Origin of the sequence: Halomonas sp. AOP30-A1-24, from assembly GCF_052378165.1 — a bacterium.
GTDB lineage: Bacteria > Pseudomonadota > Gammaproteobacteria > Pseudomonadales > Halomonadaceae > Vreelandella > Vreelandella citrativorans.
Map to the genome: position 1 here is coordinate 55,294 of NZ_JBQSXL010000015.1, position 44,658 is coordinate 99,951.

Here is a 44,658-nt window from a genome sequence, read left to right on the forward strand (position 1 = left end):
GCTTGGCCGCATAGCGGCGATCATCGTCGGTGGATTGCTCAAGCAGCGAGTGCAGCAGTCTCTGGGCACGGTCATGAACACCTAGCGCTATAAAATCGCGCGCAAGCTCAAGCTGGATGCGTTCGTTGGTGCCATGCGATAGGGCCGGGCGTGCAAGCAGGTTTTGGTGAATACTGACGGCTTTGTCTGCCTCGCCACGCGTGCGAAAGAGCTTACCCAGCGCGATATGGGTATCTACCGTATCGCTATTAACATCAAGTGCACTGATAAACGTGTTAATGGCTTCATCGGGTTGCTCATTCAGCAGGTAATTTAACCCAACGAAATATTCGCGCGACAGTTGAGAAGGCGGCGCTGTTGGCGCTCGCCGGTGGTGCTGGGCAGCGTATCGAATGCCTAGCCCGAAGCCTATGGCAATCGCTACCAATATTAGCCCTAGCAGCATGACATCATGCATTTACGCTAGTTCCTTAAACTCCTGGGTGCGTAAACGATCAAGCTCTTTGCGCTGCTGTTTGTTATGGCGCTCGCTGCGTGCAAGACGTGCTTTCAATCGTACGTATACCCCCATCATTGCGAGCATGCCGAGTATGACGCCAAACGTTAATGTCGCCAGCAGCCATACCGAGAGTGTGATGGGGGGGAGTTCAACCCAGATCAGATTCAAGGCAATGGTTTGCTGATTGTTGACGGCAAACAAGATGCCTACCAGTAGAACAACCAGCAAAATAATGGCGAGAATCAGCCCTTTAATCCAACGCATGAGAGTTTCCTAGTCAGTGACGTTCGCAGTATGACCCTATTGTGTATGAGTCTTGGCGCGACGTCATCCCACAGTCACAGATTATCAAAGTATGGCGGCTTCGGGCTCTGTGTTAGTAACCCAGCGCACGGCTGGCATCTACCTGTTCGCGCAGCTCTTTGCCGGGCTTAAAGTGCGGTACATATTTACCGTCCAGCTCGACCGGATCGCCCGTTTTGGGGTTACGGCCAGTACGCGGCTCACGGAAATGCAGTGAGAAACTGCCAAAGCCACGTATTTCCACACGACCGCCGCTGGAAAGAGCGTCCGTCATATCATCCAGTATAATACGTACCGCCGTCTCGACTTCTTTGGCGGATAGCTCCGGTTGACGCATCGCGATTTGTTCGATTAGTTCAGATTTTGTCATCGGTTGGCTCCCTGTAAACGGTGAAGGCTGCCGTTAATAATAGCGGCTGACCTTGATAACCTCGAATTCAGCATACTGTGCAAATTGATATTAAACAATTCAGATAAAACAAGGTACTAGACTGAATAACAGCATAGGCGAAGCTTGGCGCTGGCGCGACCCTTTAGCTTAGGTATACTGACGCTTCATTTTTACCAATGAAAGAGGCTGACCTTGAACGACGATACATCCCCAGCAGCCGTGCTACGTAAGCGACTCTACTGGCATTCGCGTCGCGGTATGTGGGAGCTTGATCTGTTGCTGATCCCGTTTTTAGAAAAACGCTTTGACACACTTAGCGAAGAGGAGCAGTTGACTTATCAGCGCCTAATTGAAGAAGAAGACCAGGACTTGTTTGTTTGGCTCATGCACCGTGAATGGCCTGAAGACCCAGCGTTAAAGCATATGGTGAAAATGATCGTTGAGCATGCAGAAAACACCGATAATTCTGCCTATCGTACCCTCTAAAACGGCAGGCCTGCTTCACTCGGGTTTGGCGATGGGGCTCTGTTCGTTGAGCTACTGGGTATTGGGGCTTTGGGTGGGCAGCGGCATTACCTTTGTCATCAGCCTTTTGCTGTGGCGTACTCTCCATAGGCAAGTCCATGGCGTGCTTTATCTAAGCAAGCGTGATACGGCTATTTATGGCCGTTGGCGAAAGCCCTATGGAGAGCTGAGCGATGAAGTGGTGGTTCGCTGTGATTACCTGGGGCCTTGGTTGGTGGGCTTGTGGGTGGGGCCACAGCGGCTCTGGCTGTGGCCCGATAGTTTCTCTCGTCATCATCACCGTTTGTTGCGCCGCTTATACCACCGTGCCGGGCATTAAATCCGCTAGCGTTAAACAAGAAATCGCAGGGGCGGGAAGGTGAGACGGCCAATCCATAGAGTAATGTAACCCGCGTGATTCATGCCGTTTCAATGCGGCGATAACGGTTAGCTGAGCCAGCCTGATTGCTTGACGTAACTGCATGTACTCAGGTTGAAACTGGCCGGCTCCTAAGCGTTCCAAACGCTTATCCAATAACGCCAACTGCTCATGGGCGGCAGCCAATCCTGAGTTGCTACGTACAATCGACACCTGTTGGCTCATCGTGGTTCGTAGCTCGTGGCGCCATTGAGCCAGTAGGTCCTGCTCTTCAACGCTTAATAACCGGGCGGACGGTGGTAGGGGCGTAATGGGCGGCGCGTGCCATTCGTTGAGATGTTGTTCTCGAAGCGCGCTTGCACAGCTACGCGCATACACCAGACACTCCAGCAGTGAGTTGCTGGCCATGCGGTTGGCACCATGTAGGCCGGTACAGGCAGCTTCACCGACTGCATAAAGCCCCGGTATGCCTGTCGCGCCCTGATGATCGGTGGCAATGCCCCCGCAGCTATAGTGGGCGGCGGGGACGACGGGGATCGGTTGCTGGATGATATCAATCCCGCGTGAGGCGCAGTGTGCCAAAATGGTTGGGAAGTGGTGGTGAATGGCTTTTTCACCAAGGTGGCGGATATCCAGCCATACGTGCCCTTGGGTGCTTTGCTGAATTTGAGCATCGATGGCTCGCGCAACAACGTCCCTGGGAGCAAGTTCTGCGCGAGGATCAATGGCTGGCATAAACCGCTCACCGGCTTCATTGAGCAAGTAACCACCTTCGCCACGTACGGCTTCGCTAATTAAAAACGCGGGGCCGTCAGGATCATACAGGCTGGTCGGGTGAAACTGCTGAAACTCCAGATTCATTAATCGCGCGCCAAGCTCCGCAGCCATCATCATGCCTTCGCCGCTACCGGGGGTAGGGGTTGTGGTATGGCGATAAAGGCCGCTAGCGCCCCCGGTGGCTAGCGTGGTGTAAGTCGCGGTGAGTGTTTGCCGTTGTCGCTCTGTATCGATGCCATAGGCACCTGTGCAGTGCCCGTGGCAGTTTTGGAGTAACCCTAAAATAGTGATATCGCGGCGCAGGGTAATATTGGCATGCGCGGCGACTTTGTCTTGCAGGGTATCTACAACGGCGCGTCCCGTGGCATCGTCAGCATGAATAATACGCCGGGCGTTATGGCCGCCTTCACGGGTCAGGTGATACGGGTAGCAAGCGTCAGGGGCGGGGTCCGGGGTAAAGTGTACCCCTTGATCAATTAACCATTGGATAGCCGTCGGGCCGTGGGTAACGGTAAAACGTACAGCCTGCTCATCACATAACCCGTCACCAGCGACAAGTGTGTCACGAATATGCGCTTCCAGGTTGTCTTCGGGGGAGAGCACCGCTGCAATGCCACCCTGGGCCCATCGGCTGGCGCCTTTATCATTGTGGGCTGGATTTACCAGCGTCACCGACAGGTGGTCGGCAATGTCCAGGGCGAGGGTTAACCCGGCGACGCCGCCGCCAATAATTAATACATCCGTTGTTGGCGTGCTCATGCGGCCCGCTCCTTGTTTTTGCTATCTGGCGCTATGGCGCATAAAAGGTAAGCGCATCGCGTAGTCATTAGTCGTTGACGATGTATGGACGCAAAAAAATCCGCGTCGATCAAAATGATCTCGCAGATAATAAAGTCATAAGGGGAGATAAAAACAATGGTGCCCGGAGCCGGACTTGAACCGGCACGGAGTTACCTCCGAGAGATTTTAAGTCTCTTGCGTCTACCAATTTCGCCATCCGGGCAGTGCAATTGGTGTATCGTTGCACTTAACACAAAAGTGGAGGCTGGAGTCGGAATCGAACCGGCGTACACGGAGTTGCAGTCCGCTGCATAACCACTCTGCCATCCAGCCTAAAGAGTCGATGGAGTGGGAAGATAGATTCGACCGGGCTGGCGTTCCAGCTCTCGACCTAACCTGCTTGCCGCACAATCCAAGTTGGAGCGGGAAAAGAGATTCGAACTCTCGACCCTCGCCTTGGCAAGGCGATGCTCTACCACTGAGCTATTCCCGCTCGACTCGAGGGCGAATTATACGCATCGTTGAGCGGTTGTCAATCATCAATGATGCAAACATCCCCTTCGAGGAATCAACTGCTTACATGGAGCGGCTAAGGTGCGGCCAGGCAGCCTTTAAATATTGGATCATGGACCAAAGCGTTAAGGCCGCAGCGACGTACAGCACTACCACACCCAGTAGGGCGATCTCGTGTGTGGGCGGCAGCGCCAAAAGGATCAGCAGGGCCACCATCTGGAGCGTGGTTTTAAGCTTGCCTATCCAGGAAACCGCGACCAAACCCCGCTTGCCCATTTCTGCCATCCATTCGCGCAGGGCCGATATGACGATTTCACGGCCAATAATGACAAGCGCAGGCAAGGTCAGAATGAGTGTGTCGTAGCGCTCAATCAGCAGCGCGAGTGCCACAACGACCATTAGTTTGTCGGCCACTGGGTCTAAGAAAGCGCCAAAGGGTGTTGACTGATTCCAGCGGCGGGCCAAATAGCCATCTAGCCAATCGGTCATCGAGGCTAGCGCAAAAAGGCCAGCCGCCAGCGGCATGCTCCAATTAAAAGGCAAGTAGAACAGCACAACGAGCAAGGGAATAAAGGCAACTCTTGCCAGTGTAAGTACGTTGGGTATATTCATCGCGACTGGCGATCCTTACCGGAGAGTCATTAAATTCGAAATGTAGTAAAGGCTATTCTATCCGCCTTAGCGACTAGCATCTATGCCCAATGGTGGTTTATCCATTCAGGGCCAAATAAATACTCTCTGCAAGTGCGGCGCTAATGCCAGGGACTCTTGCCAGCTCGGCGCGGCTCGCTTTCTGCACACCTTGCAATCCGCCAAAAAAACGTAACAACTCACGGCGCCGTTTAGGACCAATGCCGGGAATGTCTTGCAGAGTAGAAGTGCGCCTGGCCTTGTCGCGCTGGGCTCGGTGGCCTGCAATTGCAAAACGGTGCGATTCATCCCGGATATGCTGAATTAAGTGCAGAGCAGGGGACGCGGGATCCAAGGGAAGTGGGTTATCCGATGTTTCCAAAAAGAGTGTCTCAAGCCCGGCTTTGCGTGTGGTGCCTTTGGCAACGCCTAGCAAAATGATCGTGGTAATGCCGAGTTGGTTGAGCACCTCTCGGGCCATATTAAGCTGACCTTTGCCGCCATCGACAATCACAATATCCGGGGCGATGGCTTCGCCGCTTTCTACGCGTTTCAGCCTTCGCGTCAGCGCTTGCTGCATGGCGGCGTAATCATCGCCCGCCGCCACGCCTTCTATGCGGAAATGGCGATAGTCGCTCTTGCGCGGTCCTTGATGGTCAAAGACCACGCAGGAGGCCACGGTGGCTTCACCCTGGCTATGGCTGATATCGAAACACTCAAGCCGTTCGGGCATGGATTCAAGGCCCAGTGCTTTCTGAAGCGCTGCAAAGCGTTGGGTGAGCTGCGTATGGTTCGCCAATTGAGACGCTAACTGCTGCTCAGCATTGGTCATCGCCAGTTGCTGCCACTGGGCGCGATGCCCGCGTACCTGGCTTGTCACACGAATACGCTTGCCCGCTTGCTGTGTGAGCGCCTCGGCAATCAGGTCGCTGTCATCCAGCGCATGGCTGGTAATGACTTCACTGGGCACGTTATGCGGCTGGCCAAAATAGTACTGGCTCACCACCTCGGTCAGTAGGGTTTCTGGGGAAAGGTCTAGACCGTTTTTGGGCGCATGGTGGCGGGCGCCGAGCATGCGCCCATCGCGAACGCTTAACACCGAAACGCCTAGCGCGCCTGGCCGTTGGGCGAGCGCGAAAATATCGGCATCGCCGTTCTGGTTATCGACAAACTGGCGCTGCTGTAGCTGGCGTAATTGCTGTATCTGGTCACGGAAGCGGGCAGCCTCCTCAAAATCCAGGTCTTGGCTGGCGGCTTCCATCGCCTCGGTCAGCGCTTGGGTTACGTGCTCACTTTTGCCTTCCAGACACATAACGGCGTGTTCAACGTCGCGGCGGTAATCCTCTTCTGCAATGTAGTCTACGCAAGGAGCGCTACAGCGCTGGATTTGATGCTGTAGGCACGGACGAGAGCGATGGGCAAAAACACTGTCTTCGCAGTTGCGAATGCGGAAGATTTTTTGCATGAGTGACAGGCTTTCGCGTACCGCGCCGCTGCTGGGATAGGGGCCCAAATAGCGGCCGTCGTCACGCCGTTGACGTGCGCGTTTATATTCAAGTCTGGGATAGTTGTGGCGGTCGGTGACGAAGATAAACGGGTAGGACTTATCATCCCGTAATAAAATATTGTAGGGTGGGCGAAGCTCCTTGATCAGGGTTTGCTCAAGGAGCAGTGCCTCGGTTTCGCTGCGGGTTACGGTGATTTGAATATCCGCAATCCGTGCCACCATCGCCTGCGTTTTAGTGTTCAGCTGGCCACGAAAATAGCTGGCAAGGCGGGCTTTTAAGCGTTTCGCTTTGCCTACATAGAGCGTATCGCTGTGTTCATCAAGCATACGGTAAACGCCGGGGGAGGTGCTTACCGAGCTTAAAAACTGTTTTGCATTAAATGTCATTGCACCGTATCGAACGCCGAGGAGTGGCTAAGGATGTTAGGTTTATCCCTGACTGGCGTCAAAGCCATCCACTAGCCCATGACGTAGTGCCAGGTGTGTCAGTTCGACATCGGTGGCCACCTGAAGTTTATCAAATAGCCGATAGCGGTATGTATTCACGGTTTTGGGACTCAAATGCAAGCGGTCAGAAATATCCTGAACGCGCTGACAGTTGACGATCATTAATGCAATTTGTAGCTCGCGATGGGAGAGATGGCTAAACGGGTTGTCTTCGTTAGTAAAGTGAGACAAGGCCAAGCGCTGGGCTATCTCTTGGCTGACGTAGCGACGACCATGAAATACCTGGCGGATCGCATCGGTCATTTCTGTTGCGCCGGCGCCCTTGCTTAAAAACCCTGATGCGCCAGCCTCCAACATGCGGCGTAGTACGCTGTCTTCCATGTGCGCCGTTAAGATCAGTACCTTGATATCTTCCATCGTACGATGGATGCGGCGCGTTGCTTCCAGCCCGCCTATCCCCGGCATGCGTATGTCCATCAGGACAATGTCCGGTTTTAAATGACGGCACTGGGTGACTGCGCTTTCGCCATCGTCGACCTCACCGACAATTTTGATATCGCTCTCTTCATTTAGCAGATGAGCAATACTGGTTCTTACCAGATGATGATCATCGGCGATTAGAACGTTGATCAAGGGGGCTGGCTCCTGCGTGGAAACATAGTGGGCTCAGAAGGTAGCCTCTGACGCTGACCCATAGAGTGCCACAGCTGACTATAAAGTAGAATTAGCAAATGCGTATTTGAATGGGTTCTTGACCTTGGTCCGGTTTCATAATAGCATGCGCCTCGCTTAGTCCGTAAGGGCGACGGCATTGGGGCCTTAGCTCAGCTGGGAGAGCGCAACACTGGCAGTGTTGAGGTCAGCGGTTCGATCCCGCTAGGCTCCAGCAGAATTAATCGAAAAAGCCTCGCTATTCATAGCGAGGCTTTTTCGTATGTGTGTATCAATGGCTCTTGGGTGATAGTTGCCTAAAACTCGCCATCTGATGCAAAACATCAATATCAATAGCCACCAAACAGGGTTCTTTGGTGGCTATTGATGCGGGTTTATTCGCTAACCTGGCCAAGCAGTAAAAACTCGATTAACGCCTTTTGCGCGTGCAAGCGGTTTCCAGCTTCTTGCCACACCACTGCGCGGGGGTCATCAAGCAGCGTATGGCTGATCTCTTCGCCACGGTGTGCAGGCAGACAGTGTAAGAACAGTACATCGCTTTGCGCCTGATCCAGCATGGTTTCTGTGACCTGGAAGCCGGAAAAATCCGCTTCACGCTTGGCCTGCTCTTCCTCTTGACCCATGGACGCCCAAACATCGGTGGTCACCAGGTCTACGCCCTGAATGGCTGCCTGCGGGTCGTGCATTAGTGTGACATGATCCCCAGCGGCCTCCATGATGTCGGCGCGTGGTTCGTAGCCTTTCGGGCAGCAAATGCGAAGATGGAAATCAAACTGGCGCGCCGCGTTAATCCACGAGTGACACATGTTGTTGCCGTCGCCAATCCAGACGGCGGTGCGGCCCTTAACGCTTCCGCGTAGCTCGGTCCAGGTCATCACATCGGCCAGTAGCTGGCAGGGGTGATAGTCATCGCTTAACGCGTTAATGACGGGAACGCTGCTGGCGCTGGCATAGGTTTCAAGGCCCGCATGAGAGAAGGTGCGGATCATAACGGCATCGACCATCTCGGAAAGCACGCGAGCGGTGTCTTCGATTGGCTCGCCGCGCCCTAACTGAGTGTCGCGCGGAGATAAGAACAGCGCGTGCCCGCCAAATTGCGCCATGCCGGTTTCAAACGATACGCGTGTACGTGTCGACGATTTTTCAAAGATCATCGCCAGCGTTCGGTTCGCCAGCGGCGCATACTCCGGCCCGTTGGCTTTAAGATCTGTTTTAATTTTAATGGCACGCTGAATCAAATAACTCAGTTCATCAGGCGTCAAATCCAGCAGGGTAAGGAAATGGCGTGTCGCCATGGTTGCTTCTCTCCGCGTAAAAACACCATCCTAGCGAGGCGGCGGGGGATGCGCAACGCGAACGGCACGCGTAGAATGGCCTCCAAAGATTAAGGCCGAGTACCGTACTCAGGTATTAAGGCAGGCGTCAGGCGCCTGGGTGATCTACGGTTTATTTCGTGCGTATACTGACCTTCGTTGCGCTAGTTCTTTACTTAAGGAGTACTTTTATGAGCACAACAGCCGAAAATATTCAGCGTCAAATTAGCGAAAATCCCATTTTGCTTTACATGAAAGGCTCGCCTCAGCTGCCGCAGTGTGGCTTCTCAGCCCAGACGGTCCAGGCCTTGATGAACTGCGGTGAGCGCTTTGCGTTCGTTAATATTTTGGATAACCCGGATATCCGTGCTGAGCTGCCTAAAATCGCCAATTGGCCTACTTTCCCGCAGCTGTGGGTTGAAGGTGAGCTGGTCGGTGGCTGCGATATCGTCGTGGAAATGCATCAAAACGGCGAGCTCGAAAAGCTGGTTAAAGAAGCTGCCCAGCGGGCAGGTGCGGAAGACGGTGCAGATAACGCCTAACGATAACGCCCGAGTTCCTCGCTCGGGCGGTTGGCGGGCTGCGGCGTAGCCGCTAGAATGGCGTTTTATCACGCATTGTGGCACCTGCTGTTATTGAAAGATGCATCATCAGGACAGCCCGCCGAAGGAAGTATTGCTCAATGAGCTATCAGGTTCTGGCCCGCAAGTGGCGACCACGTACATTCCACGAACTCGTGGGTCAGGCCCATGTTCAGCGCGCCTTGGTCAATGCGCTTGACCAGGGGCGTCTTCACCACGCCTATTTATTTACCGGCACCCGCGGTGTCGGCAAAACCACACTTGCCCGCATATTGGCCAAATGCTTGAACTGCACAGCTAACGGGCGCGGCGATGAGGGCATTACCTCAACACCGTGTGGTCAGTGCGATAGCTGCGTAGCCATTGATGAAGGGCGTTTTGTCGACTTGATCGAAGTCGATGCGGCGTCGCGCACCAAGGTAGAAGATACCCGCGAATTACTGGATAACGTGCAGTACGCGCCCACCCAGGGGCGTTACAAGGTGTACCTGATTGATGAGGTGCACATGCTTTCAACCAGCAGTTTTAACGCGCTATTGAAAACGCTGGAAGAGCCGCCTCCTCACGTTAAGTTTCTGCTTGCCACTACTGATCCGCAAAAGCTGCCTGCAACGGTGCTGTCGCGCTGCCTTCAGTTCACGCTTAAACACATGCCGCCTGAGCGAGTTGTTGAGCATCTCACCTATGTACTGGGTGAAGAGGGCGTGGCCTTCGATGAAAGCGCGCTATGGCTATTAGGCAAAGCAGCTGAAGGCTCAATGCGTGATGCCATGAGCCTGACCGACCAGGCGATTGCCTTTGGGCAGGGCGCCGTCCGTCATGCCGATGTAGCGGCGATGCTGGGAACCCTGGATCACCGGCATATTTTAGCGCTGGTAAGCGCGCTGGCGGATGTAGATGTGCAGCAACTGCTGGCTGAAGTAGCACAGTTGGCAGAACAGGGCCCTGATTTTGCTGCCGTGCTAGACGAGCTGTCGGCTATTTTGCACCGTCTCGCCGTTGCCCAAATGGTGCCGGACGCCGTGAATAACAGTCATGGTGATCGAGAGGCTATTTTACAGCTCGCCAGCCGCTTTACCGCTGAAGATATTCAGCTCTACTACCAGATAGGGCTTCAAGGCCGAGGCGATATGGCACACGCGCCTGACTTGCGCAGTGCGCTGGAAATGACGCTACTGCGCATGCTGGCGTTCCGGCCGCAGGGCGTGCCCAAGCCGCCCCGCACGCCGCTACCGCTGCGTGCTGAGCCAACAGGGTCGGAGGGCAGTCAAAGCATGGGGCAGGGCGCAGCGCCAGCCAGTACGGCGCCTCAGCCACCTGCTTCAGCCTCGGCCAGCAATTATGTTCAACCAGAGCCCGAAGCGTCTGCCGCGTCTGCGGTTAGCTCTTTACCCGCTGCTCCCGTACCAGGGACTGGGGATCAGCCAAAGGCAGACACAGACTATATAGACACGCCGCAAGCAGAGCTCGAAAAAAAACATGCCCAGCAGCCAGCGTCTGATACACGTGTTGAAGGGGAAGCACCTGGCGATAGTCCTGCTATGCAAATGGATTCAACGGGCTTTAAGGTAGGCGGTAACGAGGTGCCTTCTGCGGATAGCCCAATGCCGCCGCCATGGTCACTTGATGACGTAGAGCAAGCCGAAGCACATGAAAGCGGCCAAGCGGAAGTGCCTTCGCCAAGTGTTCGCAAAGCACCCGCTTCAGAGGCTGTGTTGGCTTCAGCGCCGGTATCAACCTCTGAGTCAGAAGCCGTGCCAGCCCCTGGGCAGACAGCGCCCATCGCTGACGTCGGCAATGAAGTGCTGGACCATGCAAAATGGCTGCTATGCTTTGATTCTTTAGGCTTGGGCGGCTTAACGCGCAGTTTGGCGGCGAACTGTCTGCTGGAGAGCGACGATGGCAATACGTTGACGCTGCGCCTGGATCCAAGTCAGGCGGCCATGCAGGCAGAGATTCATAAAACGCGCATCGAGCGCGCATTAAGTGAACAAGGGGTGCCGCGCCGGGTCGAATTCGTGGTGGCCGAGCTGTCGACACAGAGTGAGACACCGCGTCAGCGTGAAGAGCGGTTGAATCAAGAGCAGCATGCGCAGGCTGTTGATCTCTTGAACCACGATCCCAATATACAGAAGTTACAGCAGGCGTTTGGTGCGACGCTGATAGAATCAACCGTCAAGCCCGCGGCCGCCAAGCGTTAGCATTGCACCGGATACTCGTTTTTTAACAACCCCGTCTTTAATTAGCCAGGAGAGCACACCATGTTGAAAGGTGGAATGGGCAACTTGATGAAGCAAGCCCAAGAGATGCAGGAAAAAATGCAGCGCATTCAGGAAGAAGCCGCTCAGTCAGAAGTATACGGTGAAGCCGGCGCAGGCATGGTTAAAGTCACCATGAACGGACGCCATGACGTGAGTCAGGTCAGCATCGATCCAAGCGTAATGGAAGAAGATAAAGAGCTGCTTGAAGATCTTTTAGCCGCCGCGGTGAATGATGCTGTACGTAAAGTTGAAACAAACTCTAAAGCTCGGATGGAAGAAGCAACGGCTGGATTGAACCTGCCGCCTGGTTTCAAGATGCCGTTCTAAGTAATGCGATTTTCTCCTCTTATTGAACAACTGATGGATGCGTTTCGTGTGTTGCCAGGGGTTGGGCCGAAGACGGCCCAGCGTATGGCAATGCATTTGCTTGAGCGTGAGCGGGCAGGCGGTCAGCGTCTTGCTTCGGTCATTCAAAAAGCGATTGACGAGGTCGGCTACTGTCAGCGCTGTCGCACGCTGACCGAAGCTGATATTTGCGCGATATGCGAAACGCCTCGCCGCGACGATGCCTTATTGTGTGTGGTTGAGTCACCCGCTGATCAGCTGGCGATTGAGGAAGCGGGTGGCTTTCAGGGCCGCTATTTTGTGCTTCATGGGCACTTGTCGCCTTTGGATGGTATCGGTCCTGACGCGATTGGGCTTGAGCAGTTGGAAACGCGTGTAGCAGAAGGCCATATCGAAGAAATTGTACTGGCGACCAACCCAACCGTCGAAGGTGAAGCAACCGCGCACTATATCGCCGCTCAATTGGCCCACTACGGCGTGAAGTTTTCACGTTTAGCTTATGGTGTTCCTATGGGTGGTGAGCTTGAGTATGTCGATGGCGGTACCTTAAGCCGTGCGTTTAATGGCCGACAGCCCTTTACCAGCGATTAACCCATCAACATTGCAAGCGCAATCGCGGTTGTAGCAACCTGGAAGTATGCTTTGTCTTCTCTAGCCTCCCCCGTATACCAGTGGATTGACAGCCCCGAGGCGCTTGATGCGGCCTGCGCACAAGTGGCCAACGCCCCTGTCATCGCGCTGGATACAGAGTTTTTCCGTGAAAACACGTTTTTCCCCGTCCCTGCATTAATTCAATTTGCTGCCGGGGACGTTGCGTACTTGGTTGACCCGCTGGCCACGTCCTGCACGCCTGCCTTTCGGCAGTTACTGCAAAATAGCGCCATTAAACTGCTGCATGCGTGTAGTGAAGATTTAGAAGTTTTTCAGCATTGGGCCGGGGTGTTACCAACGCCATTGGTGGATACGCAGGTTGCTCAAGGGTTTCTCGGTGAAGTGCCCTCGATGGGGTATCAAAAGCTGGTGGAGTTTTGGATAGGCGAAACGCTGCCCAAAGAGGAGACGCGCTCCAACTGGCTAGAGCGGCCTTTGACGCCCTCTCAGTGTGACTATGCGGCGTTGGATGTTATTTACCTGCTTCAAGTATGGGCGCATCAGGCTGAACGACTGGAAGGGTTAGGCCGCGGCCAATGGCTGCATGAAGAGTGTGCCAGTTTGATCGAACAGGCCGGGCGCAGCGTTGAAGCGGATGGCCAGTGGTACGCCCGTCACCGTCAGCTATGGCGGCTTGATCCGCGCCAATTAGAGGCTTATCGGCTGATGACCATTTGGCGGGAAGGCGAAACACGGCGGCGTAATTTGCCGCGCAATTGGCTTATTAGTGACAAGTTGCTGTTTGCAGCTGCTGACGCCATGCCGAAAAATCGCTATGAGTTGGCCGAGGTGGAAGGCTTTAAGCCAGCGTTGGTCAAAAAAGAGGGCGACACGCTATTGGCAATGGTTAAAAAGGCCCAGCACTGCGACGAAAATGAGCTGTTGGCGCGCTGGCCGGACCCGATGCAGCCCGCCTTTAAACAACGTTTCAAAGCCCTAAAATCCGTTATTAACACGAAAGCGGCCGGGCTTGGCATGGCGTCTGAAGTGTTGATGCGCCGCCGTGATATTGAGGCGTTGGTCATGCAGGACATGGCAAGCCAGCCTTTAACTCTGCCACAAGGATGGCGGGGCGAATGTTTGGCCGATGAGCTTGAGCAGGCATTAAAGGAGTTGTCTAAATGAGTGACAAGCTGCTTTGTGAGATTTTTAAAAGCTCGCGAAAAGATGAAATGTATTTATACGTTGATAAGCGCAAAGGGCTCACGCCCGTTCCTGAGGCGCTGCTCGCAACGTTTGGAAAGCCCGTCGCGGTATTCACCATGATTCTCACCGCCGATAAAAAACTGGCCCGAGTAAATGTGGATGACGTTATAGCCGCTATTGATGAGCAGGGTTTATATCTGCAGATGCCGCCTGCAAAAGAGGATTACTTGCTTGATGTACATCGCGCGCAATTAAACGCGCGCGATGCGGCGCAGTAGCCGCTACCGTGAATTTCCTGGCCCATGCCTGGCTTGCCTGTGAAGGGAGTGATGATTTTCTTTACGGCAACCTGATTGCCGATGGTGTTAAAGGTAGCCATCTGGGTGATTGGCCAGCGGATGTCGCGAGCGGCATACAGCATCACCGTAAAGTGGATGCCTGGGTCGACCAGCATCCAAGCGTGCTAAATGCGAAACATCGGGCGCCTGCAGGTAAGCGACGCTACGCTGGTATTGCGCTGGATATTGTGTGGGATCATTTTTTAGCGCGAGATAAGGCCGGCTTGCTTGAGCAGCAGCAAATGGTAGAGCGCTGTTATCGCCTGTTGTCAGCGAGACCGGCGCCCAATCGGCTGGAGGGGATGATGCCCTTTATGATCAAGCACGATTGGCTAAGAAATTACGCCGATTTTGATTTTACCTGCAAGGCAGTTGCGGGTCTTGGTCAGCGCTTGTCAGGACCAAATCGGCTTGCTGAACTCATCCCTTGGCTGCAAAGCGACTATCGTTTACTGGAAGCGGATTATCATTCGCTATGGCCAGCGTTAAGCGCCACGTTAAGCAGCGATGGGGCTGTAAATTACGCGTATAACCCGCAAGAGGAGTAAGGATGGAAACCGGAATGCGCGAGCGCTTTTGGGAGCGTTACACGCTGGAAGAGCTTACCCCGCAAGAGTGGGAGGCACTTTGCGATGGCTGCGGGCAGTGTTGCCTGTTAAAGCTACATGATGATGAAACGCAGGAGCTGGCTGTCTTGAACGTCGCCTGCCGCCTGCTGGATATTCAAAGCTGCCAATGCAGTGATTACCCGAATCGCTTTGATAGTGTGCCTGACTGCACCCAACTGACGCCTGCACTGGTAAAAGAGTTTACCTGGCTGCCCGCTTCGTGCGCGTATCGCCGAGTATCCGAAGGGCGGAAGTTAGCTGGCTGGCATCCGCTGCTGAGTAATGATGCCGAGCGCGTGCACCGTAAAGGCATCAGCGTGCGTAGCTTTGCGGTCTCTCAGGATGATGTGCCTGAACGAGAACTTGAATCCCACATTATTGCTGTACTGCCCATGTAAGTAACCATCCTGCAAGTGGCAGCCCCAGCCCTCTCCTTTTTGACGACATTAAGCCGGTCCACACAAATATCCAGCCTGACGTGATCGTTAGGCGACGGGCTTGTGCTTGGCTATATTTCTTAAGGCAAGCATTATGCCTTTGAACAAGGATGGTTGAGCCGCTCTGTTTTTAGCTGCTCTGTTTTTATTCGGCTTGGCGGACGGTTGCTTAAGCGGCATGTCCCAAATGGTTGGGAAGTGGTCCTGGTGCTTCATTGCTTGCTCCAATAGTAAAGGTAAAAGCATTCGACTAAAGTTGAGTATGAAGCAAAATGGTTTTTGTGGAAAGTATTTTCAAAAAAATAAAAGGCAGCGCGAAGGCTGCCTAACGGTGGGAGGTTTAAAGCAGTGGGCTGCTTAGATGGCGCTATCCTTGAAATCGGCGGCTAACCCCAATGCCCAAAGGATAAACGCGTCCTGCCTAGCGGTATCTTGCCACGCTTTAAATCGGCCGGATGCACCGCCATGCCCGCTGCTCATATCGGTATGCATCAAAACAGGGGCGCTGCCTAGCTGCTGTTGGGTGACTTGCGCGTAATATTTGGCAGGCTCCCAGTAGCTCACCCGTGTATCAAACCAACTGCCTTCAATCCAAAGCGCGGGATACTCTTGGGCCGTTATATTGTCCATGGGCGAGTAGTGACGAATGCGTTCGGCCACTTCGGGTGTTTCGGGGTTTCCCCATTCGCTGTACTCAGCGGTGGTTAGGGGAAGTTCGGGGTTTTGCATCGTGCGTAAGACATCCAAAAACGGCACATCAAGCACAGCGGCACAAAAAGCCTTGGGAGCACGATTAACACACGTGCCGACCAATAAACCGCCAGCGCTGGCGCCGTAAGCGACTACTCGCGCAGGATCACTTACTCCGCACTCCACCAGCGCATCCCGCGCGGCCAGAAAGTCGTTAAAGCTATTCTCTTTGTGCGCCATTTTACCCTGCAAGTACCAGGGTTCACCCCGCTCGCCACCGCCGCGCACATGGGCAACTGCAAACGCGGCGCCGCGTTCAAGCAACTCCAGGCGGGCAATAGAAAACCACGGGTCAAGCGCTTCCCCGTAAGCACCGTAGCCATAAAGTAGCGTGGGTAATGGCTCGCCGACCAGGTCCGCACGCATTACGATAGAGACCGGTACTTGCTCGCCATCTGCGCTGGTGGCCCATATTCGGCGGCTTACCAACTGCTCCGGTGTTAAACCACCATAAACGGGAACGCGCTTAAGGAGTGTTCGCTCGCCATTGGCAAGATCAAGCGCAAACCAGCTGGGGGGCTGTGTAAAGGACTCCTCGCGTAAGCGTAATTCCTGGGTGTCAAAATGCGGCGCATCTTCAAGTGATTGGGAACAAGGTTGCTCTGGCAGGCTAAGGTAGTCGTCAACCAAGCGATGATGCTGTGCATCCAACACCCAGCGACGCAGCACTACCTGCGCTTGGGTATGGTCGCGCTCTGCGATAATCAGCCCCCAGGAAAACGCATCAATACCTTCCAGTGTGGTGTCATCGCGCGGCGCAATAAGCGGCTGCCAGCGTGCTTCAGGGTTGCCCAGGGCTGGTTCGTCCAGGAAGTCGAGCTGAAAATGCGCGCTTGTCTGGTTATGGACGCGGTAAAAGGTGCCTGGCCGGTGATCAATCGTGTACTCAACGCCGGATTGACGGGGCTGCACACAGAGTGGCACGGCCGATGGCCGATGCGCGGGCAGCGCGTAAATCTCGTTGGTATCTTTCGAGCCGCTTTCGATCAGTAACCACTGGCGCGAGCGGGTTTTGCCAATGCCCAGCCAAAACTCAGGGTCCTTTTCACGCAGCACCAGAGTAGGCGCTGAGTGCTGTGCAGGTGCGTTAAAAGGGAGCGATACTTGCCAAATACTGTCAGGGCGTTGGGTTGCATCAAATCGAGTAAAAAAGAGAGTTGCCGAGCTTGCTGTCTGGTCTTCAGCCCAACATAAGCCCGCACCAATATCGCTGAGCAGAGAGACAGGCTCGCCGCTGGGCAGCGATTTTATCCAAAGCGTGTAGCGCTCGTCTCCTTGTGTGTCCTCTGTCCAGGCGAGCCACTGCTCGTCAGGAGAGAGTGCCATATCGCCCATGTCATAAAATTCTTCATCCGCAGCACGGGCTTGAACATCAAAAAAACATTCACGCTGTGCCGGTTGCCCGTTTGGGAAACGCCACCAGTGAGGGTAATCATCGTCGGCGCCGGTCTCGCTCCAGAACGTAAAGTGGTCAAGCGCTGTCTCAAGGCTGGTGACGGCAAGCTCACGGCGCGCAAGATGGCTTTTATAGAGCGTTTCGGCCAGCGGAGCCAGCGGTGCAAACCATTGGGCCTGCTGCTGGTTGGCGGCTTCTAAAAATGCGCTAACATCAGGCGAATCTCGTGCTTCCAACCAGTGCCATTTGGGATCATTAGCGCGATAATAGCGCGCGACGGGTGAGCCTGCGAGCGTGTCTGGCTGTGCTTTCATAAATTGATAGGTACCATAGCGGGAAATTAACGTCGGGTGCATGCACCCACATGAGGGGTATTATGCTGTTTACAGGTTCAATGTCACAGCTGTGGCTAAGTTATTACGGTATTTCGCTGCTGGTCGTCATTGCCATCTATTTTGCGGTGGCGTTTCTACCGCGTTTGCCGCGCCTGGTGGTGACGTGGGGAATGGCGGGCGCCATGTGGACGCCAGCGATGTTTCGTCTACCGCTAGTAGAAGAGGGTGAGTTCTATACCGGTTGGGCGCCTGCGGCGATGGTGGCCGCGGTTGGTTTTCTTGAGCATAACGTTAATGCGCTGCGTGGCAGCCTGTTGTGCCTGGTCGCTGGGATTGCTATCGGCGCAGCGATAGGCATCGCTCTCTGGTGGTGGCGTCGGCCGCCAAGTGCGCCGCCCGCCAAGCGCGTGAAACAGGAGGAAGCTGAAGACCCACAGCCTACGCGTCGTCGCGAACCGGTTATTGGTTAATGCAGATAATGAAAAGCGGAAGGAGGCGCGGTTATGTGTGAGCTGTTGGGGATGAGCGCTAACGTCCCGACCGATATCTGCTTTAGTTTTTCAGGCTTTTTACATCGTGGTGGCGGCACTGGGCCGCACCGCGACGGGTGGGGTATCGCTTTTTATGAAGAGGGCGGGTACCGCGAGTTTCGTGACCCGCATCCTTCTGTCAACTCGCCCATCGCACGGCTAATCTGCGACTACCCGATTAAATCAAACGTAGTGATTAGCCATATCCGCCAAGCAAACGTTGGCGGTGTGCGCCTGGCGAATACTCACCCTTTTACGCGTGAAATGTGGGGCCGCCCTTGGTGCTATGCGCACAATGGTCAGCTAAGCGAATGGCAGCACTTACCGTTGGGGGTGTACACGCCGGTTGGCAATACCGATAGCGAACATGCTTTTTGTTGGCTAATGGGTCAACTGCGAGACGCTTTTCCAACGGCCCCGGCATCGCCTGAATCTTTATGGGAGACGCTGCATGCACGATGTGAACAGCTACGTGCTTTGGGCGTGTTTAACTTGTTGCTGTCCGATGGTCAGTATCTCTATACCTACTGCTCGACGAAGCTTGCGCATATTACCCGGCGAGCACCCTTTGGTGATGCCGAGCTTTCTGATGCCGAACTTACGGTTAATTTTGCCGAGCACACGACACCCAATGATGTGGTTTCTGTTATAGCCACCGAGCCGCTAACCCACAATGAAGCCTGGTGCACCATGGTGCCCGGCGAGCTTTTAGTGTGGCGTGAAGGAGAAATCGAGGCGCGTTACTGTCCATAAGGGCTTGTCCATAAGAACTGGCCATAAGAACTGTCTATAAGAACTGTCCATAAGAACTGCCCATTACGCTACATTGTTACGTAGACATTTAGAAAAGATGGGAGGAAGGTTAGGAGGAAAGTTAAGAGCTCGGCCCTTTATCGGCTAAAGTTGAAACACAAGTTTCAATCGATCGTTTTACAGCATGTCTGGGGTCGTATATCGTTGGCCCTCTTGCCTCGCGACAATAACAAGGTCGGTTATAACATCGACATGGATAGCGGAGATTGCCCATGAGCGAACACGCCACAGCGCCTATTTTACGCGGCCCAGCGCTTGAAGGGTTGGATAAGTACAACTCTGTCACAGATGTTTTTCACGCGGCAGTAAGCCGGTATCAGCAAAAGCCTGCTTTTAGCTGCATGGGCAAAACGCTTACTTTTGCTGATCTTGACCGTCTTTCAGCAGACTTTGCCGCTTGGCTTCAGCACGAGACTGATTTGAAGCCGGGCGACCGGATCGCCATTCAACTGCCCAATGTCTTGCAATTCCCCGTGGCGGTGTTTGGCGCCATGCGGGCAGGTCTGGTCGTGGTAAATACCAACCCGCTTTACACCGAGCGGGAGATGACCCACCAGTTTAAGGATTCTGGTGCCAAGGCTGTGTTGATATTAGCCAATATGGCTAAAAAGCTTGAAAACGTCGTTGATAAAACCGATATCAAACATGTGCTGGTCACCGAGTTGGGAGACCTGCACGGCCTGCCCAAACGGTGGTTGATTAATGCGGTCGTGAAGCATGTGAAAAAGATGGTGCCTGCCTACTCGCTGCCCACCGCGTTAAGCTTTCGTGATGTTTTGAAGAAGGGCGCTTCTTTAAATCACACTGAGGTAAGCCGAGAACAGGATGATTTGGCCGCGCTGCAGTACACCGGCGGTACAACCGGCCTGCCAAAAGGGGCGATGCTAACCCACCGTAACTTGATTGCTAATATGCTGCAGGCGCGTGCCGCTATTGGTACGCATCTAAACGTGGGCGAGGAGTTAGTAATAGCGCCACTGCCGGTTTATCACATCTACACCTTTACAGTGAACTGCCTGTTTTTAATGGAGTCGGGCAATCATTCGCTGCTGATTACCAACCCCCGTGATCTGGACAGTTTTATAAAAGAGCTTAAAGGGCTAAAGTTCACAGCGTTTATTGGCTTAAATACGCTGTTCAATGCGCTGTGTAATCGTGACGACTTTAAGCAGCTCGATTTTTCCCATCTAAAGCTGACTATTTCTGGTGGTATGGCACTAACCAAGGCAGCCGCCCAGCGTTGGGAGCAAACGACAGGTTGCCCAGTTGCTGAGGGGTATGGATTGACAGAAACCTCGCCAATTGTGAGCTTTAACCCAACCGATGCTATTCAGTTGGGTACGATCGGTAAGCCCGTTGCAGGCACCTCGGTAAAAGTAGTGGATGCTGATGGCAATGATGTGGCTCTGGGCGAGCCGGGCGAGCTTTGCGTGCAGGGCCCTCAAGTGATGAAGGGATACTGGCAGCGCGACGATGAAACCCGTAACTCCATCGATGAGGGCGGCTGGTTCCATACCGGTGATATCGCCGTGCTTCAGGATGACGGCTACATCCGTATCGTTGACCGCAAGAAGGATATGATTCTGGTGTCGGGCTTTAACGTCTACCCCAATGAGGTGGAAGACGTGGTCGCCGCCCATCCGGATATTATCGAAGCGGCGGTAGTCGGTGTGCCGGACGACGACGCAGGTGAAGTCATCAAGCTGTTTGTCGTCTCCAAAAACAGTCAGTTGGATGCCGAAACGCTGCGCAGCTGGTGCAAAAAAGAACTTACCGGCTATAAAGTGCCCAGGTTCATCGAGTTTCGTGATGAACTGCCCAAAACCAATGTGGGCAAAGTATTGCGTCGTGAACTGCGCGATGAAAATAAGCCTGCGGCCAGTGAGGCAGATAGTTAGAGGAAGCGTCTATAGTGACGAAAATAGATAACGCACTGATGAGCGATTACGCCACTGGTTAGGCGTCGCGTTGGTGAAAGCGTTACAATATTCGGCCCGCTCGCGTAGCGGGCCGAATAGTTATTTGCCCTACCGATATCCATTGGTACATCTGCTTTTCAATAACGAATGGAAACTGAGCCTAACGTGACCACCGATATGCCTTCTGATCTTACCGATAATCAACGCTTGGCTACGCTTAATGAAACCATAAGCAACGTTATGCTGCGTGATGCCCAGCGCCTTGAGCGGCGCGTAGCAGGGCTGGCGCGTCGCCTGCGCGACAACAAGCCGATTGGTCACGGTTTGCACGAGGTGGAGCGCGATATTCACCGGGCACAGCAAGTGTTTAACCAGCGCGAGGCGTTGAAGGTGACCTTTAACTATCCGGCTGAGTTGCCGGTGGTTGAGCGTCGGGAAGATATTTTAAACGCCCTTCGTGACCATCAGGTGGTGGTAGTGGCGGGGGAGACCGGGTCGGGCAAAACGACTCAGCTCCCCAAAATGTGCCTGGAGTTAGGCCGTGGACGTAAAGGACTTATCGGTCATACACAGCCGCGGCGTTTAGCGGCGCGCAGTGTTGCCGGGCGGCTGGCCGAAGAGCTTGAGGTGCCGCTTGGTGAGCAGGTGGGCTATCAGGTACGTTTTACGGATCAAAGTAGCCCCACCACGTTAGTGAAGCTAATGACCGATGGTATCTTGCTGGCTGAAACCCAGCACGATCCCTTGTTGCTGCGCTACGACACCATCATTATTGATGAAGCTCATGAACGTAGCCTGAACATCGATTTTCTGCTGGGCTATTTAAAAAGGCTGTTGCCTAAACGTCCTGACCTTAAAGTGATTATTACCTCGGCAACCATTGATGTTGATCGTTTTGCCGCGCATTTCGGTACGCCTAAAGCATCCGCACCCGTCGTTGAGGTATCAGGACGTACGTATCCGGTCGACGTGCATTATCGCCCTTTGGTGCGTGATGAAGAAGATGAAGAGGATCGCACCTTACAAGAAGGGATTTTGCACGCCGTTCTCGAAATCGAAGCCATCGAGCGCGAAAAAGGCTGGCTACATGGCCCCCGGGATGTTCTGGTATTTTTGCCAGGCGAGCGAGAAATTCGTGAAACAGCCGATACGTTACGCCGGGCTGATTTGCAAGGGACGGAAATACTGCCGCTGTACGCACGTCTCTCCAATGAGGAGCAGAACCGGGTTTTTTCTGCCCACCGTGGAAGGCGCATTGTGTTGGCCACTAACGTTGCGGAAACCTCGTTGACGGTGCCCGGCATTCGTTATGTGGTGGACCCGGGGCTTGTCCGGATTAGCCGCTACAGCTATCGGGCAAAAATTCAGCGCCTACCGATTGAGCCGGTAAGCCAGGCCAGTGCCAATCAGCGCAAGGGGCGCTGCGGTAGGGTGGCAGAAGGGGTGTGTATTCGTCTTTACGACGAAGAGGACTTCGTCTCGCGTCCAGCCTTTACTGATCCTGAAATTCAGCGGACCAATTTAGCCTCGGTCATTCTGTCGATGCTGGCGCTAAAACTGGGTGATATTGAAGCGTTCCCCTTTGTAGACCCACCGGACAGCCGCTTTGTAAAAGATGGTTTTCGGCTATTGTTTGAGCTGGGCGCGGTCAACGAAAAGCATCACCTGAGCGAGTTGGGGCGAAAGTTAGCGAAACTGCCCATCGACCCGCGCTTGGCACGGATGGTGTTAGCAGGTGCGGAGCGCGGTAGCCTGCGTGATGTGCTGGTGGTGGTGTCCGCGCTTGCCATTCAGGACCCGCGAGACCGTCCGGCCGATAAACGCCAGGCTGCCGATCAGGCGCACCAGCGTTGGCACGACCCGGATTCGGATTTTGTCGCGCTGCTCAACTTGTGGCATGGCATTGAGAATGCCCGCGAAGCATTATCCGGCAATCAGCTGCGCCGCTGGTGTCGCGAGCACTATATTAATTATCTGCGCATGCGTGAATGGCACGATACGTTCCGTCAGCTTAGGCAGTTGCTGCGCGATATGCAGATCGATGTTCCCGCTCCGCTACCGCGCAATGACGAGGAGAGCGAAGAGCAGGCGCGTCAGGCCAGACGCAAGACCTCAGGTAAGTTACACCAGGCGCTTCTTTCAGGCCTGTTGTCTAACCTGGGCACGGTAGTGGAAAATCGCGAGTACCTGGGCGCACGTAATCGTAAATTCATGATTCACCCCGGCTCGGGGCTCGCCAAAAAATCGCCCAAATGGCTAATGGCATTTGAGCTGATTGAAACCACAAAACTGTATGCACGCACCGTTGCCAAGATCGATCCCCAGTGGATCGAACCGCAGGCTCAGCACTTGGTGAAACGCAGCTATAGCGAGCCTCATTGGGAACAAAAGCGTGCGCAGGTCGTTGCTTTTGAGCAAGTAACGCTGTTTGGCCTGCCTATTGTCGCGCGTCGGCGTGTGCACTATGGGCCAATTGCCCCCAAAGAATCGCGCGAGCTGTTTATCCGTCGTGCGCTGGTGGAAGGCGAGTTTACGACTCAGGGCGCGTTTTTTGCTCATAACCGCGCACTCATTGACGAAGTGGAGGCGCTTGAAGACCGCGCCCGCCGCCGTGATATTCTGGTCGATGAAGAGGCGTTGTTTGCGTTTTACGACGCGCGTATTCCAGACGACATTGTCAATGGTAAAGGCTTCGAGCACTGGCGTAAGCAGGCTGAACGCCAGACGCCTGCGCTGTTGAATTTTGATCTGGATGCGCTGAAAGCGCGTGACGCCGCCGATGTCACCCAAGCGCAGTACCCTGACCATTTAACACTTGCCGGGGTGGCTTATCCGGTGAGTTATCACTTTAATCCCAATGCAGACGATGATGGCGTTACATTGACCGTACCTGCCGCCATGCTGCCTCAATTGCCTGTGCACGCATTAGAGTGGTTGGTGCCTGGGCTTTTAAGAGAAAAGTGCATTGCGCTTTTAAAGTCGCTGCCTAAAAGCATTCGCCGCCAGGTGGTACCCATTCCTGATTGGGTCGATGCAGCGTTGGAAACCCTGGTGCCCGATCAGCGCCCGCTCACAGAAGCATTGGGCGAATTTATACGTCGACGTACCGCAACGCGTGTTCATCCGGATGACTGGCGGCTGGATTTACTCGATGCCCACCTGATTATGAACATTCGAGTCATCAATCATGCTGGTGAGCTGCTGGGTCAAGGGCGCGATGTCAGAGCGCTGGAGCAGCGCTTTGAAGCGGCGGCCAGTGCCGGTGCCCAGGCGTTGGCCGAGCAGGCAAACCAGGCGCCTACGCTTGACGGCCTGCCTGAGGAGCCATTGCCTGATTCGCGTGTGACTACGCAGGCGGGCATTCGTGTCGAGGCCTACCCGGCGTTGGTGGCTGAAGCCAGTGAGTTTAAGGTCGCGCTTTTTGATCATCCGGCAAAGGCATTGGCGGCGCATCAAGAGGGCGTTGCCCGGCTGGCAATTGCCAAACAGCCTGACCAGGTAAAAGCGATTAAGCGCCTACCCGGTGTTGAAAAATGCGCGCTGCTGTTTGCCAAAGTGGGTAGCAAGCAAGCGTTGCTGGATGACCTGATGTTAGCCGTCTTTACTCAAGTCGTTGCCCAGCATCCTTTGCCGCGCTCATCGGCCGAATTGAGCGCTCGCCTGGACGCTACCAAAGCAGAATTGGTTGATTACGCGACTTCCCTGCTTGAGCAGGTCGAGGCGGCGCTAAAAGGTCACTTGGCAGTGAGTAAAGTGCTTAAAGGCAAGCTCAATTTTGCGCTTGCCCTAGTGTATAACGATATCAGCGTACAGATGCAGCGGCTGGTCTACCCGGGGTTCATTCGTGATGCAGGCCAATGGCTGACAGAGTATCCTCGTTACACCGAAGCCGCGCTCATCCGCCTTGAAAAAGCTGCACGTGAGCGCGGGCGTGACCAGATGCTGATGCATGACGTTCAGGCCCTTGAAACTCGCTTTGATGCGCGGCGTAAAAGCGAGCGTCGGGGGCGTGTTGAAGATCCCGAGTTGGTGGAATTTGGCTGGTGGATACAGGAGCTTCGCGTTTCCCTTTTTGCTCAGCAGTTGGGAACGCTGATGCCTGTATCGGCAAAGCGCCTTGAAAAGCGTTGGCAAGAAATAATTAGCGTTTAAAAGATGACTGGTAAACCCTGCAAATAACGCACACAGTAATATTAAGCGCGAGCCTTGGGCCTGAGTCTAAACAGCAAGCAATAGGGGCAAAAGCCGCTTAGAGGAGATAGGCATGACAAACGTGGTGATAACCGGGACAGGGCTTTATACACCGGAACACGCCATTGATAATGCGGCGCTGGTGGCTGCATTTAATACGTGGGTGGATAACGAAAATGCGTGTCATGCGGATGCGATTGCACGGGGTGAGCGTGAGCCGCTAGCCCACTCCAGCAGTGAGTTCATCGAAAAAGCCTCTGGTATTAAAAGTCGTTACGTATTGGATGCTTCAGGTATTTTAGATCCTGAGCGGATGTGTCCTCGGCTGCCATTACGTCAAAATGACGAGCCCTCTATTCAGTGTGACATGGCCGTCTCTGCCGCACGCCAAGCGCTGGAAAAGGCCCAGGTAGCACCTGGTGACATCGAACTGGTGATTGTGGCTTGCTCCAATATGGAGCGTGCCTATCCTGCGTTAGCGGTAGAAGTGCAGCAGATGCTGGGTGCCAAGGGTTATGGATTTGATATGAACGTGGCTTGCAGCTCTGCTACGTTCGCCCTTGAATCGGCCGCTAATGCTATTGCGTCCGGCAGTATTAAGCGCGCCCTGGTAGTGAACCCGGAAATCTGTTCGGCACATTTAAACTTTCGAGACCGTGACAGCCACTTTATTTTCGGCGATGCTTGCACCGCTGTGGTCCTGGAAAACAGTGTCGATGCAGTGGCCGATGAGCGCTTTGAAATTATAGGTACGCGGCTTGTTACCCGGTTTTCCAATGCCATTCGCAATAATGCCGGCTTTTTAAACCGTGTGACGGACAGTGATCCGTTAGCAATTGATAAGCTCTTTGTGCAAGAAGGGCGGCGAGTTTTCAAAGAAGTGTGTCCCATGGTAGCCCAGTTGATTACAGATCACTTGACCTCGTTGGAGCTATCGGGAAGTGATCTCAAAAAAATGTGGCTGCATCAGGCTAACCGCCATATGAACGATCTTATCGCTCGCAGGGTATTGGGTTTTGAGCCCAGTGAGGCGCAAGCGCCCATCATTTTAGACCGCTATGCAAACACAAGCTCCGCTGGTTCCATTATTGCCTTTCATTTACATCATGAGGATATGGTGGAGGGCGACATTGGTGTGATTTGCTCCTTTGGAGCAGGCTACAGCGCAGGGTGCGTCGTAGTTCGACGTCAGTAACAGTACGACGTCAGTGACAGTACGTTAGTTTTTGAAGAGGAATAACCATGCTGCGGTTGTTAGCCAGGCAAGCCACCACTTTTTCACTGCGTAACGCAGCCCTACCAGCTGTGCTGCTTATCACCATGGCGGCTAGCGGTTGTGCCAGCACGCAAATGGCTCAAGATGCGAATCCGGATGATCCGTGGGAGGGCTTTAATCGCCGCGTTTTTGCCTTTAACGATGTCGTTGATCAGTATACGTTGAAGCCGGTAGCCCAAGGGTATCGCACGATTACGCCGAGCCCTGTACAAACCGGTGTCAGCAACTTTTTCTCCAACCTTGGAGAAATTCGTACGGCCATAAATAGTCTTCTTCAAGGAAAACCGGCGAACGCTGGGTTGGCAACATCCCGTTTTTTGATCAACACAACGGTGGGTATCGGTGGGTTGCTTGATTACGCGACGTTGATGGAGATTAACGCAAGCGACGAGGATTTCGGGCAAACGCTGGCGGCCTGGGGGTGGGATGACTCACGCTACCTTGTCTTGCCGTTTTTGGGGCCCAGTACGTTACGTGATGCTACGGGTCGGCCTGCTGATATCATGACCTACCCCATCGTTTACGTGGATGATAACACCACCGAGCTTGTATTAAGCGCGCTCAATATTATTGACCGACGCGCCGCGTTACTTGATCGGGAAAACTTGATTAGTGGTGATCGCTACAGCTTTGTGCGCGACGCTTATTTGCAGAGCCGCCAGTTTGAAATTAGTGACGGCGAGTTAGGCGATGACCCGTTTGCAATGGATGATTTTGACTTTAACGACAGCGATTTCAATGACAGTGATTTCGACGACAGCGATGCTAGTGACGACGATTTCGCCGATTGAGGCTTGATATGGATCATTCCAGGCAACTGGTTGCGGTAATTGACGCGCCCGGTCCGGAGCGCGATGCGCTGGCAGAAGCCATCACGTGTGATGGTATGGGCGTATATGCTGCAGATAATATCGACTATCTTCCAGCAGAAACCGCTTTGATTGTTGCGCATGCGCACTCGGTGCCTCAGCAGCAGTGGTCGCAGTTGACGCGTCGCTTACCCACGTTGGTGGTAAGCGACTCACGTCAGGATGCGGACCTGATCAAGGCGATTGACATAGGGTTGGTGGACTATATCGTTCATCCTCTACGCCATGCTGAACTGCTGCGACGAATGATTCGTAAGGCTATTGAGCTCAATGAGTTAGCCATTGAGCGAGACCGTGATAGAGAAAGACTCGCTGAATTAAACGAGAGCCTGGAGACACATCTGGCGCTGCTGCGCATGGACCAGCAAAGTGGGGGGCATATTCAGCGTCGGTTATTGCCTGCTCACCCCAAGGTGGTGAACGGCGTTTACTATGATTATTGGTTTGCGCCCTCGCTTTATCTATCCGGCGACTTTCTGGATTATCAGCGTTACAACGACCGTTACAGTGCGTTTTATTTTGCAGACGTTTCTGGGCACGGCGCATCCTCGGCGTTTGTGACCGTGCTGTTAAAGTATTTATGCAACCGTTGGCTAAATGAGTGGGACGGCCACAAGCCCGAGTGCTTGGCGCCGGACTGGTTGGCCGCTATGAATCGAGAGTTGCAGGGGACCGATATCGGTAAACATGCAACGTTGTTTGTAGGTGTTATTGACCATCACTCTCATACTCTTCACTATTCGCTCGGTGCACAGCTACCGATGCCTTTTTTGGTTGCGGGCGGTAAGCTCTCCCGGCTTGAAGGAGAGGGGATGCCAGTAGGCCTTTTCCCCGATATAGAGTATCCTTCGCTGAGCTGTGCCTTGCCGGCCGAATTTCGATTATGGCTGTGTTCAGATGGTGTATTGGAATGCTTGCCGGGTAAAACGCTCGACACGCGGCTCAAGGAGCTTGAGCAATTAGTAAGCGAAAGTGTCACGCTTGAGCAGTTGCGCGAACGGCTAGCCAAAACAAGTGTCCTGCTGGCAGCAGGGGAGACGGGTGAGGCGAACCAGGAACGCGGTGCTTTACCCGATGATCTAACAATCATGATGGTGAGCGGATTTGGTCATGCTGATTGATGAAGGCCGTATTAAAGCGGCGTTCGAGTCCGGTGTTTTTGTCTTAAAACTCTGTGGCGATGTGCGGTTAACGCTTTGTGCCACGCTGGATACCCAGGCACAACATCTGGCTGAAACGCCTGGGTTACGTGCGGTAATGATTGACTTGCGTGAAGCGACCAATGTCGATTCAACGGCATTGGGTTTTCTTGCAAAGGTGGCGATGGCTGTAAAAGGGCGCTTGGCCCACCCGCCTACTATCATTGCGGATAATCCTGATGTTCGTAAAATGCTCGATGTTATGGGCTTTGCGCGTTTTTTTACCTTGATGGAGGCGCCGCTTCAACAGCCGCCAGCGCTTAGCGATGCGCTTGTTGAGCTGCCTGAAGAGCCTGCGGATGAAGATGGGCTGCGCGAGCGAATTCTTGAAGCGCATCGTATTTTAATGCACATGAATGAGCATAATCGCGAGCAGTTCCAGCCGTTGGTTGAGATGTTGGAAGCGCAGAATACAGAACCCCACCATTAAAAAAGCCTCCCTGATAAAGAAAGGGAGGCTCCGACGACTGACAACCCCCCCCCACTTTTGTGGGGGGTGTCGTTTAAGCGTGGCGCAATTTAATAACTTATGACTTTCGCAGTGTGCCGAGCAATGTTTCCAGCTCACGCTGGTCGGCCATAAATTTGCGAATACCTTCCGCTAGTTTATCAGACGCCATTTCATCTTCATTCATGGCCCAACGGAAATCGCTTTGCGTTAATGGCTCGTCCGCTGAGCTACTCGCGCCCATCGGCGTTAGCTGGCGAGTTAGTTCACCCTGCTGTTCATCCAACTCGGTAAGCAACTTGGGCGAAATGGTCAGACGGTCACAGCCTGCCAGAGATATAATCTCGCCGATATTACGAAAGCTTGCGCCCATTACGATGGTGGCGTAGTTATGGCCCTTGTAGTAGCTGTAAATCTGTTTGACAGACTGTACGCCTGGGTCATTGTTACCGTTAAAATCGGCTTCAGGCTGACGAGATTTATGCCAATCGAGGATGCGCCCGACAAACGGCGAAATCAAAGTGACGCCTGCATCGGCACATGCTTGAGCCTGAGCAAAACCAAACAGCAGCGTGAGGTTGGTACGGATGCCTTCACGCTCAAGCTGCTGCGCTGCCTGAATACCCTCCCAAGTGGAGGCCATCTTGATTAGTATGCGCTCAGGACCCACGCCCTTTTGGGCGTACCGCTCAATCAATGAATGCGCGCGCGCAATAGTGGCATCACGGTCAAATGAAAGCCGAGCACTTACTTCGGTGGATACGTAGCCGGGCACCAGTTCACTAATTTCACTGCCAATCTCGACAGCCACGCGGTCAACCGCATCATCAATATCCTTGCTTTCCTTGGCAATAGCGGCCAAGTGGGCGCGGCGCTGCTCTTGCTGAGCGGCTTGTAGGATGAGCGAAGGGTTCGTCGTTGCATCTTGTGGCGCAAAACGTCGGATGGCTTCAAGGTCGCCGGTATCGGCGACTACCGAGGTCATTTCTTTAAGCTGTGTTAGCAGGCTAGTGGCCATTCATTACTCCTTGCGTCGTTAGTCCTTTACTGTAGCAAGGCAGGCGCTCGCTGAATATTATCCGATGTGGGGGTATTGGATAAGTCAGGTGTTGGCGGAGAGGCTTGCCAAATAAAATCATCGCTGGATATCTCTCCGATTTTAAAGCGTGCGGCTTGTTCACGCATCCTTTCTGCAGCGGCTTCAAGCGACATTGCATCCTGAGCAGTAGCTTCAACCTGCTTGGTATTGGCCCTATTCACCTGGGTCTGTTCGTGCAGTGTTGAATTCAGATGTTCAATGTGGCGGTGCTGCTCATTAGCCGCATCAGCGATCTGAAGCATGATGCTATTGGCCTGTTCGGTCGTTTCAACAATCGCGTTCATGCCGTGGCTGGCCTTGTTGGATAAGGTATGGCCACGCTCAATACTGTTGCCTGATGCGGCAAGCAAGGTTTGGATTTGGCGCGCAGCTTCAGCGCTTCGTGAGGCTAGTTGGCGTACTTCGCCCGCCACTACGGCAAAGCCTCGGCCTTGTTCGCCAGCGCGAGCGGCCTCTACAGAGGCGTTTAACGCAAGAATATTGGTTTGAAAAGCGATGGAATCAATAACGTTAACAATCTCATCGACTTCTTTTGAGCGTGCGTGAATCTCCTCCATGGTGGTCAGGAAGTTGGTCATTATCTGGCTACCGTCTTGGGTTTGTAATGCCGCCGTAGACGTTAGCTGGGTTGCATCGGCGGCAAAACCAGCGGTGGTGGCAACGTTCTCTGTCAGCTCATCCAGGTTAGCCGCGGTCGTTTCGTGGGATGCGTTTTGCTGGCGCGTTCGGATAGCAAGGTCTTCATTGCCTAGCGCCAGGCGTTGAGCGCTATCGAAAATATGGCGGCTATTACTATGAAGCTCTGAAACGGTTTCAATGAGTGCACGCTGCATATTATCCAGCTCTTGGTAGAGCTGGCCTATTTCATTATTGCCTTGAGCCGGGACCTTAACGCTTAAATCACCCTCGGCCATTGTACGAAAGTGTGCGACCAAGCGGTTAATAGGTAATAGAACATGACGCTGTCCAATCCAGGCCATTAAACCTAGCAGTGCCAAGGCAATAGCAATGCCTCCTGACAGCAATTGACCAATCAACTGACCGCGGCGTTGAGCGTTAGTCATTAGCTCTGTACCCTGACGGTCAGCCAGTTGATAAAAGCTACGTGCCTCTTCGGTTAGGGCTTGGCTATGTGCTAACGCATCAAGCGTCAATTGCCGGTAGCCGCCGCGGTCACCTGTCTGAACGGCGTTTAATTGTTCATTCATCGTGCCAATAAGCGCTGTTGCCTGCTGCTCTATAGCGTCTCGAAGTGTCGGGTGAGGTGTTTCAGCGGTTGCTTCCAAAAACGTTGCCAGTGCTACTGCCATTTCAGAGAGCTCATTTTCGACCGCTTGAAGCGCCTCTGTCGGGTCTCCTAGCGAGGGGCGCAATTGGCGTTCAAGCGCTCTGTCCAAACGGTGCAACCCCTCAAGGCCCGCTATATGAAGCCGGTTTAGCGATGACGACTGTTGAACATTAACCTGTTCAAGAAGCGCTAAATCGTTCTGGCTCTGCTGCATCATTTTCCATGTCAGTAGGGCAAACATGAGCACACACAGTGCTACAAGCAGTAAGGCGGATAGGCTTAGCCAGCGTAGTGGGATATTTTTCAGCGCTCTAAAATTCATAGTGTTTCCATGAGTTGGTCTTGGAAAAGGCTTATGAATCCTAGGCTAAGCAGTTTATGTTTCAGTTTTTCGGGGCTGCGGTGCTTAATTTTCATCACCGCGTTACTATTAGCGGCCTATCGATTGCTGCCGTGCTTGATGGTGGCTAATTAATTCAGGGAGTCCTATGGAACTTAACCCACGACGGGTTGCTTTGTTGGTTGCTGCCAACACAGCGCTTGCCCCTTTTGCGATTGACGCCTATTTGCCCGCGATTGGCGTGTTAGCGGAATCCGTTAATGCCAGCATTCATCACGCGGAGCTTTCGATTAGTGTGTTCCTGTTTGGTTTTGCCATTGGCCAACTTGTCTTTGGACCGCTATCTGACCGGGTAGGACGCAAGCCGGTACTCATGGGTGGTTTAGTCGTATTTATGCTGGCAAGCCTGATGATTACCACGGCTGATAGCCTCAACTCGCTTTTGTTTTGGCGATTTATCCAGGCGCTGGGTGGCGGAGCCTGCGTGGTAAACTCTGCCGCCATTGTACGCGACTGCTTTAGCGGCCGAGAGGCTGCCAAAGTGATGTCGACCATGGCCATGATCATGATGTTGGCTCCCCTGGTGGCACCGGCGGTGGGGAGTATGCTGCTGCATGTGGCAGGCTGGTGGCTGATTTTTGTTTTTCTTGCGGCATATGCCGGTTTTTTGCTTTGGCTGCTGGGGACGCGGTTACCCGAAACCCGTGATATGACACTGCCTGCAGCGTCGCCTCGTCAGGTGCTCGGCAATTATGTAAGCGTGCTGCGGCATAAAGAAGGCATGGGGTATATCTGTGCAGTGGCCGCCTCTTTTGCCGGTCTTTTCGCCTTTGTAACAGCATCGCCCTTTGTCTATCTTGATTATTTTGGTCTCTCTCCGGGGATGTATCCGCTGATTTTCGGGGTTAACGTCGTTGTTATTGCGCTCTCCAACCGCGTTAATATTTATATGCTGCGTCAACGCACACCCCAACAAAACCTGCGCCTGGGGTTAATGATCCAGATGGTCGCGGGCTTGGGCTTGGTGATCGTTACAGCGCTGGATATGGTCACGCTATATACCGTTGTGCCTCTGGTGATGGTATTTACCGGCATGATTGGCTTGATCACTCCGAATGCCATCTCGTCACTGCTGGACCACTTTGGGCATATCAGTGCAACCGCTACGGCGTTGCTGGGTGGCATCCAGTTTAGCTGTGGCGCACTTGCCGGGGTGCTGGTCGGGGCGTTTGAAGTCGCCCACCTGTGGCCCATGGTATTGACCATGCTGGGGGCGTCATTGTTGGGCAATATTGGCGTGCGGATGCTGACCGACAATTCAGAACAGAGTCGCTAGTCGTTTTATCCTGTCGTAGTGTTCTCATTTGCTATACGACGTTTTGCGTATTTAACGATTTAGAGATTGTCATATTTCTGCAATGATACGTGTGCAAACTCTCTTTTGTGAAAGGCCAGAAGGCCAACTCTTCCGGTAAGCATCAGCTGGCCGGATATCAAACCAGAGGGGAACACGACGTGAAAAAGCATACGCTAAGTGTTGCAGTAGTAGCCGGTCTAGCGGTAGGTGTTTCAAGCGCTGCCATGGCTCGCGACACAATCCAAATTGCGGGCTCTTCTACTGTACTGCCGTTTGCAGGTATCGTGGCTGAAGAGTTTGGTAATACGTATTCTCAGTTTAATACGCCGGTAGTTGGTTCTGGTGGTTCAAGTGGCGGCCTTCGTCAGTTCTGCCAGGGCGTTGGTGAAAACACCATTGATATCGCTAACGCTTCTCGCTCAATTCGTAGCGGTGAGGTTGAGAGCTGTGCCGAAAACGGTGTTAACGAAATTATTGAAATCCAATTCGGCTACGACGGCATTGTATTTGCCTCGCGCCTTGATCGTGGCGAGTTTGCCCTAACGCCTGAGCATGTTTTCAAAGCGGCGGCTGCTCAACTGCCGCAAAACGGCGAACTGGTTGATAACCCCTACACCCGCTGGTCTGAAATCGACAGCAACCTGCCTGACCAGGAAATCGTACTGGTTATCCCGGCTTCCAACCACGGTACGCGTGAAGTCTTTGAAGAGAAAGTCGTTCACCCGGGTTGTGACACTGTTGCTGAAGTAGAAGGCGATGCTTGCATCAACCTGCGTGGCGATGGCCGTATCGTTGAAATTGCCGGCGATTACACCGAAACCCTGGCGCGCCTGGATGCTCAGGAAGATGCAGTAGGTGTCTTCGGCCTTAGCTTCTACGATCAAAACCGTGACCGCTTGCAAGTGGCGACCGTTGATGGTGTAACACCTAGCCTGGAAACGATTGGCTCTGGTGAGTATCCGGTTTCTCGTCCGCTGTTCTTCTACGTAAAGGGCGAGCACATTGACGTGATTCCTGGCCTGGCGGAATACACGGAGTTCTTCCTGAACGAAATGACCTCTGGCTATGGCAGCCCGCTGGAAGACGCTGGTCTGATCCCGATGGATGAGAGCGAGCGTAGCCAAGTGCTTGAGCAGTTCGAATCCCGTACGGTCGTAAGCGTCGACTAAGTGCGGCACTGCTTCAGATTCGGTGTACCTTATTAAGTTTGTTTTTGCGCCAGCATCATGCAGTTGATGCTGGCGCTTAAACGTAGCAAGTCAAAGGCGGAAAGATAATGAGCAACTTTGCCTTGATAGCCACGCTGTTGGTGTTGATGGCCTTGGCATACCATTTAGGCTTGACGCGCAGCCGTGCGGTTGCGGCAACTCAAGATGTACGAATGCATTCGCGGCCGGGCTATTACGGTACGCTTGTGGCGCTTTGGTGCGGCTTGCCTGCACTCGCTATATTTTTGTTATGGTCATTTTTAGCCCCTCAGTTAATCGACATGCTGGTTATTCAGCAGTTGCCTACTGACATGGTTGCCAGTATGAGCGACCGTGAAATGCAAACGTTTCTGGATCGTGTAACTGCCTTGGCAAACGAACGTGGCGTAGCGGGTGGTGGTAGTCCTGAAGAGTGGGCCGCTGCGGCACATATGGCAAGGCTTCAAACGTTTGAAAATTTTAGCCTGGTGGCATTAGTCGCCGTGCTATCTGTGGCGGGCCTGGTCATTGCACGGCGGCGTATCACGCCCCAGTGGCGCGCCCGTAACCAGGTTGAACGGGTTATTATGTTTGCGCTAGCCGCAAGCTCGGCTGTCGCTATATTTACAACGATTGGCATTGTGCTCTCCATGCTGGGCGAGGCAATGAAGTTCTTTAGTTTTATTAGTCCCGTCGACTTCTTCTTTGGCACTACCTGGAACCCTCGATTTAGCACCTCTGGTACCTCTGACCAAGGGGAGTTTGGTTTATTACCCCTCCTCTGGGGCACCATAATGGTCAGTGGCATTGCACTGTTGGTAGCGATTCCTGTTGGGTTAATGACCGCAATCTACATGGCAGAGTACGCGCCGCCCTGGTTGCGCAATGTGGCCAAGCCGGTGATTGAGATTTTGGCGGGTATCCCGACCATTGTTTATGGCTTTTTCGCGCTGATGGTTGTGGGCCCCTTTCTCTCCGCTTTTGGTGATCTGATTGGCATTAATATTCGCACAACCAGCGCGATAACAGCGGGCCTGGTCATGGGGATCATGATCATTCCTTTTGTCTCCTCGCTGTCTGACGACATTATTACCCAAGTGCCTAAGTCGCTGAGGGATGGTGCATTAGGTTTGGGCGCCACCAAGTCTGAAACGATTCGACAGGTGGTATTGCCCGCTGCGCTTCCCGGCATTGTGGGTGCTTTTTTGCTGGCAGCTAGCCGCGCGATTGGGGAAACCATGATTGTGGTATTGGCCGCTGGTAATAACCCTGTACTGCATGCCAACCCTTTCGAGGCGGTATCGACTATTACCGTAACGATTGTTAACCAGTTGACCGGGGATATGGATTTTGCAAGCCCCCAGTCCCTGGTTGCGTTTGCCCTCGGTCTTACCCTGTTTGTGATCACCTTAGGCCTAAACGTCATCGCACTGGTTGTCGTGCGTAAATATCGCCAGCAATACGAGTAAGTGACTATGTCCATAACGATTGAGCAGCGCCGGCAACACCGGCTGATGACGATAGAAAAGTCGCTGGCGAAACGGCATCGTAAAGAAAACAGCTTTCGGCGGATGGGACTTGTCGCTGTTATTACCGGTATGGTGCTGGTCGCCATCCTGTTTATCAGCATTCTAATGCGTGGTGTGCCGGCATTTTGGCAAGCCACCATGTACATGGATGTGTATTTCGACCCTGAGGTTATCCAGCTTGAGCCCAAGCCTGAACGCGCTAGTGGCGAGAGCCAGTTTGAGTTTGAAGAGCGTTTTTTACAGTGGGAAACACAAGCAGGGCTGGCCAATTGGCAATCCTTAATTGATAACGCACTGGAAGAGGCGTTGGGGGTAGAGGTAGAGGGGCCGCAGTTACGTGATCTGCGTGCGCTTGTCACCTCTGGCGAGCGCTACGCGTTGCGTGATCGGTTTATTGAAGATCCTTCGCTGTTGGGGCAAACCGTCGAACTCAAGATGCTGGCGAGTGCGAACGTGGATGTCTGGATCAAAGGCAATATTGATCGTGATTTGCCGGATGCACGCCAACAGCTAAGTGCTCAAACGCGCGCCTGGGCTGACGAGCTTGAAGCCTCTGGCGTCATTCGTAACGCGTTTAGTACCTCGTTATTTTTAAATACTGACTCACGCAGCTCTTTGGCATCAGCGGGCCTGGCCGGTGCCTTTATGGGTTCGCTGTTTATGATGATCATCGTCATCGCGCTGTCTGTGCCGTTAGGGGTATCAAGCGCTATTTATCTGGAAGAGTTTGCGCCCAAGAATCGCTTAACCGATCTAATTGAAATCAATATCAATAACCTGGCAGCGGTTCCTTCCATTGTGTTCGGTTTGCTGGGCGCATCTATCTTTATTGGCTATTTAAGATTGCCTATTTCAGCGCCCCTGGTAGGGGGGCTGGTGCTTACGTTGATGACATTACCGACCATTATTATCGCTACGCGGGCATCGTTACGCTCCATTCCGCCCTCTATTCGTCAAGCGGCGTTGGGGATCGGGGCATCGCGAGTGCAGACGGTATTTCACCACGTACTGCCCTTGGCGCTTCCCGGTATTTTGACAGGCTCTATTTTGGGTGTTGCTCAAGCATTGGGGGAAACAGCGCCCTTGCTTCTGATCGGTATGAACGCGTTTGTCGCGAGTGTGCCAGCAACACCGTTGGATCAATCAACCGCGCTGCCAGTACAGATTTATCTATGGCAAGGCAATGAGCTGCGTAATTTCTTCGAAGCACGCACGTCTGCGGCCATCATTGTATTGCTGGGACTAATGTTAAGCTTGAATGCATTGGCGATTTGGTTGCGTAAAAAATTCGAGACGAGGTGGTAAGTGAATACTTCAACAGAGCCGATGACAACAACTCCCATGGTTAGCGTCGGGGGCGGTGAAAGCCGCACCAGCAAGGCGAAAGACAAGGTCAAAATGAGTGCCGAAGCCGTTAAGGTGTTTTACGGTGACTCTCAGGCAATTAACGGTATTGACCTGGATATCTACGAAAACGAAGTGCTGGCCTTTATTGGGCCTTCCGGTTGCGGTAAATCGACATTTTTACGCTGCTTAAACCGCATGAACGACACCATCGATATCTGTCGTGTTGAAGGCAAAATTACATTAGATAAAAACGATATTTATGCGGCTAACCGTGATGTAGTATTGCTGCGCGCTCAGGTGGGGATTGTGTTCCAAAAGCCGAACCCCTTCCCGAAATCCATCTACGAAAATATTGCATATGGGCCGCGCTTGCACGGCTTGGCTCGGCGTAAGGCCGAGCTTGACGATATTGTAGAAAGCAGCCTGCGCCGCGCAGGGCTTTGGGAAGAGGTAAAAGACCGTCTTGATCAGCCAGGTACCGGGTTGTCAGGTGGTCAGCAGCAGCGTTTGTGTATTGCACGGACGGTCGCGGTAAGTCCGGATGTCATTTTGATGGATGAGCCGTGCTCTGCACTTGACCCGATTGCCACGGCCAAAGTGGAGCAGCTGATTGATGAGTTAAGTGAGAGCTATACCATCGTTATGGTGACTCACAATATGCAGCAGGCCGCTCGAGTGGCAGACCGCACTGCGTTCTTCCATATGGGCGACCTGGTCGAAGTGGATAGCACTGATCAGATATTCACTAACCCTCAGGATCAGCGTACTCACGACTACATTACCGGGCGGTTTGGATAAGCAACAACTTCCTGGCGTGAGTGATAGGAAGACGCGGGGCTAACGCTGCAAAGCGTTGGCCCCGCGTCGTTTATGTCAGTCGATAAGCTCAACGGCAACCGCTGTGGCCTCGCCGCCACCAATACACAGGCTGGCAATGCCACGTTTGCTGCCTTGAGTACGTAGGGCATGAATAAGCGTGGCAATGATGCGTGAACCGGTAGAGCCAACAGGGTGCCCTTGGGCGCAGGCGCCACCAAAAATATTGACCTTGCTGTGAGGTAAGCCAAGATCGTCCATTGCCATTAGCGTCACCACGGCAAAGGCTTCGTTAATCTCAAATAAATCGACGTCGCCGACGCTCCAGCCAAGCTTTTTCATCAGGCTTTCTATGGCGCCTACCGGGGCAATCGTAAACTCGCTGGGGTGGCGAGCGTGGGTTGCATGCCCCAGCATTCTGGCTAATGGCTTCACGCCGTGGCGTTCGGCTGCTTCTGCGCTTGCCACAATAAGCGCTGAAGCGCCATCGGAGATAGAGCTGGCGTTTGCTGCAGTGATGGTGCCGTCTTTAGAAAAGGCTGGTCGCATGTGGCGAATTTTGTCGAGTTTGGCTTGAAACGGTTGTTCATCATGTTCAATAAGCGTGTCGCCTTGGCGCGTAGATACGGTGACGGGCGCCATTTCAGCATCCAGTTGCCCACCGTTGGAAGCCGCGATAGCGCGCTCGAGCGAGGCAATGGCAAAATCATCCAAACGCTCCCGTGTGTAGCCTCGCCGTGAAGCGATATCCTGAGCGAAAACGCCCATTAATGTGCCCGTTTCAGCATCCTCAAGACCATCCAAAAACATGTGGTCTTTGAGTTCGCCGTGGCCTAACCGATAACCGCCGCGGGCTTTGGTCAGCACGTAGGGGGCGTTGGACATGGACTCCATGCCCCCCGCCAGTAGAATTTGCCCGCTACCCGCTTTAATTACGTCGTGGGCGAGCATGGTGGCCTTCATGCCTGAACCGCATAGCTTGTTAATCGTCATTGCGCCGCACGCATCGGGTATGCCGGCCTGACGCATGGCTTGGCGAGCAGGGCCTTGTTTGACGCCCCCCGGAAGCACGCAGCCCATAATGCCTTCATCAATGGCATCGGGCTCAATGCCCGCACGTTGAACCGCTGCACGAATAGCAACCGCGCCCAGTTCAGGGGCGCTCATGCTCGATAAGCTGCCCATCATGCCTCCCATGGGGGTGCGTGCAGCGGATAGAAATACGATATCGGTTGCAGTATTCATTAGCTAACTCCTTAGGATTTATTGTGATTATTCTGCTGGGCGATAAGCGATGCGTTGACCCGTTGGCGGGGCTGTGGTTTTCTCGTGGATAACCAAGCAAGCGCTAGTGTGAGTGAAATGAATGTAATAAATGCATCTGTGCGCCGCAAGGAATTGACGCGTTTAGCGGCTCAGCTCTTTGTCCAGGAGGGCTTTGATCGTACCACTGTACGTATGCTGGCGCAGGAAATGGGGATCAAGTCCGGCAGCCTGTTTCATCACTTCAAGGATAAACAGGAAATCCTTGCTGCGGTAATCGAGGAAGGAGTGCAGAATGCGCTAATGATTGCTCGTCAATCGATTGAGCGCTGCTCGTCTGACCCTGAAGCGCGGCTGCGCGCGATGGCACGTGCTCATCTGGAAACGCTGTTTACCGACCGCAATGCTCATGTGGTGGCCCTGTTTGAATGGCGGCGCCTGGACCCTGCCGCTAGCGCACACTTAAGCCATTTGCGCGATGCGTATGAGGCCTTGTGGGTGCAGGTTATAGACGATGCACTGGAAGCGAAGCTTATCCGTGGGGATCGCTTTCTGGTTTCGCGATTTATATTGGGCGCTTTGAACTGGACCGTGCGCTGGTATGACCCAGGTGGCCCACGTACGCCAGATGACCTTGCGGATGAGCTGGTGGCGATGATCATGGCGCGCTAAGCGCTATTTTTTTAAGCAACCAGCCAGACGCCCTCAGTGCTTTTTTCTAGCAGTAGTAAATAGGCACTTGCTGCCAGCGACTCGTCTGTGTATTTCCTCGACCAACGTATAACCCTTTAATGCGGTAGATAGCTTGCGCTTCCTGCGGATTGCTTTTAGCGTTGAGGTTATCTGTGGGATTACGTTAACGTAAACTGAAAGCAATGCACGCATGACTTAAAACGTTACCCCGCCTGTTGCAAGACTGCTCATTACCAACAACATAAGAGAGCCATCGTGACAGCGACACCACTCCCCGATTATTCGGGTTATCTTGAGCATTTCTCAATCGACCAGATGGTTGCCCGTCTGGATGATTATCAGGACGGCCAGCTCAATGCTTTTGAAGCGTGCTGCGGACGCCATGTGCGAGCGGGGCGCGGAGAAGTGCTGGCGCTGATTCATGAGGATACCCAAGGTGTAACGCACACCCTGACGTATGCCGAGCTGGACGAACAGAGTGGCAAGCTGGCGGGTTGGTTGGTGGCGCAAGGCCTAAAAGAGGGAGACCGCATTGCCTGTATGCTGCCTCGGTCAGAGGCATTACTGATAGCTGTGCTGGCTACCTGGCGGATAGGTGGTGTGTATCAGCCGCTATTTACAGCCTTTGGGCCTGATGCAGTGGATTACCGTTTAGGCCGGGCAGATACCAAGCTGGTGATCACCGATCACGCCAACCGCGATAAATTTGACGGCTTGAGTCAGTGCCCGTCAATACTGACGGTAGGAGGGGCGAGCCGCGAACATCCAAATGATCTGGATTGGCAGGCTGCCTTGGCGCATGCGTCGATGACGACCCAGCCGCCTCGCCTTGATCCTACCCAGCCTTTTTTGCAAATGTTCACCTCGGGTACCGTGGGCAAGCCCAAGGGTGTGGCCGTGCCGCTTTCGGCAATGACCGCCTTTGCGCTGTATATGGAACTTGCCGTTGACCTGCGTGATGATGACTGCTTCTGGAATATGGCGGACCCTGGGTGGGCGTATGGCCTTTACTACGCCATTACCGGACCGCTGCTGTTAGGTGTGACCACGCATTTCTGCGAAGCCGGGTTTAGTGCCGAAGGGGCGCTTGACTTTATGAAACGTCACCGGATCACCAATTTTGCGGCAGCCCCCACGGCCTATCGTTTAATGAAGGCGTCAGGGTTGTTCGATGATGCCTATCAAACGTTATCGCTGCGCGCTGCGAGCTCGGCAGGCGAGCGGTTAAATACTGAAGTGGTCAACTGGGTCGAAAAATCGCTTGGCTGTTCAGTGATGGACCACTACGGGCAAACCGAAACGGGCATGACCTGCAACAATCATCACACCCTTGATCACCCCAAGCATGTAGGTGGCATGGGCGTACCTTTGCCGGGCTATCGGCTGGCCATTCTGGATGCAGAGTATAATGAGTTGCCAGCGGGAGAGCCGGGCGTATTGGCCGTGGATATTGAACATTCACCGGCGCATTTTTTCCAAGGGTATACGTGGCAAGAGAAAAACCCCTTTGTGAAAGGCTATTATCTGACCGGCGATGTAGTGATCTGTAATGAGGATGGTTCGTTCCAGTTTGCAGGCCGTGATGATGACATCATTACCACCGCTGGCTACCGGGTAGGACCTACCGATGTGGAGAATAGTGTCATGATGCATCCTGCCGTGGCGGAATCTGCGGCGGTCGGGCAGCCTGATGAAATTCGCGGCGAGGTGATCAAGTCCTATATTGTGCTTCGCGAAGGATACGAGCCAAGCAATGAGCTGGCTGAGGCGATTCGCCAGCAGGTGCGTGAACGTCTATCTGCCCATGCGTTCCCTCGGGTCATTGAATTCGTCGAGGAGTTGCCTAAAACGCCTAGCGGCAAGATCCAACGCTTCAAGCTACGTGCGCAAGCGGTTGAACAAGCCGGCCATAACAATTAATCAATCCAGGGAGAGCCATTATGCAGGTAAAGGAGAGCACGTTTTTAATTACCGGGGCGGCGTCTGGGTTGGGCGCAGCAACGGCTGAGCGGTTAGTGGCCGCTGGCGCCAAGGTGGTGCTGTGTGATGTAAAAGACAGTATTCGCTGTCATGCTGCCCAACTAGGAGAGCGCGCAAAAGCCTGTATGGCCGATATTACCTCTTCAGAACAGATGCAGCAGGCGTTCGAGGTCGCTGCCAAATTGAGCGAAGAAAAAGGGCTCGCGGGTGTTATTCACTGTGCTGGCGTGATTAGCGTGGCCAAGCTAGTGGATCGGGAGGGCAATCCGGCTGACCTGGATGCCTATGCCAAAACAATCCATATCAATCTGGTAGGCACCTTCAACGTCATGCGCTTGGCAGCGGCGGCCATGGCAAAAAACACGCCCAATCAGGATGGCGAGCGTGGCGTGATTATTAACACGGCATCTATAGCCGCCTTCGATGGCCAAGTGGGGCAGTGCGCTTACAGCGCCTCTAAAGCAGGCGTAGTGGGGATGAGTTTGCCTGCCGCTAGAGAGCTTTCTCGGCATGCTATTCGTGTCATGGCGATTGCGCCGGGCGTGTTTGAAACGCCGATGATGGGCGACATACCTGATGAAGCCGCCCAAGCGCTTGCCGCCTCTGTTCCTTTTCCCAAGCGGTTAGGCAGGGCAGAGGAGTTTGCCCAGCTAGCCGAGCATATTATTGTTAATTCCATGCTTAATGGTGAGGTGATTCGGTTGGACGGTGGTATTCGGATGCAGTGAAAGCGCATCCGTTGCTTAGACATCAACTCGCCAGCAATTCGGCTGGCGAGTTTTTTTGCGTTTAGCCGATCAATTCTCAATGCTTCGACCAAAAGACTAGCGTTAATGTGGCTTTAATTCAAACGCTCGCTTGACTCGCTTTGCGGTGCGCGCTAGCTTTCAAACATGTGTTTGAAAGCTGTTTTTTTGAAATCCAGCGCTGCTTTCAACTCCCCGTTTAGGAGAAGTGCTATGCCAAGTTATCAGGCCCCTCTGCGTGATATGCGTTTCGTCATGGACGAAATGCTTGATTACCCTACTCACTACGCTGCATTGCCAGAAGGTGATGACGCTTCACCCGACGTAGTGGCCGCCATTCTGGAAGAGGGCGCGCGCTTTTCTCGTGATGTTCTCCTGCCAATTAATCAAAGCGGCGATGAAGAGGGTTGTGTGCTAGAGGGCGGTGAGGTGAAAGCGCCTCAAGGCTTCAAGGAGGCGTACCAGCAGTACGTAGAAGGCGGCTGGCCAAGTCTGGCGGCTGATCCCGAGCACGGTGGGCAAGGGTTGCCGCCTTCGCTTGCTATGGTGCTTTCGGAAATGATCTGCGCGACCAATTTAGCCTGGGGTATGTATCCAGGGCTTTCTCATGGTGCCGCTGACGCGCTGCGCCATCATGGCACCGACGAGCAGAAAGCGACGTATCTTACCAAGCTGGTGGAAGGCGTTTGGACGGGCACCATGTGCTTAACAGAGCCTCACTGTGGTACCGATCTTGGGTTAATCAAGACTCGCGCCGTGCCAGCCGCTGGGGAGGCTTATACCATTACCGGCACCAAAATATTTATCTCCGCTGGTGAGCATGATCTGGCCGAAAATATTGTCCATCTGGTGCTCGCCAAACTGCCTGATGCGCCAGAAGGGTCAAAAGGTATTTCACTCTTTGTCGTGCCTAAGTTTTTACCTAATGCGGATGGCAATCCCGGTGAGCGCAATGGGGTAACCTGCGGCTCCCTAGAACATAAAATGGGCATTCATGGTAACGCGACGTGCGTTATGAACTTTGATGGTGCCACTGGTTATCTGGTTGGGCCGCCTAATAAAGGCCTGGCGTGCATGTTTACCATGATGAATGCTGCGCGCCTTGGCGTGGGTATCCAGGGGCTTGGTCTCACTGAAGCCAGTTTTCAAAATTCGTTGAATTACGCCCGTGACCGCCTACAGATGCGTGGTTTGTCAGGCAAGCAGGCGCCCGAAAAACCTGCCGACCCGATTATCGTTCATCCGGATGTGCGCCGGATGCTGCTAACGCAAAAAGCGTTTGCCGAAGGTGGGCGCATGCTGGTGCTTTACGCCGCCCAGTTGCTGGACACCGTTGAGCTTGGTCAGCCTGGTGAAGAAAAAGAGCGTGCTGAAACCTTGCTGGGACTGCTTACGCCGATCGTTAAAGCGTTCCTAACGGAAGTTGGTTTTGAGAGTACTAATGAAGGCGTACAAATTTTTGGTGGTCACGGCTTTATTAAAGAGTGGGGAATGGAGCAGTTAGTGCGTGATGCACGTATTACGCGGCTCTATGAAGGCACTACCGGCATTCAGGCACTCGACCTGTTGGGGCGAAAAGTGCTGATGAGCCAAGGGGAGTCGCTCAAGGTCTTTACCAAAGAGATTCATAAATTCTGTAAAGCCGAGGCTGATAACCCTGCGCTTAAAGAGTTTGTTAAGCCGCTGTCTAAGCTCAACGCAGAGTGGGGTGAGCTGACGATGGGGGTTGGCATGAAAGCGATGCAGGATCGTGAGGAAGTTGGGGCGGCAAGTGTCGACTACCTGATGTATTCCGGCTATGTCGCGCTTGCTTATCTGTTTGCGCGAGCGGCTAAACAAGCATCTGTTGCGCTTGAAGGTGATGATAAGGCGTTTTATGCCGCCAAGCTTAATACTGCGCGATTCTACTATCAGCGGCTACTGCCGCGTACGAAAGCGCATGCGCAGATGATCCAGGTCGGTGCTGGCAGCTTAATGGCTATCTCCAGCGAAGATTTTGGTCTGGGCTTTGAGATCTAACATGTAGTGTGTGCAGGCACGCTTTGGTTATTCGCCAAACGTTTTTATCAGTACTGTGTTCGGTGGTTTGCGGCAGTCTCTTGTTATGGAGCATATCCATCAAGCAGACCTGCCGCTTTTTTTATAGGGCGCTGGATCTTTTTAAAGATAGTGCTTGCCAAACGTCCGGCGAATCCGTAAAGTACG

Annotated in this window: 39 protein-coding genes and 4 tRNA genes (1 of these 43 only partly in view); 28 read left to right on the forward strand and 15 right to left on the reverse strand. The window is 53.5% G+C overall.

What is annotated here, in order from left to right:
- The 3 genes from lapB to ACT3TJ_RS10245 all read right to left on the reverse strand — a co-directional run.
- A protein-coding gene (gene lapB / locus ACT3TJ_RS10235) for a lipopolysaccharide assembly protein LapB (protein ID WP_193057107.1) crosses the window boundary here: on the reverse strand, positions 1–457 show its start. Its footprint begins 743 nt before the window's first position; the window shows 457 of its 1,200 coding nt (coding positions 1–457); it begins with the start codon at positions 455–457; the stop codon falls past the left edge of the window.
- Positions 458–763, reverse strand: a complete 306-nt coding sequence (locus tag ACT3TJ_RS10240) for a lipopolysaccharide assembly protein LapA domain-containing protein (protein WP_087106669.1) — start codon at positions 761–763, stop codon at positions 458–460.
- Positions 764–875: 112 nt separating this feature from the next.
- Positions 876–1,172 carry an integration host factor subunit beta gene (locus ACT3TJ_RS10245; RefSeq protein WP_172117076.1) on the reverse strand — a complete coding sequence of 99 codons (297 nt, stop codon included), beginning with the start codon at positions 1,170–1,172 and terminating at the stop codon, positions 876–878.
- A gap of 213 nt (positions 1,173–1,385) precedes the next feature.
- Here ACT3TJ_RS10245 and ACT3TJ_RS10250 point away from each other — a divergent pair, with 213 nt between their 5' ends.
- Complete coding sequence (locus ACT3TJ_RS10250) at positions 1,386–1,679, forward strand: FAD assembly factor SdhE (protein WP_087106665.1); 294 nt, start codon at positions 1,386–1,388, stop codon at positions 1,677–1,679.
- Positions 1,639–2,037: a hypothetical protein gene (locus ACT3TJ_RS10255; protein WP_226912177.1), complete on the forward strand. Its 399-nt coding sequence runs from the start codon at positions 1,639–1,641 to the stop codon at positions 2,035–2,037. The genes ACT3TJ_RS10250 and ACT3TJ_RS10255 overlap by 41 nt, the downstream gene beginning before the upstream one ends.
- Here ACT3TJ_RS10255 and nadB read toward each other — a convergent pair.
- The 7 genes from nadB to uvrY form a co-directional block, all read right to left on the reverse strand.
- Positions 2,014–3,612 carry an L-aspartate oxidase gene (gene nadB, locus ACT3TJ_RS10260; protein WP_193057108.1) on the reverse strand — a complete coding sequence of 533 codons (1,599 nt, stop codon included), beginning with the start codon at positions 3,610–3,612 and terminating at the stop codon, positions 2,014–2,016. The genes ACT3TJ_RS10255 and nadB overlap by 24 nt on opposite strands.
- Before the next feature lie 157 nt (positions 3,613–3,769).
- Positions 3,770–3,856: transfer RNA gene (locus ACT3TJ_RS10265), tRNA-Leu, on the reverse strand.
- A gap of 36 nt (positions 3,857–3,892) precedes the next feature.
- Positions 3,893–3,966 (reverse strand) — tRNA-Cys (locus ACT3TJ_RS10270).
- Positions 3,967–4,051: 85 nt separating this feature from the next.
- Positions 4,052–4,126 (reverse strand) — tRNA-Gly (locus ACT3TJ_RS10275).
- A gap of 83 nt (positions 4,127–4,209) precedes the next feature.
- Complete coding sequence (gene pgsA / locus ACT3TJ_RS10280) at positions 4,210–4,758, reverse strand: CDP-diacylglycerol--glycerol-3-phosphate 3-phosphatidyltransferase (protein ID WP_087106661.1); 549 nt, start codon at positions 4,756–4,758, stop codon at positions 4,210–4,212.
- A gap of 97 nt (positions 4,759–4,855) precedes the next feature.
- Positions 4,856–6,670, reverse strand: coding sequence for an excinuclease ABC subunit UvrC (uvrC, locus tag ACT3TJ_RS10285; protein ID WP_193057109.1), 1,815 nt, complete (start codon positions 6,668–6,670; stop codon positions 4,856–4,858).
- A 42-nt stretch (positions 6,671–6,712) separates the two neighbouring features.
- Positions 6,713–7,363, reverse strand: coding sequence for a UvrY/SirA/GacA family response regulator transcription factor (gene uvrY, locus ACT3TJ_RS10290; protein WP_087106657.1), 651 nt, complete (start codon positions 7,361–7,363; stop codon positions 6,713–6,715).
- A gap of 180 nt (positions 7,364–7,543) precedes the next feature.
- Between uvrY and ACT3TJ_RS10295 the strand changes: the two genes are divergently transcribed.
- Positions 7,544–7,616: transfer RNA gene (locus ACT3TJ_RS10295), tRNA-Ala, on the forward strand.
- A gap of 160 nt (positions 7,617–7,776) precedes the next feature.
- Here the strand turns inward: ACT3TJ_RS10295 and argF are convergent.
- On the reverse strand, positions 7,777–8,697 hold the full coding sequence (gene argF, locus ACT3TJ_RS10300; protein WP_193057110.1) for an ornithine carbamoyltransferase: 921 nt from the start codon (positions 8,695–8,697) through the stop codon (positions 7,777–7,779).
- Between the two features lie 209 nt (positions 8,698–8,906).
- Here argF and grxD point away from each other — a divergent pair, with 209 nt between their 5' ends.
- The 8 genes from grxD (at position 8,907) to ACT3TJ_RS10340 (ending at position 15,043) form a co-directional block, all read left to right on the forward strand.
- Positions 8,907–9,257: a Grx4 family monothiol glutaredoxin gene (grxD, locus tag ACT3TJ_RS10305; protein WP_172117071.1), complete on the forward strand. Its 351-nt coding sequence runs from the start codon at positions 8,907–8,909 to the stop codon at positions 9,255–9,257.
- A 140-nt stretch (positions 9,258–9,397) separates the two neighbouring features.
- Complete coding sequence (dnaX, locus tag ACT3TJ_RS10310; RefSeq protein WP_193057111.1) at positions 9,398–11,497, forward strand: DNA polymerase III subunit gamma/tau; 2,100 nt, start codon at positions 9,398–9,400, stop codon at positions 11,495–11,497.
- Positions 11,498–11,557: 60 nt separating this feature from the next.
- A complete protein-coding gene (locus ACT3TJ_RS10315; protein WP_172117069.1) occupies positions 11,558–11,884 on the forward strand; it encodes a YbaB/EbfC family nucleoid-associated protein in 327 nt (108 codons plus the stop codon).
- Positions 11,885–11,887: 3 nt separating this feature from the next.
- Positions 11,888–12,493, forward strand: a complete 606-nt coding sequence (gene recR, locus ACT3TJ_RS10320) for a recombination mediator RecR (RefSeq protein ID WP_172117068.1) — start codon at positions 11,888–11,890, stop codon at positions 12,491–12,493.
- Positions 12,494–12,544: 51 nt separating this feature from the next.
- Positions 12,545–13,678 (forward strand): ribonuclease D, encoded by a 1,134-nt coding sequence (gene rnd / locus ACT3TJ_RS10325; RefSeq protein WP_172117067.1) that lies wholly within the window; start codon positions 12,545–12,547, stop codon positions 13,676–13,678.
- Positions 13,675–13,977 (forward strand): YcgL domain-containing protein, encoded by a 303-nt coding sequence (locus ACT3TJ_RS10330; protein WP_444665718.1) that lies wholly within the window; start codon positions 13,675–13,677, stop codon positions 13,975–13,977. The genes rnd and ACT3TJ_RS10330 overlap by 4 nt, the downstream gene beginning before the upstream one ends.
- Positions 13,978–13,985: 8 nt before the next feature.
- The gene (locus tag ACT3TJ_RS10335) at positions 13,986–14,585 is read left to right on the forward strand and encodes an acyl carrier protein phosphodiesterase (RefSeq protein WP_193057113.1); all 600 of its coding nucleotides are present in this window, start codon (positions 13,986–13,988) and stop codon (positions 14,583–14,585) included.
- Positions 14,586–14,587: 2 nt separating this feature from the next.
- On the forward strand, positions 14,588–15,043 hold the full coding sequence (locus ACT3TJ_RS10340) for a YcgN family cysteine cluster protein (protein ID WP_172117064.1): 456 nt from the start codon (positions 14,588–14,590) through the stop codon (positions 15,041–15,043).
- A 396-nt stretch (positions 15,044–15,439) separates the two neighbouring features.
- On the opposite strand, the gene ACT3TJ_RS10345 is transcribed toward ACT3TJ_RS10340, so the two are convergent.
- Entirely contained in the window at positions 15,440–17,542 is a 2,103-nt protein-coding gene (locus ACT3TJ_RS10345) for a S9 family peptidase (protein WP_193057121.1), read from the reverse strand.
- Between the two features lie 62 nt (positions 17,543–17,604).
- Between ACT3TJ_RS10345 and ACT3TJ_RS10350 the strand changes: the two genes are divergently transcribed.
- From ACT3TJ_RS10350 to ACT3TJ_RS10385, 8 genes are all read left to right on the forward strand, one after another.
- Positions 17,605–18,033 (forward strand): hypothetical protein, encoded by a 429-nt coding sequence (locus ACT3TJ_RS10350; RefSeq protein ID WP_172117063.1) that lies wholly within the window; start codon positions 17,605–17,607, stop codon positions 18,031–18,033.
- Positions 18,034–18,066: 33 nt separating this feature from the next.
- A complete protein-coding gene (locus ACT3TJ_RS10355; protein ID WP_172117062.1) occupies positions 18,067–18,846 on the forward strand; it encodes a class II glutamine amidotransferase in 780 nt (259 codons plus the stop codon).
- A gap of 272 nt (positions 18,847–19,118) precedes the next feature.
- Positions 19,119–20,804, forward strand: coding sequence for an AMP-binding protein (locus ACT3TJ_RS10360; RefSeq protein ID WP_193057114.1), 1,686 nt, complete (start codon positions 19,119–19,121; stop codon positions 20,802–20,804).
- 168 nt (positions 20,805–20,972) lie between these two features.
- Positions 20,973–24,977: an ATP-dependent RNA helicase HrpA gene (gene hrpA, locus ACT3TJ_RS10365; protein ID WP_444621913.1), complete on the forward strand. Its 4,005-nt coding sequence runs from the start codon at positions 20,973–20,975 to the stop codon at positions 24,975–24,977.
- 112 nt (positions 24,978–25,089) lie between these two features.
- Positions 25,090–26,211 carry a beta-ketoacyl-ACP synthase III gene (locus ACT3TJ_RS10370; protein WP_172117059.1) on the forward strand — a complete coding sequence of 374 codons (1,122 nt, stop codon included), beginning with the start codon at positions 25,090–25,092 and terminating at the stop codon, positions 26,209–26,211.
- Positions 26,212–26,258: 47 nt separating this feature from the next.
- Positions 26,259–27,083 (forward strand): MlaA family lipoprotein, encoded by an 825-nt coding sequence (locus tag ACT3TJ_RS10375; protein ID WP_172117058.1) that lies wholly within the window; start codon positions 26,259–26,261, stop codon positions 27,081–27,083.
- Positions 27,084–27,091: 8 nt separating this feature from the next.
- Entirely contained in the window at positions 27,092–28,282 is a 1,191-nt protein-coding gene (locus ACT3TJ_RS10380; protein ID WP_444621912.1) for a PP2C family protein-serine/threonine phosphatase, read from the forward strand.
- Positions 28,272–28,790, forward strand: a complete 519-nt coding sequence (locus tag ACT3TJ_RS10385) for an STAS domain-containing protein (RefSeq protein ID WP_441678739.1) — start codon at positions 28,272–28,274, stop codon at positions 28,788–28,790. The genes ACT3TJ_RS10380 and ACT3TJ_RS10385 overlap by 11 nt, the downstream gene beginning before the upstream one ends.
- 97 nt (positions 28,791–28,887) lie before the next feature.
- Here ACT3TJ_RS10385 and tal read toward each other — a convergent pair whose 3' ends face one another.
- The gene (gene tal, locus ACT3TJ_RS10390) at positions 28,888–29,826 is read right to left on the reverse strand and encodes a transaldolase (protein WP_193057119.1); all 939 of its coding nucleotides are present in this window, start codon (positions 29,824–29,826) and stop codon (positions 28,888–28,890) included.
- 26 nt (positions 29,827–29,852) lie between these two features.
- On the reverse strand, positions 29,853–31,517 hold the full coding sequence (locus ACT3TJ_RS10395) for a methyl-accepting chemotaxis protein (protein WP_193057120.1): 1,665 nt from the start codon (positions 31,515–31,517) through the stop codon (positions 29,853–29,855).
- Between the two features lie 166 nt (positions 31,518–31,683).
- Between ACT3TJ_RS10395 and ACT3TJ_RS10400 the strand changes: the two genes are divergently transcribed.
- From ACT3TJ_RS10400 to pstB, 5 genes are all read left to right on the forward strand, one after another.
- On the forward strand, positions 31,684–32,871 hold the full coding sequence (locus ACT3TJ_RS10400; RefSeq protein ID WP_444621911.1) for a multidrug effflux MFS transporter: 1,188 nt from the start codon (positions 31,684–31,686) through the stop codon (positions 32,869–32,871).
- Between the two features lie 179 nt (positions 32,872–33,050).
- Positions 33,051–34,061 (forward strand): substrate-binding domain-containing protein, encoded by a 1,011-nt coding sequence (locus tag ACT3TJ_RS10405; RefSeq protein ID WP_172117052.1) that lies wholly within the window; start codon positions 33,051–33,053, stop codon positions 34,059–34,061.
- A 107-nt stretch (positions 34,062–34,168) separates the two neighbouring features.
- On the forward strand, positions 34,169–35,548 hold the full coding sequence (gene pstC / locus ACT3TJ_RS10410; RefSeq protein WP_172117051.1) for a phosphate ABC transporter permease subunit PstC: 1,380 nt from the start codon (positions 34,169–34,171) through the stop codon (positions 35,546–35,548).
- Between the two features lie 6 nt (positions 35,549–35,554).
- On the forward strand, positions 35,555–36,913 hold the full coding sequence (gene pstA, locus ACT3TJ_RS10415) for a phosphate ABC transporter permease PstA (protein ID WP_441678731.1): 1,359 nt from the start codon (positions 35,555–35,557) through the stop codon (positions 36,911–36,913).
- Positions 36,914–36,949: 36 nt separating this feature from the next.
- Positions 36,950–37,753 carry a phosphate ABC transporter ATP-binding protein PstB gene (gene pstB / locus ACT3TJ_RS10420; RefSeq protein WP_441678813.1) on the forward strand — a complete coding sequence of 268 codons (804 nt, stop codon included), beginning with the start codon at positions 36,950–36,952 and terminating at the stop codon, positions 37,751–37,753.
- A 75-nt stretch (positions 37,754–37,828) separates the two neighbouring features.
- Here pstB and ACT3TJ_RS10425 read toward each other — a convergent pair whose 3' ends face one another.
- Positions 37,829–39,016, reverse strand: coding sequence for an acetyl-CoA C-acyltransferase (locus tag ACT3TJ_RS10425; protein WP_441678730.1), 1,188 nt, complete (start codon positions 39,014–39,016; stop codon positions 37,829–37,831).
- A gap of 117 nt (positions 39,017–39,133) precedes the next feature.
- Between ACT3TJ_RS10425 and ACT3TJ_RS10430 the strand changes: the two genes are divergently transcribed.
- The 4 genes from ACT3TJ_RS10430 (at position 39,134) to ACT3TJ_RS10445 (ending at position 44,472) form a co-directional block, all read left to right on the forward strand.
- Positions 39,134–39,706 (forward strand): TetR/AcrR family transcriptional regulator, encoded by a 573-nt coding sequence (locus tag ACT3TJ_RS10430; protein WP_444621910.1) that lies wholly within the window; start codon positions 39,134–39,136, stop codon positions 39,704–39,706.
- 336 nt (positions 39,707–40,042) lie between these two features.
- The gene (locus tag ACT3TJ_RS10435) at positions 40,043–41,647 is read left to right on the forward strand and encodes an AMP-binding protein (RefSeq protein ID WP_444665719.1); all 1,605 of its coding nucleotides are present in this window, start codon (positions 40,043–40,045) and stop codon (positions 41,645–41,647) included.
- 20 nt (positions 41,648–41,667) lie between these two features.
- The gene (locus ACT3TJ_RS10440) at positions 41,668–42,435 is read left to right on the forward strand and encodes an SDR family NAD(P)-dependent oxidoreductase (protein WP_193054906.1); all 768 of its coding nucleotides are present in this window, start codon (positions 41,668–41,670) and stop codon (positions 42,433–42,435) included.
- A gap of 231 nt (positions 42,436–42,666) precedes the next feature.
- A complete protein-coding gene (locus tag ACT3TJ_RS10445) occupies positions 42,667–44,472 on the forward strand; it encodes an acyl-CoA dehydrogenase C-terminal domain-containing protein (RefSeq protein ID WP_444621909.1) in 1,806 nt (601 codons plus the stop codon).
- Positions 44,473–44,658: the final 186 nt, after the last annotated feature.

Bases quoted from the DNA above. Each gene is read 5' to 3' on its own strand.
- ACT3TJ_RS10240 (WP_087106669.1), bottom strand. From the start codon at position 763: ATGCGTTGGATTAAAGGGCTGATTCTCGCCATTATTTTGCTGGTTGTT.
- ACT3TJ_RS10245 (WP_172117076.1), bottom strand. From the start codon at position 1,172: ATGACAAAATCTGAACTAATCGAACAAATCGCGATGCGTCAACCGGAG.
- ACT3TJ_RS10255 (WP_226912177.1), top strand. From the start codon at position 1,639: ATGCAGAAAACACCGATAATTCTGCCTATCGTACCCTCTAAAACGGCA.
- nadB (WP_193057108.1), bottom strand. From the start codon at position 3,612: ATGAGCACGCCAACAACGGATGTATTAATTATTGGCGGCGGCGTCGCC.
- pgsA (WP_087106661.1), bottom strand. From the start codon at position 4,758: ATGAATATACCCAACGTACTTACACTGGCAAGAGTTGCCTTTATTCCC.
- uvrC (WP_193057109.1), bottom strand. From the start codon at position 6,670: ATGACATTTAATGCAAAACAGTTTTTAAGCTCGGTAAGCACCTCCCCC.
- argF (WP_193057110.1), bottom strand. From the start codon at position 8,697: ATGGCGACACGCCATTTCCTTACCCTGCTGGATTTGACGCCTGATGAA.
- grxD (WP_172117071.1), top strand. From the start codon at position 8,907: ATGAGCACAACAGCCGAAAATATTCAGCGTCAAATTAGCGAAAATCCC.
- dnaX (WP_193057111.1), top strand. From the start codon at position 9,398: ATGAGCTATCAGGTTCTGGCCCGCAAGTGGCGACCACGTACATTCCAC.
- ACT3TJ_RS10315 (WP_172117069.1), top strand. From the start codon at position 11,558: ATGTTGAAAGGTGGAATGGGCAACTTGATGAAGCAAGCCCAAGAGATG.
- recR (WP_172117068.1), top strand. From the start codon at position 11,888: ATGCGATTTTCTCCTCTTATTGAACAACTGATGGATGCGTTTCGTGTG.
- ACT3TJ_RS10330 (WP_444665718.1), top strand. From the start codon at position 13,675: ATGAGTGACAAGCTGCTTTGTGAGATTTTTAAAAGCTCGCGAAAAGAT.
- ACT3TJ_RS10340 (WP_172117064.1), top strand. From the start codon at position 14,588: ATGGAAACCGGAATGCGCGAGCGCTTTTGGGAGCGTTACACGCTGGAA.
- ACT3TJ_RS10345 (WP_193057121.1), bottom strand. From the start codon at position 17,542: ATGAAAGCACAGCCAGACACGCTCGCAGGCTCACCCGTCGCGCGCTAT.
- ACT3TJ_RS10350 (WP_172117063.1), top strand. From the start codon at position 17,605: ATGCTGTTTACAGGTTCAATGTCACAGCTGTGGCTAAGTTATTACGGT.
- ACT3TJ_RS10355 (WP_172117062.1), top strand. From the start codon at position 18,067: ATGTGTGAGCTGTTGGGGATGAGCGCTAACGTCCCGACCGATATCTGC.
- ACT3TJ_RS10360 (WP_193057114.1), top strand. From the start codon at position 19,119: ATGAGCGAACACGCCACAGCGCCTATTTTACGCGGCCCAGCGCTTGAA.
- hrpA (WP_444621913.1), top strand. From the start codon at position 20,973: ATGGAAACTGAGCCTAACGTGACCACCGATATGCCTTCTGATCTTACC.
- ACT3TJ_RS10370 (WP_172117059.1), top strand. From the start codon at position 25,090: ATGACAAACGTGGTGATAACCGGGACAGGGCTTTATACACCGGAACAC.
- ACT3TJ_RS10375 (WP_172117058.1), top strand. From the start codon at position 26,259: ATGCTGCGGTTGTTAGCCAGGCAAGCCACCACTTTTTCACTGCGTAAC.
- ACT3TJ_RS10380 (WP_444621912.1), top strand. From the start codon at position 27,092: ATGGATCATTCCAGGCAACTGGTTGCGGTAATTGACGCGCCCGGTCCG.
- ACT3TJ_RS10385 (WP_441678739.1), top strand. From the start codon at position 28,272: ATGCTGATTGATGAAGGCCGTATTAAAGCGGCGTTCGAGTCCGGTGTT.
- tal (WP_193057119.1), bottom strand. From the start codon at position 29,826: ATGGCCACTAGCCTGCTAACACAGCTTAAAGAAATGACCTCGGTAGTC.
- ACT3TJ_RS10395 (WP_193057120.1), bottom strand. From the start codon at position 31,517: ATGAATTTTAGAGCGCTGAAAAATATCCCACTACGCTGGCTAAGCCTA.
- ACT3TJ_RS10400 (WP_444621911.1), top strand. From the start codon at position 31,684: ATGGAACTTAACCCACGACGGGTTGCTTTGTTGGTTGCTGCCAACACA.
- pstC (WP_172117051.1), top strand. From the start codon at position 34,169: ATGAGCAACTTTGCCTTGATAGCCACGCTGTTGGTGTTGATGGCCTTG.
- pstA (WP_441678731.1), top strand. From the start codon at position 35,555: ATGTCCATAACGATTGAGCAGCGCCGGCAACACCGGCTGATGACGATA.
- pstB (WP_441678813.1), top strand. From the start codon at position 36,950: ATGGTTAGCGTCGGGGGCGGTGAAAGCCGCACCAGCAAGGCGAAAGAC.
- ACT3TJ_RS10425 (WP_441678730.1), bottom strand. From the start codon at position 39,016: ATGAATACTGCAACCGATATCGTATTTCTATCCGCTGCACGCACCCCC.
- ACT3TJ_RS10430 (WP_444621910.1), top strand. From the start codon at position 39,134: ATGAATGTAATAAATGCATCTGTGCGCCGCAAGGAATTGACGCGTTTA.
- ACT3TJ_RS10435 (WP_444665719.1), top strand. From the start codon at position 40,043: ATGGTTGCCCGTCTGGATGATTATCAGGACGGCCAGCTCAATGCTTTT.
- ACT3TJ_RS10440 (WP_193054906.1), top strand. From the start codon at position 41,668: ATGCAGGTAAAGGAGAGCACGTTTTTAATTACCGGGGCGGCGTCTGGG.
- ACT3TJ_RS10445 (WP_444621909.1), top strand. From the start codon at position 42,667: ATGCCAAGTTATCAGGCCCCTCTGCGTGATATGCGTTTCGTCATGGAC.